Source organism: Emticicia sp. 17c (genome assembly GCF_037153985.1).
GTDB lineage: Bacteria > Bacteroidota > Bacteroidia > Cytophagales > Spirosomataceae > Emticicia.
Map to the genome: position 1 here is coordinate 1 of NZ_JBBAYI010000013.1, position 57,671 is coordinate 57,671.

Consider the following 57,671-nt stretch of genomic DNA (forward strand, 5'->3'; position numbering starts at 1 on the left):
GGATAAAAGAGGGGTTTACGCGGGGGTTTGGTGGGGGGCTAAGGCTAAATTGATAGGGGTTTTTCGGGGGGTCGAAGGGGGGTAAAATAGGGGTATCGCAACTAAAGAAAAAGGTACGTTTTGCCTGTAAGTATTGAAAGTTATCTTTCAATAATCCGCTTTGTTTGCAAGTATATCTTTCAATTTTTCAAGACAAAAAAGATATATATAAATAATGCCCTTAATTGTCTATAAATCAGGCAATTAAGGGCATTATTTCTTTTTAACGGTAATTAAATACTTATATTATCTTTCAATCTTTCAATGAGTATATATAATATATTGATAATAAGTATTTTAGCCATTGAAAGATGTATTGAAAGATACATTGAAAGTTGAAAGATATATTACTGGTATTGAAAGATAGAAAGATAAAATCGACAAACTTTATTTTGTATATTTTGCTAATACAGAATATTATATAAATAAAAGCCCGATAGTATATTATTACTACCGAGCTTTATTATTATTACAGAATATTATATTAGTGTATCTTATTGAAACCAAATATTATATTTTGGGGTTTCCCCTTTTTTCTTTAGTTGCGATTCCATTTTACCAACTTGCATCATAAGCCTTTTCATCAAGGAACAAACCCAACTTTCTTAAATAGATTTCTGTCGTTTCTAAAGACCTGTGTCTGTTCATCTTCTGAATAATTTTTATATCCAACCCTGACAGGTAAGCAAATATATTTCCCGTATGCTTCCACGAATATAAAACCGTCTTTTTCTCAACATATAAACCCAAATCCTTTAGAGCTTCCCTATGTTGATTAGTTGGAGTATTACCCCCTTGCATGGTCTTAGATGGTTTAAAACCTTGTCCAAATATATAGTAATCACTTGGATTTTCTAAAACCTTATTTTCAACAATGAGACTAAGAAGCGGTTTTATAATGGGAACAGTTTCAGACCTTTTATTCTTTGAAATATCGCTTTTAACTTTAATCGTCCGTGTCCTTAAGTCAACGTCTTTTACCTGTAAATGTAGTAATTCTTTAGGTCTAATAAAGGAATAGAATATAAATCGGGTAAACAAGTAAAGCGGCTTATTATTGGCAATTAGATAATCTTCAATTTTCTTTTTCTCATAATCCGAAAACGGGCAGTTCAATTCGCTATCATCAAACTTTATCTTATCATCACTTCCTAAAAATGGATTATATGCCATAAAGTTGTTTTCTATCAAATAACCACAAACCGACTTTAAAAAGCCCACAATGTTTTTCTTGTGCCTGTCAGATACCTTTAAAGACCTTATAAAGTCCTGTACAATACTGGTGGTAATATCTGTAAAATGAATTGATGTTTTAAGCAGAAACTTATCAAGATGCTTGCAAGCGGTGTAGTAGGTTTGTTTTGATTTTGTTCTGAGTACTTTTTCAACGACCAGCATTGTAAGTATATTTTCTGTGATTTCGAGAAAATTTGTAGGATTTATTTTTTTCTCTTTTTTGGGGGTAGAATGAAGGATGCCCTTTTTTAACTTTTTGTCAATTTCGTTGGATAAGTCTTTGGCTAACTGATAGCGATAATCAGCATTTGGGGGGTTAGTTGGTAGCCATATTCTTTTAATTTCTAACCGTTTTCTTGCTTGGTTATATATTCCGTAATCTATGTACCACCTCTTACTCACATCGCCCCTGCAATCATTAAGTTTGCAAAGTTTGACCTTCTTCAAATTAGTTGTATCAATTTCCCTTAAATGAACTGACGCAAGTACCTGATAATCAGATACTTGCGTCAGATTGTGGAGAAGATGGGACTCGAACCCACGACCTTTTGACTGCCAGTCAAACGCTCTAGCCAACTGAGCTACATCCCCATTTGTATGCTTAATTGTTGGTAGCGCAAATATGCACTTTTTCTGACAAAACTGCAAATTTTACCATCCCGGAATCATGAAATTTATTCCTGTTACACTTTTTTGTAATTTTCCGTTATAAATCGGGAACGCCAGATAAGGTTCCAATATCAGATACCCCAAGGCATTAATACGCAAACTAAAACCTGTACTCACAATAGGTTTCAGTTTTAGCCGCTGTTTTTCGCCATCGCTGAAAACATAATCGTATGCTTTGCCGGGTGCTTTTATGTCGTCCCAAGCCATACCCATATCGAAAAAGAAATTCAGGTCAGAAGGCACATACTGAAAATCAATCAATGCCAGTTTTTTAGGGCCAGTAAAAGGGAGTCTTATTTCAAAATTTGTTAAGCCCATTTGTGAGCCTTTCAGTTGCTCTTCGCTTAATGAAAGTATCGATGTCTGGTTGCCTAATGCCCTACCCCAGAAACCGTGCATATACCACGGATACCCCAAAAACATAGGGTAAAGTCTGTTATAGTCGTCAATATTCTTGGCATCTAGGCGGCCATAATAATAAAGCCGTGTTGCAACTGTAAATGGTTTCAGGTATTTATAACGTCTGTAATCGGCAGTTATAGCATTATGAGCTATATCGCCAAAATAACGCGAAAACTCAAAACGATACCGATACCCGTTTAAAGGTGCTGTGGTGCCAAAGGTCGTGTTGTCGCCAACGTAAGCAATATAGAGGCGTTGCAGATTAAAGGGTCTGTATCCTTGCTCTTTCAACTCTGCCTGCGGAATTCTCCTTGGGGTATCACTTCCTCGATAATAGCTACCAGACGAGCTATTCACCCCATAGTAGTCGCTGTATGTGCGGCCACTGTAACTATACCAGTTTGCGCTGCCTCCTATTTCCAGGCGTTTAGCAGTACTAAGCGGATAAAACGCAAATACGCCAACTTCATTAATAAAAAGTCGATAAAGATTATAACTCGACTGGATGAGTGAGTCAGAAGCGGGAATGCCCAATCCTGCTTTTGACTGAGGGTCTGTAATGTATTTATTGTTAAGCTGATAGTCAGAAAAACGATACGGAATGCGTGAAATGCTCGCCCCCCACTGCAATGGATTTTTCTGATTCAGGTAAGCAAACTGCCCTCCGAAGTCCTGAATTTCTCCATTGATCGACAAAATACCCGAAACCTGATTATTGTTGAGCATATCGCTGGCCAAACCTACCACCCCTCCGCCTAAGCCAGTTCCCCAACGGCTTGTGCCTACTCCTAAACCAGAGCTTCCCAGATAATCAATTTTAAATTTCGGATTATATTTTAATGTTTTTAGGCTAGTAGGTTTAATTCTGGCAAGTAGATTCTGCTTGTTGAGGTTATTCTGTACTATATTTCGTCCTTCTTTCCAATCGAATGGGGCAAGTGTGGCAGCTTTTTTATCAACTTTATTTTCTATGATATTACCTTCAAGTTCACCAGCCTTTACAGTATATAAATTATACTTGCCAGCCTGAAAATACGAATAAACCAGCTGCCCAGTTTTTGAAGCAATACTTACAGCCGGCGAGTACATGGTAATGCCACTTATACCTGTAAAATAATTGGTCAGTTTTTCAAGACTTGCATCTTCTAACGAGAAACGATACAGGTTCCTGAAACCGTCGGCGTCAGATAAGAAATAAACAAAATTACCTGCGGGGTCAACCAGAGGGTTCAGGTTATCGGCTTCCTGAAAGAAAGAAAAAGTTTCTACTTTCAGGCTTAGAGGGTCTAGTCTTGAAATAGAAAAATTTGCTTTTTCGAGCCGGGCATTTGTTGAGCCTCGGTCTGACACGAAGTAAATCCACCTCCCGTCGGGCGACCATGACGGCTGAATATCTGAGTTATCGTCGTTGGTAAGGTTTCTGACCGATTCTTCCTTTATATTAAAGGCATATAAATCGCTGATTCCATTCATTAAACCTGACACCACTATGGTGCTGCCATCAGGCGACCAAGTAGGGTTCGTAAACGAATCGACACCCTTTAGCTCAAACGTACGTTTATTTCCGGTAGCGACATCCACAACCGACAGCTTATTACGACCTTTACTCTGAATAACCAAAGCCAGATTCCGGCTATCGGGCGACCACGCTCCGGCTGTTTCAAGAAAACTATATGAATCAACATGTGAACCAAAAGAGGTGCTTTCAATCTTTCTGACTATTCGACCTGTACTGGTTTCAGCAATAAAAATATCTAGGGAAATAACATTTTTAGAAGAAATGTATGCCACATAATTACCATCAGGGCTAATAGTGGGCGAAACATTCATTTCACCAGCATTTTTTGCCGAAGCTATTTCTTTTCCGATAGGTGTAGTAACAGTCCCTTGCCTCAGCGGAGTATAGGTATCAATCATGGCTTTCTTCCATCTGCCCGAAAACCGCTCAATATCCATTTTCAGGTTTCTTTTAAAGGCGACTTCAACACCATACCTAGCTGTTTCCCGAAATAACGGCCGAATCATGTCATCGCCATAAGTAGCTGCTATATAAGCCCAGAAAGCCTGCCCCCATCTATACGGAAAATACTTATATTCTTTAGTTGCTAAGTCTTTTATTGTCGGAATATCATCACTCAACACAGCGTCGCGCATCCACATGGCAGTATGGGCATCTACCCTACCTAACGACATATATTCGGCTAGCCCTTCGACCATAAACAAGGGAAGATTCTGGATATTTCCTAAAGAAGTTGAATCGCCGGCGGTCATTAATTGATACTGAAAAGCGTGTACCAACTCATGCCCCAGTACGTGGTCGGTTTGCCTTTTTGAATACATCATAGGCATCACCACTCGGTTACGCAGCCCTTCGGTTACACCGCCTGTTCCTTCGCCTATTTGCCCACCAATAGCCGTTGTTTCCTGAAAATCGGGGTGGTTCTGGTAAATAATCAACGGATTTGGTTTAATAAAAGCCAGTTTGAAAACTTCCTGATGAATTTTATACCAATGTTCGCTATTAATAACAATGTCGTTAGGAATAGTGTTATCTTTAAAATAGTGATATAGTTCAAAATGTGGGCTTTGTAAAACTTTAAAACCAAAGGATTTATAACGAGGCTTGTTTTGTCCGAAATATTGTGATTGTGCAAATGCTAAATTACTGATTATCAACCCTATAATTAAGAACAAGTTTTTTCTCATACCTGCAATGGTGTATTGTTTTCTCTTTATAACGCAAATTAAGAGAAAATAGCTTAAAAACGGGCTTGAAAATTTATTTTACGAAGTCAGGGCGGCAAACTCTTGCGAATCGGGCTTTCCAATAGGCATTCATCATGTTGTCTTCACGAACCCCTTTGCTCGACGAAGCATGGATAAACAACACTTCATCTTCGCCTTTGACTTCTGTAACAATTCCGGCGTGATTAATGTTTTTTCCTGTGGTAACAAAAAAAACGAGGTCGCCTTTCTGAATATTTGGCATATCAATAGCCGGAAAGAACTCTGACTGTTGCCAAGATACCCGTGGCAACAAAATGCCTAATTCTTTAAAACTATTGCATAATAAACCAGAACAATCAATACCGTTTTCGTCATTGCCGCCGCTCAGATACGGCACCCCAGTATACGAACGCGCTATTTTAAGCAGGTTTTTAACATGAGTAGAAGCAACCGCTTCCGGTTTGGCTTTTGTGCGGGGGCTGGGTGCAGAAGCACGAGGAGAAACTGATGCGTTGCTTTTGGTTCTTAAAACCTCGCAAGACGAAACGCTCAATAAAGTAATTATTGAGCAAACGAAAATCAGGTTATTTCTTGAGTTAAGCACGTATGAAAGCATTTTTTAAAATTAACGAGAAAATTATGCCAAAATATTAGAAATCCAAACTTTTTATTTAATTTTTCCGTAACTATACATAAAGACAATAAGCTAATTATGAAAATGGAATCACGTATAAATCAGACTAAAAACTCAGGTTTTTTCAGAAACCTTAACCAATCAGTTGCCTTGTTTTTCTGTGTGGCTTTTCTGGCTGGTGTGTATCAGAGTTGCGCTCAGAATAGTAAAGCTAAAAAAGAAGCTACTCCTGATTGTAAAATTACTGTTATTAAGAAAACGGACGAAGAATGGAAGAAACAACTAAGTAGTATTGAGTTTGCTGTTGCCCGTAAAGCTGGTACAGAACGTGCTTTCTCAGGCGAATACTGGGATAACCACGAAAAAGGCATTTATAAATGTATCTGCTGCGATTTTGAACTCTTTACCTCCGATACCAAGTTTGAATCTGGTACAGGCTGGCCAAGTTTCTGGAAACCCATTAACGATTGTGCCGTTGAAAACAAAGTGGATGTAAGCCACGGCATGGTCAGAACCGAGGTGCTGTGTAATCGTTGCAAAGCGCATCTTGGGCACGTTTTTGAAGATGGCCCCAAACCCACTGGCTTACGTTATTGCATGAACTCGGTTTCGTTGAAGTTCGTAAAGAAGTAAACAGTTGGGCTAAAGATGCCTCATAAACCACAAATAAGAGGTGTTAATGTTTTACAAAAAATTTATGTAAAACATTAACACCTTGCTTTTTTTCCTTCTAAATTTGTATTAAAAACGGGGCAAATTTTGTTCAATAATTATTTATTGAAAGAAATAGAGAAATACATTTTTTTAACAGATATTGCTCTCTGTTTCAATGGCCTTGTCACGCAAATAAAGCTTTAGTTCATGCTTTCACATCTTCTGATTAAGAATTATGCCCTTATTGAGCAACTTGAACTTTCACCTGATGCTCATCTTAATATTGTTACAGGCGAAACAGGCGCAGGAAAATCTATAATGCTCGGAGCCATAGGTTTACTGCTCGGGAATCGTGCTGACACTAAAACATTATATAACGAAACCGAAAAGTGTATTATCGAAGGTAGTTTCGATATGGCTGGTTTTTATGTAAAAAATATATTTGAAGAAGAAGAACTCGACTTCGAAAACCCTTGTATTATCCGCCGTGAAATTGCCCCCAGCGGTAAATCGCGTGCTTTTATAAACGATACCCCCGTTACGCTCGAAACTCTTCGTAAAATTACGTCGCAGTTAATGGACATCCACTCTCAGCATGACTCAATTCAGCTTGGCTCAAACGAATATCAATTGAGAATTATTGATACGTACGCTCAATGCCACGATAAACTGGTTGAGTATCAGGATAAATACCGCACCTACAAAAAATTGCAGGATGCCTACGAGCAATTACAGACAGAGTCAGACCAGAACAAAAAAGAGTTTGATTATAACAGTTTTCAGCTTGACGAACTCGTAAAAGCTAAACTTGAAGCCAACGAACAGGAGTTACTCGAACAAGAATTAAACATCCTTGAACACGCCGAAGAAGTAAAACAACGCTTGAAAACATCGCTAGCCTACCTGAATGATACCGAACATTCGGTGGTATCGGTGTTACAAAGTACGGTTAGCTCGCTTAACCCCATAGCCGGATACTCGCCTGAATACCAACAGTTCAAAGACCGGATTCAGTCATGTTTGCTTGAATTAAAAGATGTAGCCCGTGATATAGAATCGGAGGAAGAAGGCATTGAACTTGACGGACAGCAGATTGAAAACATTCAGGGCCGCCTTAACCTGCTTTACAAACTTCAACAGAAGCATGCTGTAAAATCGAACGGAGAATTACTTGAAATACAGGCTATTCTGGAAGAGAAAGTAAGCAAGGTTCTTAACCTGAGTGAAAATCTTGCTGCCGCCAAAGAAAGGGTTGATAAAGCCTTTGAAGTAGCCATGAAAACTGCCGACGTGTTATCTAAAGCCCGCCAGAAAGTGTTTGCCGAAGTTGAAAGACGCGTAGTCGGATTGCTCTTTGAACTCGGAATGCCAAACGCCACGCTTAAAATACAACATGAAACAGGCAAGTTAGGCAATGACGGTATCGACCAGCTTAACTTTCTGTTTAGTGCCAATAAGGGTATTACGCCACGCCAGTTAAAAGATGTGGCTTCGGGTGGTGAGTTTTCGCGGTTAATGCTTGCCATTAAATATGTTTTAGGCGACAAACGCTCTTTACCTACCATTATCTTTGACGAAATTGACACAGGTATTTCGGGCGAGGTTGCCATAAAAGTGGGTAAAATGATGCGCGAAATGGCACAAAGCCTTCAGGTAATTGCTATTACTCACTTACACCAGATTGCTGGCCGCGGTACAAAACACTTCTATGTGTATAAAGATAATTCGGCTTCCAGAACGGTCAGCAGAATCAGAGAGTTAAGTATTGATGAGCGGATTATAGAAATAGCCAAGATGATTGGTGGTGAGAATCCGTCTGAAAGTGCTATTCATAGTGCTATCGAAATACTTGGCATTAGTGTCTGAAACTAAGTGGAATATTTAAAAACAGGGAACTTTCTGTCTAATTATTCATTTCATTATATACATAAACTATCATACCAATAACATCGAATGAAAACGCTACTTTATTCTTTACTAATTCTTGCAACAATGGCTTGCTCAAATAAAACTTCCGAAGAAGCAGCCCAACTTAAAACCGAGACATTCAAACTGCACGATGAAATTATGCCTGTAAGTATGGAATTAGAAGGGTTTCGGGAGAAAATAATAAAAAAATCTGAAACACTTGATTCAACCGCTAAACAGGGCGCACTGGCTATTTCAAAAGAACTGGATGAAACCTACAATGATATGGAAACATGGATGACGAAACTAGGCGATGTGATAGATATGAAAGATAGCGATGAAAAAATAAAAACTTTACAGGATTTAAAAACAGAAGGCAATAAAATTAAAGAAAAGACTCTGAACGCTAAGAAAAAGGCCGAAGACTTTTTAAAATAATTTACTCACATTTATTGGCACACCCTCTCTTATATCGGGAGGGCTTTTTACTATAATGAAATACTTCTTATTAATATTTATCGGGCTAAGTTTGTTTTTTAGTGCCTGCCAACCTAAAAAATTACCTATTCTTGGCGAAAAAGACTTCGTTAACGGCGATTCGGTTTATCATACTATACCTGATTTTAAGCTCATCGACCAAGACAGCAATGTAGTAACTAACCAGACCTACGCCAACAAAATTTATGTAGCTGATTTTTTCTTTACTACCTGCCCTACTATCTGCCCTATTATGAAAACACAGTTGCTTAGGGTGTATGACAAGTTTAAGGAAAACCCGCAGGTGGGTATCCTTTCTCATACCATCGACCCTCGCCACGACTCCGTAGCTGTGCTTAAGGCTTATGCCAAACGCTTGGGTGTAAGTGGCAACTTCTGGCATTTTGTAACCGGAGCAAGAAACGATATTTATGACCTCGGTCAAAAATCATATATGGTAACGGCTACCGAAGACCCTGCCTCTCCGGGGGGCATTATGCACAGTGGTGCGTTTATCCTGATTGACAAACAACGCAGGGTAAGAGGCACCTACGATGGCACAAAAGAAAAAGACGTTGACCGCCTGATGAGCGACATGGAGATTTTATTGAAAGAAGAATAAATTCGATGGCTATTTTGGGCTTTATCTCTTAAATAAATGAAATACCTGAAATATATATTTATTGTGGTTGTGTTGGGTTCTTGTCAGTCGCCGGAAAAGGTAAAACTGGAGCAATACTATATTGGTGGCAAAGAAGTTTATGATCAGAACTGTGCTAACTGCCACCAAAAGGATGGCAAAGGTTTACAGAACCTCTACCCGCCACTTGCCGGAAGCGATTACCTGCAAAATAAGACGCAGGTAATCAGAGCTATAAAATATGGGCTTTCGGGCGAATTGAAAGTAAACGGAAAAGTTTATAACCAGCCCATGCCTGCCAATAGCCAGTTACAGAACCTTGATATAGCCGAACTAGTAACTTATATGTATACCGAATGGCAAAACGAACAGAAAATTACTACGGTTGAGGAAGTAGCCAAAGCCTTGCAATAGACTAATTGCTGGTGGTGTCCACATCGGCTTCTCCGCCCGAGGCAGTAACCGAGTCAATGCCGAAAACACCTTTGGTTTTACGCATGGTGTAGTGTGTAAAATCCTGATCAGCTTCCATGCCTATGCCATGGATTTCATCGAATCGGGTCTTGATAATAAACGGAGAATCAGTATAAATCTTTTTCTGGCTTGTGTGCCAGTTCAGGAGGTCGGTTGATAAACTCTGCTGCTGCAAACGGTTAAAAAAGAAAACATTTCCCATTACCCTATATAGTCCTTCATTTTTAAAAAACCTGCCAGAATCACCTCTGAGCGAGGAGTATTCTACGCCATTCTTATCAAAAAAAGTTACATATACAGTTTTAGGGTAAACTTCATCTTCGTTCTGGAGTTTTATTTGCTGGGCGGTAGTTACCTTTACAGTAGTGCGCCCCGAGTCACTCATGGTAATGGAGAGATTATCTGTTACCATTAATGGGCCATTGTATTTTACAAATGGCTTGTCTTGCTTTTTTTCTTCACAAGAAAAAAGCCCATAGGCTATAATACCCAGCAACGGACAGAGAATTATAAAACGAATAAGAACGAAACTATGTTTCTTCATTCAAAAAACTAGTCAATTTTAGTTTTCAGGAACCAACGGGTATCAACGAGAGAGAAACCTAACGACATCTTGATGTAGTTTTCCTGTATAAGGCCATTACCTGTTACTCCTCTTTTACCTATCGACACAGCCCAGTCAATATAACTCAGGTTACGGTAGCCTAGCGGCGTTGATAAACCAAATGAGAAACTTCTGTCCATAACCTGTGTGCCGTTAACCAGATAGGGCGTTTTAACCTGTTGAAAACCTACGCGATAGAACACCTGATCGAAGTATTTGGTTGAACTAACTTTAGGCAAAAATTCAATTCCGGCTGAAATCTGTTCGCTGGCTGCCAGATTCACTTCTGCCTGATTAGTAAAGTTACGATACTGTTTCCAGTCTTGTTTGCTATATTCAAGTGCGAAAATCCATTTTAGCGGGCTTTCTATACTAATACCGAGGTTATATTTTGCCGGAAGCACAAAACCACCTGTCGAAATCCCTAGTGTATCAGGCTTTTTAAGTACCTGAGGGCCATTTTGCCCTTCAATTAAGGTTGTAAGGCTACGAAGACGGTTGCCGTTAAGTCTGCTTTGTAATTCGTAGGTACCTCCTAGGTTAACATACCATTTTTCTGATAGCTTTTGCTGATAGGTGAATCCACCTTTTGCGCCGAAACCATTGGCCGACATCCGGTCTGAATATTGCAGGTAATAATCTTCACCATCGTTCAGTAACAACCTTGAGGTAGTGTCACGTCTGATGCTTCCGAAATAATAATAGCCTTCTGCACCTACATAAAGCGATTTTCCGATTAAGTGACCTGTGCCGAGGTTTACTTTTGAAAAACCTCCTTGCCCTTTATAGATATATTGAACTGAATTAGATGTACCCTGAATTGGTGATACATACCTTGATTCGTACTCTACACTTGTTGAGGGCCTCATGCCTATTGTCATGGTCCATTTCTGCTTAATAGGAAATGCCATAGATACATAGCTGAGGTTTGTACCGAAGTCGGTTTGGCTATTAGTGCCATCTGATATTTTTCTGTATTGCCCACGAACGCCAGTACCAAAAGCCACAAAGCGGTTTTTTACGAGCATAGCCGGATTGAGCGAGTTGATATAAATACCATTTCCGAAGGTTAAGCCCGTACCACCCATTGCATCGCTGATGATTGACCCCGAAGGAGCTACATCGCCAATGCCTAAAGCCGAATAAGGCGAGTTACCCGTAAGGCGGGAGTCTTTCTGAGCGTAAGTATTTGTAATAACAAGCGTGCTAACAAGAAAACAATTAATTAGTAGTAGGTTTCTCAACATTGTATCTTAAAATTCGGTTTAGCCCTATCAGGACTAGATTTGGTATCAATTCAATTTGTATGTCATCAATTAATGTCTGGCTGGCCTCCTGAGTGGCAGCGGGCGCAAAGTTCGGCTTTTTTATTTGACTTTCAAAGAAAGAAGCATCTCCACCACACAAGATTACCTGACATTTGCCTAATTTTTTATAATTCTCTATCATTCCGTTTACTTCGGCACTGATTCCGTTCACAACGCCACTCTGTATACAGCTTTTGGTGCTCTTGCCAATCAGGGGCGGAATGCCCTCTGCTTCAACAAGGGGTAATCTTTTGGTAAACGTATGAAGTGCCTCGAATCGTATTCGCATACCCGGAGAAATTATGCCTCCGCTAAAAGTACCCTGCTGTGTATGGGTACTCACCGACACGTAATCATACTTGATAGCTGTGCCCATGTCGATAATGAGACAGTTAATGGCCGGATACAAAAAATTAGCTCCTACTGCGGCCGCCAGCCTGTCTGAACCTAATGTATGGGGTGTTTCATAATCTTTCTGAATTGGCAATGGTGTTTGGGAGCTTAAAATCAGCTTGTCGAACAAGGTATCCTGAAAGATAGTGTTTAATTCATCCTGATTTTTAGTTACCGACGAGATAATTACTTTTTTAACTTTTTTTAACGAAAGAAAATCATCAAGCTCGTCAAGAATCAGCCCCGATTTTACCTCTATCAGTTTGTTTGCTTCAAAAAGCCCGACCTTCGCAAAGGTATTGCCGATGTCTACCACTCCATACATACTTATTCTTGTGTTTTTTTAGCTGCTTCTTTCTTCGATTTTTTCCGAATTTTCTTAGGTCTTTTAATCATTTCAACCGGATACCCCAGTAAATCTCTAATGACTACTGACGCACAAACGCCTCCAAAGGCTGCAGGAAGGTACGAAATAGTACCATAGGCCGACCGCTTGAAGTTACTACCATCGGTCAGGATTAGCGAATCACGTCTGACCATCTCGGTCGAGAAAACCGCTTTAATACCTGAATAAACACCTAGTTTCTTGATTCGTTTTCGTATATACTGTGCAAAAAGGCACTCGTAGGTATCGTATAAATCGGCTACCCGAAGTTGCGTAGGGTCTATTTTGCCACCTGCCCCCATCGAGCTTACAATTCGTTGTTTTTGTTCATAAGCTGTTGATAATAAGGTAAGTTTCGGGGTAATACTATCGATACAGTCCATTACGTAGTCGAAACGGGTTTCCAGAATCTCGCGGCATTTGGCCGGAGTCAGAAACTCTTTTACTACATGTAACTTAAGTTCAGGATTGATAGCCAGTAGACGTTCGGCCATTATATCGGCCTTTGATTCGCCATGATTTGTAGCCAAAGCCGGCAACTGCCGATTCCGGTTGCTGGGGTCAACTACGTCTCCATCAACGATGGTCATTTCGCCAATACCCGACCGACAGATGAATTCGGCCGCAAATGAGCCTACTCCGCCAAGACCAACAACCAACACATGGGCATTCTGCAATTTTTCAATTCCTTCTTTTCCGACCAGTAATTCGGAACGCGACAACCAAGCAAGCATATTTTCTGAATGGTAGTATGATAAATAGGTTTGATAAAACCCCAAAGTTACACAGAAACGTAGCACTCTTGCAAGGGTAGTCGTAAAATCTCGTTCTGATTCCTCCTAGCACATTAACACTTTTTTCATATAGACTCATGAGAAAATAAAAAAAGAAAAAATTTTTCAAAATCTTTGTAACCTTTTATTCTTCTACAAGTAATCATATACAGAAACCTAAAAACGAAAAAGCTCTATATGACTGATGAGGCAGCTATGCAATATGTAGCCCTTGGCGACTTAGATAAGGCTGCGATTTTGTACGAACGCTACAAACGCCCACTTTATAATTTTTATCTGAGGTTTGGTCTGGAGCGAGATTCGAGTCAGGACTTGACGCAACAGGTTTTTTACAGGCTTATTCATTATCGGAACACTTTCAGGGAAGGATACGAGTTCAGAACCTGGATTTATAGAATAGCCCGTAATATTTATCACGATTTTCTAAAAGAACATTCGCACAATCATAAAGATTTACACGAAAACATAGAAGTAGCCGAAGAAGAAAATTATGACGACGAACAACATCTTTTAATTCAGAAAGCATTAGCAAAACTGGCTCCCGAGTATCAGGAAGTACTAAGAATGAGCCGCTACGATGAACTTAAATACGAAGAAATTGCCGATATACTCAATATTTCGGTTTCGTTAGTGAAAGTTCGGGTTCATCGAGGCTTGAAACAATTGAAAGAAGAATATTTAAAACTCAATTAATAAAAAAATACAGGAGGATTGAGGTTATGGAACAATTATTTGCCGATTATCTGGACAACACATTAAGCCCCAAACAGAAACAGGAACTTGAAACCCTGCTGACTAACGATGCAGCCCTCAAAAAAGAATTTGAAGAGCTTAAATCTTTTTACGAAGGCATACCCGCCGCCAAAGAACAGGAACCAAACGCAAATCTGGATTTAGGTTTTTATATGATGCTCGAAAAAGAAAAAGGAGCCGAGCAGAAAAGAAAAGAAAAACAACAGAAAGGAGCCTTACGAATCAGTTGGATTCATTCCCCTATTCTGAAATATGCCGCAGGCGTAGTACTACTACTAGGAATTTTCTGGGTAGGCAGAAACACCGCCGATAAAAATCTGGCAGACCTCGAAGACCTGACCCAGATTAAGCGGGATATGCAGCAAACCAAAGAGTTAGTGATGCTGTCGATGCTCAAAAGAGAGTCAGCTTCCGAACGAATCAAGGCAGTTAATTATAGCTATGATTTAAATAAACCAGACGAAGAAGTACTGAAAGCCCTCATTAAAACGCTTAACACCGACCCCAACATTAATGTAAGAACGGCAGCAGCAGAGGCGTTGTCACACTTTGGTGACGAAAAAATAGCGCGCGATGCTCTCATACAGACATTGCTTACACAACAGGAGCCAACTTTACAGATAACTGTAATAGATATTCTGGCGAATCTGGGCGAAAAACGAGCTGTAAAACCGATGCAAAAGTTACTGCAAAACACCGATACCGACGATTTCGTGAAACGTAAAGCGCAGGAAAGTGTCAGGATGTTAACCATGTAATCCTCATCGTTTCAAAACATTTTTCCACCAACTCGTCACAAATAGATTTTACCCTGAGTATGATTATAATAGTTTTGAAAAGAATACAAGCAAGCTAAGAGTTTTTGTAAAGACAGTAAATTTTTTTACGAGAATCTGCAACATCTGCTCCCTTGCACAAGACTCTTAATAAACTATTAACATTTTAAACAATAATTATGAAAAAGCTTTTATTACTAACATTGCTCCTCGGAGCAACAGGGTCTTTGTTTGCCCAAAAAATTAAAATTACAGGTTTTGTACTGGATTCAACTGTTAATAAGCCTGTCGAGTTCGCTACTGTATCACTCATAAAAGACAGTAAGCCTATTGAAGGAGCCACCGCCGACGAAAGAGGCAAGTTTACACTACTCAAAGCTACTCAGGGTACGTATGAAGTAAAAATAACCTTTATAGGGTTTAAAGATAAAGTCATTAGCAACATACAGGTACTTAACGAAGACCTCGACCTAGGTGTTATCAAACTTTCTCAGAACGTGCAGCAATTACAGGAAGTAACCGTTGTAGAACAAAAAGCATTGTTTGAAGAAAAGCCCGACAGGCTCGTCTACAATGCCGAGAAAGACATTACCATTAAAGGCGGAAACGCCGGAGATGTGTTGCGGAAGATTCCGTCCATAGCTGTTGACCTCGACGGAAACGTTGAACTACGCGGAAGCTCGAATATCAAGGTGTTAATTAATAACAAGCCCTCGAACCTTATGGCACGTAGCATAGCCGATGTTTTGAAACAGATTCCGGCTGATGACATCAAACAAATCGAGGTAATTACTTCACCTTCAGCCAAATATGATGCCGAAGGAACTGCCGGAATTATTAATATCATTACTAAAAAGAATAACCTTCAGGGTATAAACGGCAATGCCGATTTATCGTCAGGTCGATGGAACGACCGCCTGAATGGGTCTTTGAATTATCGCCAGAAATCAATTGGTCTTTCGGCCAGAGGAGGTTTTAACCGCTGGCGCAATCAGGGTGGTAACGAAACCAACCGCATTACTAACGTAGAAGGTATTTCGACCAGCCTGTTACAAACAACCGCCTTTAAAGGTAATGGCGAAAATGGTTATGGAACCATTACTGCCGACTGGGACATCGACTCTCTGAACCGCCTGAGTGCCAGCTTTAATTTGTATGATGGCAAAAACGGCATGAATTTCGATTATCTGAACGATTTCTCAACACAGGGTGTCACCAATCAGTATTTTACCCGAAACCTGTACCGGATTTATGATTGGGATGGTAACACACTTAACCTTGACTACACCAAGTCGTTCAGGAAGCCTAAAAGAGAACTAACTGTTATGACAATGTTCTCGAAAGAAGGCGAAGACAGTTTCTATAAACTCGACCAGTCGAACGAAAACAAAGTAGTAAACTATCGTGAGAAAAGCACAAATTACAGCGCAAACTATGAAGGAACCTTGCAAGTAGATTTCACTAATCCGCTCGATAGCGTAAGTACCATGGAAATAGGCGTAAAATCGATTTTCCGCAATGTAAAGAGCGACTATCAGGTATCAAACGCAATTGATGGCTCAAACGATTTTGTTGATGTACCCGCCCTTGCCAATGTGTTTGAATACGCCCAGCAAGTAGCCAGCACTTACCTCACATATTCGCGTACATCAAATAAAAAATGGGGTATCAACGCAGGTCTAAGATACGAGCATACCTTTATTCAGGCAGAATTTCTGGCAGGTACAGTTCCGTTCTCAAATAATTATGGTAACCTGATTCCGAACGTAAGTTTATCAAGAAACCTGCCTAAAAACCAGAAACTGAAATTAAGCTATACACAGCGTATTCAACGCCCGATGTTATGGTATCTGAATCCGTATGTAAATGCCAGCGAGCCGCTTATGACATATTCGGGTAACCCCTATCTGAAACCAGAGCTTACCCATAGCGCCGAAATCAATTATAGTGTGTATATCAAGGAGTCGTCAATTAATACTTCATTGTTTATGCGCCAGACCAATAATGCCATCGAGCGCATCAGAACTTTCGACTCAGAAGGTGTGGCCACGCTTACGTTCCAGAATATTTCTCAGAACATTTCTTATGGCCTCACTCTTAGCGGAAACACAAAAATCAAGAAGTTTACAAGCAACGGTGCCATTAATGTTTATTATAACGTACTGAATAGCCCGGCATTACAGGCAAAAAACGAAAACCTGATGTACCGCATCAATATTAATTCGAGTTATGATTTCGGTAAAGGATTTAAAGCGCAGTTCTTTGGTTTCTTTAACTCACCTAGAGTAATGTTACAAGGTAAAGTAAGTGGGTTTGCCTATTACAACATTGCTTTCCAGAAAGAAGTATTGAAGAAAAAAGCAACCATTGGCTTAGGTTTCGATAATTTCCTTGCTCCGTATTTTACACAAAGAATCGATTTTGCAGGTCCAACCTTTACGCAAACCGGAAAATCGAAATATTATAATCAGGGTTGGAGAGTGAGTTTCTCGTACCAGTTCGGAAAAATGAGCAGCCAACCACAACGTTCAAAGAAAAGCATCAGCAATGATGATAAAATGGGAGGTAGCGGAAATTAAGGCCACCATGCCCGAAAGATTTCCAGCAAAGACTTCATTTTCAACCAGATACACATAAACCAGTAAAACAAGTTCTAAAAAATAATATACATAAACCAATAAAATATCATGAAAAAAGTATTTGTTGTAATTCTAGCTTGCGTAGCTTATGCTAACAGCTTCGGGCAGACTAAACCTTATAAAGTTGCTTTCAGTGGACAAGGTAAAAAGGTACAAGTAGTTGTTCAGCAATCATCTGTTAATATACAGGGGGTTGATGGCAACGAAGTAAGTATCGAACAAACAGGCGAAAACCGCAAGGAACTGCCTAAAGAAGCCGACGGCCTACGCCTGATTACAGGTGGCGTGGTAGATAACACAGGTGTAGGAGCCAGTGCCGAAGTTGAAGGAAATACACTAAAAATTCTGATTCCTAAAAACCGTTACACAGGTATTCTGACTATCAAAGTACCTAAAAACCTCGACTTGAGTGTAATAGAAAGCCAAAACTGGAGCGAACAAAAGATTATTATCAGCGATATTGCCGGAGAAATAGAGCTAAGAACCAACAGTTCAAAAGCGTACCTGAACGATATTACAGGGCCTTTAGTAGCACACACAGGCTACGGAAAAATTTTCGTAACCTATTCAAAATTGGCTCAAAGCTCACCAAGCTCAATCAGCGCATCAGGTGCTATTGATGTGACCCTACCCGCCGATGCCAAAGCAAACCTTAAAATACGTAGTTATTACGGCGACTTATTCACCGACTGGGATATAGCCGCTACTAAAAAAGAATCAAAAACAGTTGCCTCCTCAGGTACAAAAACCATTAATGTACAAGCTGATGCAATCGTAGTAGATGGTAAAGTATTTAAAGAAGATTGCACCGACTGCGACGACAACAAAATTTATTCAAAAAAGGACCAAATAGCTTATGCCACCAGTACTAGCTCAAGCAAAACCGATTCGTTTGAAGGAACCATCAACGGCGGCGGCGTAGTAATTGACCTGAAATCGAGCAATGGCAACATTTACGTAAGAAAGAAAAAATAATTATAAGTATAAACTGAGGCCTCTCTCCTACCAGCGAGAGGCTTCGTTTTTGAAAAAGCTATTATTAACAGGTTATACCCTCGGGGCTTAGCCTTAGTTATAAACCATATTATGAAAAAACTATTTACTTTTCTTACCCTTTGCTTGGGGTGGCAGGTAGCTTTATGCCAGATGCGCTTTGCTACTCCACTTAAAAGTACTACCAAGCAGGCTATTGTTTTAATCGAACGCAATAACCTGAATATTCAGGGCTACGAAGGTACTGAAATCAGAATTGAAATTGATGAACCTATTACTACTCCCAAACAAGCCGATGGTTTAAAAAGAGTTGCTATTAAGGGTTTAGAAGATAATTCCAAGCTAGGGTTGAATGTCACACAGGACGATACCACGCTGGTTATTCGTGAAGTTTGTAACTGTTATAACGGCACTTACACACTTTATTTGCCCAACAAACTGAATCTGATGGTTTATGAGAATTTTCCACAGCACGGGCAACGGTGGTTAGTAAAAGATATGCTGGGTAATTTTGAAGCCAGTACCGAATTTGGCCATATTTCGATGTATAACCTCAACGGAAACATTAAGGCATACAGCCGTCATGGTGCTGTTAACGCTTACCTCAGCACAGCCAGAAACATTTATTTATCAAGCCTTTACGGAAAAGTTTGTCTGGAAATACCCGAGAGTATCAAGGCAGAGTTGAAAATCAGGAACTCTGAATGGAACGATGTATTTACCGATTTTCAGCTACCTATGTACGAAAACAATAAAAACGTACTAACGGCTTCGCTGAATGGCGGTGGCAGCAACACGATAGAACTCAGGTCAGACCACGGCAATATCTATCTGAGAAAGAAAAAATAACTCAATAAACCCTTACTATAAAATATTACTAAGGTTTATGAAACGTCTTTAATCATACAATTTAGTTTAGGGAGTATAATGGGCGGGGTTTCATCTTGCCCTTTATCTTTTTTCAGAGGTTTGTTTTAATAAGTTTGATAGAAATAGCTATCAGAATCATACCGAATACTTTTCGGAGAATATCGGCACCTGTTTGCCCTAGTTTTTTCTCAATCCAGACGGACGTGCGCAAGACCAGATACACCACCAGCAGGTTAAGAATAATACCCACCACTATATTTTCGACTTTATAGGCAGCTTTTAACGACAGAATGGTTGTCATGGTTCCGGCTCCGGCAATAATCGGGAACGCCAGCGGCACAATTGAAGTAGCCTTACTTGAAGTAGTTTCATGTTTGAAGATATTCCGGCCCAGAATCATCTCCATGCCTATCAGGAAGATAATCAAAGCCCCTGCCACAGCAAACGACTCTACATCAACCCCGAAAAGGTTTAAAATGCTGATACCCAAAAACAAGTATAGAATCATCAGTAAGCCAGCTACCAGTGTAGCCTGTTCGGCATGAATCCCCCCTGCTTTTTTTCTCAAATCGATAATAACCGGAATAGAGCCCAGTATATCAATAATTGAAAAAAGAATAATCGTTACCGATATAATCTCTTTGAAACTAAAGTTCATTGGCGTAGTAGTGTTTTTAGTTTTTCAAATTCCCAATCCTCAATAGCAGGGAAATTAGCAACTCTGAAAGTAGTTTCTTTCCAGTTTCCGTAACCATTTCCTAAAGTAATGCCAGCGTCTTTTGCCTTGAGTTTTATTTGCCTGATAGCATCGGCATCACCTTTTAAGGCAATAACGGTATCAGACCTCAAGGTTTTGTCCTGTATGAGCAATTTCCAGTTGGTTTGCTGCTCAATAAACTGGCAGAAATCGTTGTTCCTTGCTTTAAGTTTGTCAGCAATTTCTGTAATATTTCTGACTTGTTCCATAACTCTACCAAGCAGGTAAATGCCCAATACATTAGGCGTGTAGTGAGTCTGATATTTCTCGAAATTCTCGTGTACGAATAACAGGCTGTTATAGTGTTTATTCTCTCCTATAATTTTTGCTTGTGCTATGGCCTTTGGCGAACAAACCATTACACCAAGCCCAGCGGGCAAGCCCAGACACTTTTGTACTGATGCCAACCAGATGTCTCCTTTATGCCAGTCGAGTTCAATTCCGCCTATTGAAGAAGTCACATCCCAAGCAAGCAGGGCGTTGGTATTGGCAGCCAATAAGGCCGTTTCTACTTGTGTGGCGTTTGACGTTTCGTTTTGTGTAATACAGATAACGTCGGCATCGGCTTTGCTTTGCCAGACAGTCTGTAAAGGCTCATCTATGCCATAAACGTATTTTTGTGCTTTATCACCTATAAGTTTCTGTGTATATTCAAACCATTTCTGCCCAAAAGCACCATTATAATAATGTAGGCTTCCTGCATTTGTGAGCGATTGTGCTACAATTTCCCAGCATTCGGTAGCCGAAGAAGTAAAATATACATGATACTGCTGCGGAATATTAAGTTTTTGTTTGAATAAGGTTATGCAGTTCTGAAGCATATCCATGAATGCCTGACTTCGGTGGTTCTGGCTCAGGATTCCCTCATGCACGGCATCCTGAAGATAAGAGGCTATCTGCGGATAAATTTTTGATGGCCCTGGATAAAACGTTATCATGGGTGATTAAAATTAGGCTAGTACTAAAAGTTATTTTCTTCGCTATACAGCTTCATTCAGAAAATATCTTCTTAATTCTCTTTCCAGTTCAACAGCCGATACAATTTTAATGTTCCCGTCGATGGCCAAAGAAATTTTGCCATTTTCTTCTGAAATACATATTGCCACGGCATCGGTTGCTTCAGATATACCTAAAGCAGCTCTGTGTCGGAAACCATAATTAGAAGGTAGTTCGTCTCCGCTGGCAATAGGTAATATACAATGAGCCGCTTTAATGCGCCCCTTATTAACAATTACAGCCCCGTCGTTTAGCAAACTGTACTGGCTGAATATCGAAATTAATAGTTTTTTCGATAGAATAGCATCTACAATATCGCCCGATTCAGCAAACTTACTCAAATCATCATCTTTTTGCAGTACAATAATACCTCCTGTAAACTCGCTCGACATAGTTTTGGCCGCTTCGCTTACAATTTTTATAGGTCCCTGATTATCTTGCTCTGGCTGAGTACCCAATAGTTTACTAAAGAATTTATTATTTGCCAGTGAGGTAGATTTCCCCACCAACAATAAAAACCGCCTGATTTCCTGCTGGAACAACACAATAAGGGCAATAGCCCCTACTCCCATAAAATATTCCAGAATTTTGGTGAGCAGTTCAAGACCAATAGCTTTTACAATAAGATAAAACAGATAAATAAGCAAATACCCCATAAATACCCTACTGGCCACGCTTCCACGCACAAGTTTATATATGTAATATAACAGGAATGCTACTAATATAATATCTAATACATCTGTCCACTTAATTTCCAGAAAGCTAATCTGCATAATCAAAACTTTTAATGTAACATTTGCGAAAGTACAAAAAAAACCAAAAAGCCACACCGATTAGTGTGGCTTTTCATGATATTTTTCTGAAATTAATTTCGATTAACGAGGGCGTCCGCCACCACCGCCAGCAGGCGTTTGAGGCTGTGCCTGTGAACCACCTTCTGATTCGCCAGCTTTGGTGTCATCGTTGCTTACTTTTTTCTTGCTACGGAATAAACCACTATTTCCACCGTTAAAATCCATTTTTCCGAACATATAGTTAATCGAGAAGCGTACTGCTCTGTTATAAATATGACGTACTGAATTAGAAGTAAAGGTTGGGTCGCCAGACATACTTTTAATGGTCAATGACTTCGTAAACGGATTATCTAAGCCGAAATTAAAGCTACCTTTTTTGTTATTGAAGTCTTTCTTGATACCGATATTATAATATCGATAAGCACCCTGATAACCTTGTAACTGCACCTGACGGCTTCCGATAAACCCAAATGCCTGCGCTCCCCAGCCTTTGGTAAAGCTATAAGAAGCATTAAAATTAAAGTTTGAGTTCCAGCCTTTGTTCGAGATACCTTTAACAACTGTTTTGTAAGTATTGTCGGCTTGTAATTCAGGAATAACAATTGAACCATTAAGGAGGTTATTGGTAAAGTTTGCGCCACCACCCAGACGGAAGCTCTTAGTCGGCTGAATGTTCAGGAATAAACTTGCTCCATAGTAGTTCGTTTTACCAATATTCTCGAAGGTAGTAGTAACAACTCCTTTCTCGTCAACTGACCTTACCGAAGTAATATTGTTATCGGTGAAACGACGGAACACAGAAACATTAATTGAGTTAGCTTTAAAGAAAGTATTGTAGTTAAACTCAAAGTTATGGCTTAGCTCTGGTTTAAGTAATGGATTACCATACGATATATTCAGAGGGTCGGCGTAGTTAATAAACGGATTCAGGAAGTCGAGCGACGGGCGTTGAATACGTTGACCATAGCTGAATCTGACTTTGTGGTTTTTAGGAAAATCTTTTGAGAGCGTAAAAGTCGGAACCACGTTATCGTAAGGAGCAATGGCCGTTGGTTTGTCAGAATTCTGGAACTTGGCGTTAATTCTAGTGTTTTCGTAACGAACCCCCATTTTCAAACCCCATTTTTTAGGCAAAGCTAATGCTAAAGTAGCATAGGCAGCACCTACTTTCTGGTCATAGTTAAAATCGTTTGTACGAGAAGGCACAAGCACGTAGTCGGCCACCTGCCCGTCATACTGAAAGAAATCATACGCACTTGTTACATCGCGCAAAATATATTTTGCACCAATTTCAAATACATTCTTTTTGAAGGGATAAGTATAGTCGGCTTGGAAAGTAGTTTCAGTATTGGCTCCGTCGTTATTACTTTTGTTAAACGGATTAGCGTTCTGGTTGGTTGTAAAATCAGTATTACGAATATTTTTACCGTGTTGCACCAGAAACGTAAAATCATGCCCTTGCTCTTTGAATGTACGCGTATAGTTAAAGTCGAAGTCAAGGCTATTATTACGGCGAATCTGTTTTATATCACGTGTATATTGTTGCATAACAACCTGAGCAGCATCTTGCAAAAGCGAAGTTTGTGGCCCTACGGTATTAAAATTACCTACACCCAAACGCCCACTGAAGGTAAGCGAGTTTTTAGAGTTAATATCATAGTCGATACTTAACTGGGTATTTCCAAACAAACGTCTTACATTGTTGGCATCAGTCTGCGAAAGCGTAGTACTTATCCCTTTTACCGAGCTTTGTCGGGTAGTAGCGCCATCGCTAGGTGTATTATACGAGCCATTACCACCAAAGTTCAAGGCTGTTCCGATTTTCTTTTTACGGAGGTTAATATTACCAAAGGCATTAGCACCACGTGTACCAGCACCAGCATTTACAAAACCTGTTAAGCCTTGCAGGGTATTCTTTTTAGTAACGATGTTGATAATACCCGCGGTACCTTCGGCATCGTATTTAGCCGATGGCGAAGTAATTACCTCAACCGATTTAATCATATCAGCCGGAATCTGCTTTAAAGCATCGGCAATATTACTAGCCAGAATACTCGATGGCTTGTTGTTAATCAATACTTTGATGTTTCCACTACCTCGCATTTGCACGTTACCGTCCATGTCAACAGTAAGCATGGGTACTTTTCTTAATACATCTTCGGCTGTACCCCCACGGCTTGTAATATCTTTTTCGGCATTGTAAACCAAACGGTCAACTTTGTCTTCTACCAATGCCGCTTGAGCCGTAACTGTTACTTCGTTCAATACTTTGGTATCAGTAGCCATCATTAAATTGCCTAAATTCACCTCTGCTTTATTGCTGGCTATTTCAACTTTATTAAGAGTTGTATTTTTATAGCCGATAAACGAAGCCACCAGTTTATAAGTACCTTTGGCCAAGTTTTTCACGGTAAAAGCACCGTTCATATCGGTCATTGAGCCATCAACTACTTTATTGTTTTTGTCATAAACGGCAATAGAGGCAAATTCAACAGGCTTATTGGTGGTAGAGTCAATTAATTTACCTGTTATTTTGGCTGAGCCGCGTGGAATATCGTCTTGTGGGTTTTGTTGTTGTTGCTGTGAATTCATCCCCGGAAAACCTCCCCCAGAACGACCTCCTCCACCGAAACCCCCTCCCCCGGGAAACTGTGCAAAAGTAGTGGTCAGGAAACCCAGAGATAATAGGGCAAGTAAAATTTTTCTTTTCATTTTCGTAAATAATGTTAAAACTGTCTAGCGGTTGTAATAGCTAAAGTATCTTGATTTTGTACAAAATTACCACTCATATTTCCATTAAATACTAGTGAAAACATTAAAAGATTTATAAAATTTACAATCACCTTAAAATAATAGATGAAAAGATAAGATGAGTAGATGAGTGATAAATTCGGCTGAACCGACAGGCAGATAAAAAAAGTATCAGGAACTCACAATTTGTATTTTCTTCTGACCGGATTTATCAGAAATTTCTTATGTGTTGTAAAACTTTCGGGGTGCATTTGTGCAAACAAAGTTTTCCATTCTTCAAAGCGTGACGGCTCTGCTTTGGCAAATTTTTCTTGGTCTATTTTTTTGCTAATCAAATACTCCTCAAAAGTCATGGTTTCCTGTTTTTGTACAAATTTACAGACTAATTAATTGAATTGCTAATACTGCACAAATTGTTTCTGACAATTGTATGTAAAACGGTTTGTAAATTTAGTTTTCTCTTCTTTATATATACGTGAGCCTGACGTTTGATTTTATCAGGACTAACGGTGCTTATCTGATTTTTTTAAAGTATCCGAAACCCTAATTGCATTTAAACCGTAAATGACATAAATTGTCAGATAAATTACCTGTACACCTATGCAAATAATCAAGAAAAAACACCCGCTTGCTATCAGATGGTTTCATTGGGTTAACTTTCCGGTACTAGCTATTATGATATGGAGTGGTATGCTTATTTATTGGGCTAACGGGGTGTACAAAATTCAGTTAGGCGATATAGTTCTGGTTAAATTTTTTCCAAAAGGGTTTTACACCAGCCTTAAAATTCCTCAGCGCCTCGCCGAAGGCATGGCTATACATTTTGTATTCATGTGGTTATTTTTTCTGAATGGGCTTTTCTACGTATTATATACTTTTATTTCGGGCCAGTGGCGTTACCTCGTCCCTAACAAATATTCTTTTAAAGAAGCATGGCAGGTTTTACTGCACGACCTACACCTGAGCAAATATCACCCACCTGTGGGCAAATTTAATGGAGCGCAACAAATAGCCTATTCGGCCATTATTTTAATGGGTATAGGCTCATTGTTAACAGGGCTTGCCATTTATAAACCTGTGCAGTTTTTCTGGCTCACTTGGCTTTTAGGCGGCTATGCCTCTGCCCGTGCTATACATTTTATACTTACCATTGGCTATGTACTGTTTTTCTTGGTTCATATCATACAGATAATCAGGGCAGGATGGAACAATTTTCAGTCTATGATAACAGGTTTTGAGATACAACCCCTAGCACCCACCCCTGAAGAAGAACCAACACCTAATGAAGAAATACCCGTAAATTCATAAAAGTTTTACACAATGAAAAATGAGACAGAAGAGTGGTCCGACAAAAAAATTCGCAGAAGAACTTTTTTTTCTTTTGCAGGTTTTTTATTGGCAGGTGTCGGTGGTTGGTTTGGCTGGAAATGGTTTAAAAATTTACCCAGAACCAATAACAGACTACCCGACTTGACCCGTGACGTTTTGAGTGCAAATGAGAAAGTGAACGATGTTTTTTTCAGCCATAAAAATCTGGCAAAAACATACCCCAAAGACCGAGCCGCCCGAACTCCAAGAATCAATGGAAAAATAGGTTTAAAAGAAGCAATTAATACTGCAAATTGGCAGCTTGAAGTGGTGAATCCTGCCACGAATGAATCAACTTTTTTCCAGTTAGAGCAGATAAAAGCATTGCCCAAGCAAGAAATTATTTTTGACTTCAAGTGCATTGAAGGCTGGGACCAGATAGTGAATTATGGCGGCGTAAAACTTGCCGATTTTCTGCATCATTACCAACTTGGTAAAAAAACTGGCACACAAGAGTGGTATAAATATGTTGGTCTTGAAACACCCGACGGCCAGTATTATGTAGGACTAGACATCGAAAGTGCATTACACCCGCAAACCCTTCTTAGCTTTGAATTAAATAATGCGCCGCTTTCAAACCTGCACGGCGCACCACTACGCCTGATTATTCCGGTGAAATATGGCGTAAAAAACCTGAAACGTATCGGAAAAATGTTTTTTTCTGATACTCCGCCCAGAGATTTCTGGCATCAGCAAGGCTATGACTACGACGTGACCCTATAAAACTCTTGCTGCCTACTATACGGCTAAAGTTCAGCGTATCAATCAATGTTTCTTAGCCATCCGGTCAGGCTTCGGCGTTCGCGGTTGGCTGGTAATACCTCATGCTCTATTTTATCGCTCTCAAATACCACAAGCCGCCCACCCAATGGCAAAACTACTTCGTCTTTATCGGGCAAATACAACACCAGTTCGCCCCCGTTTTCGGGTTCCCATTGCTGATTAATATAACATATAAAGGAGAGTTTTCGCCCCGAATCGTTTCGGAATTTATCGAGATGCCGTTTATAGAAAGTACCTACGGGGTAAGAGGCATAATGAATTTCATAAGATCTTAACCCCAAAAAGCAGGTATAGTTTACGTATGACATAAATTCTTCAAGCCTGTTCAGAAACTCGGTTTCAATCGTATTAGCGTTGTTTCGTTCAAGCCACATAATTTCGTCTCCACGAATACTCTTGACAATATCCTGATTTTTACTGATACCCGCCTGTTTAAACTCTTGTGCCTGATAGTGGTCTGTCAGGCTTTTATTGAGTTGTGTAATTTCTTCTTCTGACAGAAAACCATCAATAATGCCATAGCCACGGTCGATTATTTGAGAAATTATTGATTCAAATGAAACTTGCCATGTTTCTTCCATATTTTATACGTAATTTTGCACCCGTTTTTATATCTGCCCAATAGATGTTGTGAAAACAACTTAACTCTGAGCGCAGGTATTGTTCACAAAATTAGATAAAAATGTCGTTTCTTCAAGAATTACACAAGCGTCGAACCTTTGCTATTATTGCTCACCCCGATGCCGGAAAAACCACTCTTACCGAGAAGTTGCTTCTCTTTGGAGGGGCTATTCAGACAGCAGGTGCAGTAAAATCGAATAAAATCAAGAAATCTACTACTTCCGATTTTATGGAAATCGAGAAGCAAAGGGGTATTTCGGTGGCAACCTCGGTAATGACCTTTGAATACAGAGACCTTAAAATTAATATTCTGGATACGCCAGGCCACAAAGATTTTGCCGAAGATACTTACCGCACACTTACGGCCGTTGATAGCGTTATTCTGGTAATTGACTGCGTAAAAGGCGTTGAGGAACAAACCGAAAGACTAATGGAAGTGTGCCGGATGCGTAACACGCCCGTTATTATTTTTGTTAATAAACTTGACCGTGAGGGGCAGAATCCGTTCGATTTGCTGGACGAACTCGAACAAAAGCTCAGCATTAAAGTTCGTCCGATTACTTGGCCTGTTAATGGTGGTTCAAACTTTAAAGGGGTTTATCATTTACTTGAAAAAAAGATGAACTACTTCGCCGTAAATAAAACAAGGCTGGAGGATGACATTGACGTTATTTCGCTCGAATCAGAAGTGTTGGATAAAAAGGTAGGGCAGAAAGATGCCGACCAGCTACGCGAAGATGTAGAACTGATTGAGGGCGTTTATAACGAGTTTAATCAGGAAGATTATCTGGCCGGAAACCTAGCTCCTGTTTTCTTTGGTAGTGCTGTCAGTAACTTTGGAGTAATGGAATTACTGAATACTTTCTGTGATATTTCGCCGCTTCCGGTTCACCGCATGACAGACAAACGCCTCGTTGAACCTGAAGAAAAGAAATTCAGTGGATTTGTATTTAAAATTCATGCTAATATTGACCCCCGCCACCGTGATAGAATTGCCTTTTTAAGAATATGCAGCGGTCAATTTGAGCGTGGTAAGTTTTACAAGCATGTGCGCCTTAGTAAAGATATGCGGTTCTCGAGCCCGTTTGCGTTTCTGGCCGACAGAAAAGACGTGGTAGAAGATGCGTATCCGGGAGATGTAATAGGCTTGTATGATACTGGTACTTTCAAAATTGGCGATACCCTAACCGAAGGAGAAGAATTACAGTTTACAGGTATACCGAGCTTTTCGCCTGAGATATTCAAAGAGGTTATTAATAATGACCCAATGAAATCGAAGCAGTTAGAAAAAGGAGTTCAGCAATTAACCGATGAAGGCGTAGCACAGTTATTTACTGTACAACCCGGTAACAGAAAAATTATTGGTACTGTTGGTGAGCTACAATTTGAGGTAATTCAGTACCGACTCTTAAACGAATATGGTGCCAGTTGCCGCTTTGAAGCCAGACCTTACTCAAAAGCCTGTTGGATTACCGCTACGGATAAAACCAAACTAGCCGAATTTATCAGGCTAAAAAGCAATTTTATTGCGTATGATAAAGATCAGAATCCTGTATTTCTGGCAGAAACAGACTGGATTTTACGTATGAATATCCAGAATAACCCAGATATTAAGTTTCATACTACTTCCGAGTTTAAAACAGCTATGGCATATTGAGAAAATCAATATGCCATTTTTTAATATTTCACTTTTATGCTATGGTAATTGGTTTGTTCCTGATAGTCGGTGCGTAGTGGGAAACTCTCCCAATCGGCTGGCAGCAAAATTCTTCTCAAATCAGGATGCCCCACAAACTCAATTCCTAGAAGGTCGAAAGCCTCTCTTTCGTGCCAATCGGCAGTTCTCCAGATTGGGGTTAAAGATGGCACCTTAGGCAATGAGCCATCTTCGGCAGTACGTGGTACTTCTACTTTCAAAACCAGATTATGCCCATACGGAATAGAAGTCAGGTGGTAAATTACCTCTATGGTTCCTACGGCTGGCCCATTGTCGATAGCTGTTATACAAGATAAAAAATCGAAATAAAGTTTGGGTTGTACATGCAAAAACTGGCATATCTCCAGTATTTTTTCGGCTGGTACGGTCATGCTTGGTTGTAATGAAGTTTTATCTTCTTTCAGAATTACACCCTCGCCAAACATGGTGATAATTAACAAACGGATTAAATCGTATTCCATCATTTAAAAACTCCTGATAATCTGTTCAAAATTCTATATGAGGTAAAGGTAATATATATTCGTGTATGTATGAAAAACAAATAAATTATTTCCAAAATTAAACCTTTTTCACCGTTTTTGCTCTAAGAATTGCAACGTTGTAAAAATCATAGTTATTCAAATTAATTTTTTAAACAATGAGAAAACTTATTTTAGTCGGCTCACTAATAGGCGGACTGGTTATGGGAGCTTATGCACAGGATGCAAAACAGACTCGTGGAGATTGGAAAGGCAAAACTCCAGAACAACGTGCCGAAATGAGAACCAAACACATGCAAGAATCACTTGCTTTAACCAACGAACAGTACCAGAAGATTTTAGCAATTAATCTGGAACAAGAGAAAAAAAGAGAACTGCAACATAAAGAAAATCAGGAGAAAATGGCAGCGGCGCGTCAGGAAATGAGGGCCAACCATGAAGCCTTGATAAAAAATTATGAAAATGTACTTACCCCCGAACAAATGACCAAGTTTAAAGACGAGTCAAAAAAAAGAAGGGCTGAGATGAGAGATAAAATGAAAGGCAGAAGGAGACGTTAATAATTGCTCTGGCCTAACAGTATAAAAGGCGTAGGGAATAAATAAAAACCCTACGCCTTTTATATTTATATTTAAGAGAAGAATTATATTTGTTGTGACAGAAGATACAGCACGGCCATTCTGACAGCTACACCGTTTTCGACTTGGTCAAGAATAATAGAATGATGTGAGTCTGCGGCATCGCTCGATAACTCAACCCCTCTGTTGATTGGCCCCGGGTGCATCAGCACAATTTCTTTGTCGAGTTCGTCTAGCATTTGTTTATTAATCCCGAAATAGAGTGAGTACTCTCTGAGCGAAGGAAAATATTTAATTTGCTGGCGTTCGAGCTGAATTCTCAATACATTGGCAACGTCGCACCATTGCAGGGTTTCTTTCACACTGTGAGAGATTCTGACACCAATTTCGCCTATATATTTTGGCAATAAAGTGTTAGGCCCACAAATAGTTATTTCAGCACCTAGTTTCTGTAAACAGAATATATTTGATAAAGCCACCCGCGAATGCAGGATGTCTCCGATAATGGCTATTTTCTTTCCTGCCAAGTCGCCTAATTTTTCTTGCATCGAAAAAGAATCCAGCAATGCCTGTGTTGGGTGCTCATGCGTACCGTCGCCGGCATTTACAATATTGGCTTTGATTCTTTTTGATAGATAATGCGGTGCTCCGGGGCTACTATGACGCATAACAATCATATCGACCTTCATGGCCAAAATGTTATTAACGGTATCGAGCAGGGTTTCGCCTTTTTTAACCGAACTACCTGAGGCTGAAAAATTAACGACATCGGCCGATAATCTTTTTTCAGCTAGTTCAAATGAAAGACGCGTACGGGTTGAGTTCTCAAAAAATACATTGGCAATCGTAACATCTCTTAACGAAGGAACTTTCTTGATAGGGCGGTTTATTACTTCTTTAAATTCCTTAGCTGTTTCTAAAATAAGTTGTATATCGTTGGCGGTGAGGTCTTTAATACCGAGTAGATGTTTTGTACTCAATGATTGCATCTGAATTGTAAGAGAATGTTTCACAAAATTAAAAAAAAAGCCCCAATACACAAAAGGGGCTTACAAAAATCATGATAACTCAGGGGCGGTTTGTTTTTCGAGTTGTATAACCTTACTTAAATCGTCCCAGAAACTTGGGTATGATTTTACAACCACGTGTGGCTCTTCAATGGTTACGTCTGTAAGCATAGCTAAAGGAGCAAAAGCCATAGCCATGCGGTGGTCGTCATAAGTAGCAATTGAAATATCTGCCGAGCCAAATTCAAAGCCTGACCCTGCCACCTTATAGGCTGTATTAGTTACTACCTCTGTTAAGGTACCACCAAACTTTTTAAGTTCGTTCTGTAAAGCCAGAATCCGGTCTGTTTCTTTAATTTTCAGGCTTTCAATTCCTGTAAAAGTAGCTTCAATACCTTTAGCCACACAAACCACAGCTACTGTTTGTGCAAGGTCAGGACAATTGGTAAAGTCCCAGTTGAGTGTTTGCTGTGCACGTATCTTGGTCAATAGTACACCGTTGGGTGTAAAAGTGCTTTTCACGCCTAACACCTCCATAATATTAACAATGGCACTATCGCCTTGCAATGAATTTTCTTTCAAGCCCAAAAGTTCTACTTGTGTATCTTCAAACGCCGACAATGCCACTACACTATACCAATAACTCGCACCCGACCAGTCAGACTCTATCTGATAACTCGTAGGCTCATAAACCTGTGGCAATACCTTTATTACTTTTTGTTCCCAGTTAGCCTCTGTTTCTACGCCAAAAGCCTGCATCTGGGCCAATGTCATTTTTATATAAGGAATAGAACCTAAATCGCCGGTCAGGTTAATCACCAATCCTTTAGGCAACGTTGGGGCTATCATCAGTAAAGCAGAAATATATTGGCTACTTACATCACCTCTGATAGTGATTTCGTTGGTTTGCTGATTAGCAAGCCCTTTGATGTGTAAGGGCGGGTACCCTTCTTTTTGCAAATAGTCAATCTCTGCGCCAACAGTGCGCAAAGCCTCTACTAAAATCCCGATAGGTCGTTCACACATACGTGGTGTTCCTGTCATTATTTTGTTCTGGTTGGTTGCCGTAAAATAAGCTGTCAGAAAACGCATGGTAGTTCCGGCATCAATTACATCGGCCACCTGTTCGTCCGACTTTAGCAAACGAATCATGGTTTGTGTATCACGTGCCGTAGAAAGGTTCTGTAAATCGCCTTTAAAACCTGATAAAGCGTTGATAATTAAAGCTCTGTTACTTTCCGATTTAGAAGAAGCCAGTTGAATTTTTACGTCAAAAACCTGCGTGTTTTTGTAGAGAAGTACTTTTTCCAAAATATAAGGGTGGTTTGTCGTCAAATCTTTTACGGCCACAAAATTACTGTTTTTATCGTTAAAATCAGCAATGTGTTTTTTTAAAATTATCTACTGTTTTTATCTGTTTATGGATTTCAGACTCTTTTGTTAGATATTTGTAGAATTTTTTCCACAATATATAAATAAAGACTACATTTTAAGTTATAAATTCTTTCAGGAATATTTTTTTTATTAAAACAGTAAACGTTCCACAATTAATAAAATATTACTAACATGAAAGCTATATATATGTTCTTGTTCTCACTTACTATTCTTTGTAGTTCGTGCGAGATAATAGACGACTTGAAGCCGTCTTCACAAAAACAAACGGGTAATGACACAGACACCACAGGAACCACAAATCCGAGTGGGAATAACCCTGACCCTGTTGCTGAAAAACCAGACTATGTTGAGTCTACGCCACAAGACTTAATGCACCAGTCCTACGGGCCTGATGACCTCCAAAAATATGACATCCATATTCCAGCCAAACGTTCTTATACCAAAACCAAAGTTGTGATTATTCTACACGGTGGGTCATGGAAAGAGCTTGATAAAGGCTTTATGAACAACTATGTAAGCCAGATAAAATCTAAAGGTGACAACTGGGTAATTGTAAACGCAAACTACCGTCTTACATTTCAGAATGGCATTAAATATGACCAACAATTACAGGATTTAGGAACACTTATTACCAAAATTCTATCATTAAGACAACAATATAATTTCTCAGACAAGATTTATTTCATTGGAGCAAGTGCGGGCGGACATCTGGCTTTGTCTTATGCCTTTACGGTTGACAAAGGGAAGTACGTAAAAGGGGTTTCGGTAATTGCTGCGCCTGTTGACCTTACCTCCGAAAAAATACGTGTAGGTGAGTTCGGGCAAGACATTGAAAACCTGATTGGTAAACCTTATAGCCAAGACCCCGAAGCCTACAAACGTGCAAGCCCACGTTTTCAGGTAACTCGTGTAGCTCCTCCGGTAATTATGTTCTATGGTGGCAAAGATGACTTTATCCCATCTGACCAGGGCGAAATGCTTTCACAACAACTACAAGCCAATAGTGTTATCCGTTCATATAATTTTTATCCCGAACAAGGTCATGAATGGATGCTTCTGAGCGAAACCATTGACAAAACGCTTGTTTTCTTCGGTGATGACAACACCAGAAAATAAGCTTTCCTGACGAAATCCACATAACTTATTAAACAAAACAGTGCGGAGTAGCCGATGTTGCGCTCCGTACTGTTTTAGTTATAAATCTATATTTGCTGTTTTGTTGTCTTCGTTCTAATTTCTGCCTGAAACAATGTATATCTTCAATACGAGGCATTTTTCTTCCCTTACAGCGTAAAAGTTGTATGCTTACTTTTGTAGATACCCAAACAAAAGTGACTTTTATTATTTTTACAGATTTTCCTGTGGTTTTTCTACACAATCACCCAATTTAGGGGATGTTTTTTTTAAATAATTAGTAGAAATTTGTGGTTTGGTCTCAATTACAAATTAATTCATCAACATTCTTACAAATATTGTATCGATTCGTTTACTTTTACGAAAAATTTTCATCAAACTATTAAATTTTAATTATGAAATTATTACGCCTGACACTTATTCCCTGTGTTCTTTTGGGAATGACCCTCACAGGGTACGCTCAAAAGAAAGACGACAAAAAACCTGAAGAACCTGTAAAAACTACTCCTCCTGCTGCCACTCCAAAACCTGCCGAAGCACCCAAAGCCGGACCAAAGCCTTACAAAGATGTAATTACCGACAAAGCAAAAACCAGTAAAGGACTTATTACTGTTCATAAAATTGACGACAAATATTTCTTTGAAATTGCTGACTCTTTAATTGGCCGTGACATCATGACCGTAACCCGTTACTCAAAAACGGCTGCTGGTGGTGGTATTTTTGGTGGAGAAGAAGTAAACCGTCAGATGGTACGATGGGAAAAAGGTCCTGAGAACAAACTTTTCTTACGTTCTATCTCTATCGTTATGACGAGTGCCGATAGCACCAAGCCTATTTTTCAGGCGGTAAGAAACTCAAGTGCCGACCCTATTATTGGTTCTTTTGACATCAAAGCCTTTAAAAAAGATACTTCAGCAGTAATTGAAGTAACAGATTTCTTTAAAGGTGATAATCAGGTATTTTCACTTGACCCTATCAACAAACAATTATTGAAAATTGCTGCCTTACAAGCTGACCGCTCGTATGTGCAACACATCCGTTCGTATCCAATCAATACTGAAATCCGTACGGTTAAAACTTTCAGTGTAATTCCGCCAACCATTTCGTTGTCGCCGATGCCGCAAATCGGGCAATATCTGCCTGCTTCGCGTGATGCGGGTGTAGTTACCATGGAGTTCAACACTTCTATGATTCTGTTACCAAAAGTACCAATGCGTAAACGTTATTTCGACCAACGCGTGGGTTATTTTGCTAACCAGTATTCGGTATTTGGTGAAGAATCTCAAAAATCAGACAACGATGTGTTTGCTGTAAGATGGAGACTTGAACCTAAAAGCAAAGAAGATGCTGAACGCCAGAAACGTGGCGAAGCTATTGAGCCTAAAAAGCCAATTATCTATTACATAGACCCTGCCACGCCTAAAAAATGGCAAAAATACCTGAAAGCTGGTATTGATGACTGGCAAATAGCTTTTGAAAAAGCAGGTTGGAAAAACGCTATCCGTGGCGAAATCCTGAGCGAAAAAGATAGCCTTAGCCTTGAAGATGCACGTTTCTCGGCCATTCGTTATTTCGCAGCCGATATTCAGAATGCTTACGGGCCAAACGTTCATGACCCACGTAGTGGCGAAATCCTTGAAAGCCACATTGGCTGGTACCACAACGTAATGCGTTTGCTACGTAACTGGTATCTGATTCAAACAGCTGCGGCTGACCCTCGTTCAAGAACTAAAAACTTTGACGATGCTCTTATGGGTGAACTGATTCGTTTCGTGTCATCACACGAAGTAGGTCATACTTTAGGTTTACGCCATAACATGGGTGCAAGCTCGGCTACTCCTGTTGAAAAACTTCGTGATAAAAACTGGGTAGCTCAAAACGGCCATACATCTTCTATCATGGACTACGCTCGTTTCAACTATGTAGCACAACCAGAAGACGGTATCACCGATTTCTTCCCTCGTATTGGTGACTACGATATCTGGGCTATTAAATGGGGTTATTCTTACTTTGCAGATGCTAAAGATGCCAAAGAAGAAAAGAAAATTCTTAATGAGCTAACCAAAGAAGCAACCAAAGACCCTCGTAAGAGATTTGGTACTGAAACCAGCCCTTATGACCCACGTTACCAAACCGAAGACCTTAGCGACAACGCAATGAAGGCTTCTGACTATGGTATCAAAAACTTGCAAAGAATTGTACCGAACCTAACTGCATGGAGCAAAGAAGATGGCGAATCGTACAAAGAACTAGCCGAACTTTATGCCAACGTAGTTGGTCAGTTCCGTCGTTATATTGGTCACGTAACCAAAAATGTAGGTGGTATCTATGATACTCCAAAAACCTACGATATGGACGGAAACGTGTTTGAAGTAGTGCCAAGAGCTACACAAAAAGATGCTGTTGCATTCCTGAACCGTCAGGTGTTTGCAACTCCAACGTGGTTACTTGACCAAAACATTCTGAATAAAATTAACATCGAAACTGGTGTTGAGGCTGTCAAATCAATTCAGGAAGCTACTTTAAATAACCTATTGGCAGGTGACCGTGCCGTTCGGTTAATGGAAACAGGTTCAACAAACCCTGCTAACTATAACCTTGACGAGCTAATGACAGATTTGCGTGCAGGTATCTGGGCTGAATTAAAAACCCACAAACCAATCGATATCTATCGTCGTAACCTGCAAAAAGTTTTTGTTGAGAAAGTAAATACTCTTTTAACGCCAACTACTGCAATGGTAATGTCGATTCCTCCGGGAGTAACCTACGGATACGATACGCGCGTAGTTGACCTTAAGAAAACCGATTTACCTTCAATTGCAAGAGCGCATCTGGAAGCATTGAAGTCAGAAATTAAAGCAGCATTGCCTTTAACTACCGACAAAATGAGCAAATACCATTTGCAGGATGTATTAAAACGCATTGAAAACGCTTTAGACCCTAAATAAGCTGGTTCAAAAGCCATACCAACAAAAAAGCGAAGAGATACCTCTTCGCTTTTTTGTTGGGCATCTGCCAAAAGCATTGAGGGGTTTCGGCATATTTTTCATATTTTTGAAAAAAATAAACATTCTATGTCTTTTTTCTCGAAGCCTTCATCTTATATTATTGTAATCGCACTTTTTGTCAGTTCGTGTTTATCAACCAATATCCCGACAGTCTCAACCAACTATATCAAGGGTTTTCCCGAGGGCTTTGAAGATATATCAAAAGGCAATTATTCAGAAGGCTATGTCGAACTAAGCGGTGGTAGCTGGTATTTTGAAGATGCGCTCATAGGTGGAACTGCCAACGATATAAAAAATGGCTCAAAAGCTATCCGAATCAGAGAAAAGGGTCTTGTAAGAATGAATTATGATGTTATCGGAGTAAAAGACATAAAAATCAGTTATGCTGCCTACGACGGCGACGGCGACAGCCAATGGGAAGTTCGTTACTCAAAAAATAGCGGCTCAAGCTGGACACGCCTCGGTCAGAGTGTCAAAACTAGCGGTAACAAGCTCGGAATCATTACTTTTTCTGTGAATGAAGCCGGACAAATCCGTTTTGAAATCAGGAAGATTTCAGGCGGAAGTAACCGACTAAACCTCGATGACATTACCCTTATTGGACTAGGCAAAGGTACCGTAAGCCCTAATACAACCACCGCCACCCGTGACGACAACATGGCACTTGGCAACCCAAGTAATGCCTCAACGCGCGAAGAAGCTAACTACCTGATGGTTAAACCACAGTATACCCTCTCTTATAACCGAACCCGAAGCACTGCTAACTGGGTAAGCTGGCACCTGAGTGCCGCTTGGAAAGGGCCTGTGCAACGGTCAGACAACTTCAGGCCCGACAACTCTCTGCCCAATAACTGGTATAAGGTACAAAGCAGCGACTACCTGAACTCTGGTTTCGACCGTGGGCATTTATGCCCTTCCGACGACCGCGATGCTAGCGTGGAAGATAACGAAGCTACTTTTCTTTTAACGAATATTGTTCCACAAGCCCCTAACAACAATAGAGGAGCATGGGCCGACCTCGAAGCCTATTGCCGCAAAATAGCCGAAGCTGGTAACGAACTCTACATTGTAGCGGGGGTTTACGGTAAAGCTGGTATTGGTTCAAATGGCGGCAAGAGTTTCACGCTCGACAACGGTAAGATTGTTGTACCGGAATCGCTCTGGAAAGTAATTGTTATTTTACCTGTTGGGGCTAATGATGTTAGCCGTGTTAACGAGCAAACACGTGTAATAGCCGTAAATATTCCGAACAAACAAACTATTCTTGACACAAAATGGGGCGAATACCGCTTGAGCGTATCAGACCTTGAAAAAATAACAGGCTATGACTTTCTTTCGAATGTACCAAGCACTATTCAGAAAACGTTAGAATCAAGAATGGATGATGGCCCTACGGTAAAAGTATCGGTTATCAGACAATAACAACTTTAACACCCATTTAACACCAACTAACTTAACTATGATGAAAAACTTCTACTTTACTGTGCTGTTTATGCTGACAGGCATGGCGGGTTTGGCTCAGGTTGTTGAGTCGTCGAACCTGCCACTAGTCTACATTAACACGGGCGAGGCCTTTATTCTGGATGACCACAAAATAAAAGCCGATATGAAAATTATCTATAACGGCCCGGGCAAACGTAACAAACCCTCCGACGCTCCGAATCATTATAATGGTTCTATTGGTATCGAAACCAGAGGGTCATCGTCACAGATGTTTCCTAAAAAAAGTTTTGGCATTGAACTCTGGGACGATAAAGGTAAATCAAAAGATGCCAGTATTTTTGGTATGCCCGAAGAATCGGACTGGATACTTTTTGCTTCTTATAACGAAAAAAGTCTTATGCACAACGTGCTAACCATGAAACTAGCCCGCGACATGGGCATTTATGCCAGCCGCACGCAGTATGTAGAGCTTTTTCTGAACGGGGCGTATCAGGGAGTATATGTTTTTATGGAAAAAGTGAAACGAGCCGAAGGACGTGTGAACATATCAAAACTGAAAGAAACAGACCTCAAAGGCGATGACCTGACAGGCGGTTATATATTCAAGGTAGATAAAACCACAGGTACAAATATAGGCGGGTGGTCGTCGCAATACACGAACAATGCACCAGCTACTAACAAAACATTTTACTTGTACGAAGCACCAAAGAGTATTACTCCCGAACAAAAAACTTATATAAGCAATTATGTTGGGCAAGCTGAGGCAAGCCTGAAAAGTAATAATTTTCAAGATAAAGACAATGGCTTTCGTAAGTATTTCGATACACAATCGTTTATTAAGTTATTCCTGACGAACGAGATTTCAAAAAATGTAGATGGCTACCGCATAAGTACTTTCTTCTACAAAGATAAAGACAGCAAAGGCGGTAAAATTAAGGCTGGCCCACCTTGGGACTACGACCTGTCTTATGGAAACGCGAACTATTGTGATGGAGACAGTTACAAAGGTTTTTCGTACAAATTCAATAATATTTGCCCAACCGATGGCTATCAGGTGCCTTTCTGGTGGGAACGTATGATGGAAGATACTGCCTTTGTACGCCAACTTGGCGAAGAGTACAGTTTCCAGCGCAAACAGGGGGCTTTTCAGCTTGACCGTATTAACAAACAGATTGATAGTCTTTACAAGGAATTGCAGGAAGCCGCACCACGTAATTTCCAGAAATGGCCTATACTGGGTATTTACGTGTGGCCGCAGCCCAACCCTATTTCACAGTCATGGGTAGGCGAAGTAGAAGAACTTAAACTATTTGTTGCCAACAGGCTTGCTTGGCTCGATGCTAACATTAAAACCCCAGCCGACCTGAAAATTACGGCAAACGAGCCTGAGGTGGCTAAAGTTTTATCAATGGAGGCCTTCCCAAATCCGTTTCTGGACCGAATACAGGTTAATATCTATGCCCCAAAAACCGAAAGGGCTACTTTATCGCTCTTTGATACGCAAGGCAGGCTACTCTGGCGAATGCAGGAAACCTTACAAACCGGCGAAAACACCGTTACAATTCAGGTTCCGGCAGAGCTTCACCTGAGCCATGTAAATCTGCTCAGGCTAGAGGCAAATGGCAGGCAGATTGTCAGAAAGATGCTGAAACAGTAGTTTATTCAGCCGGAAGAATCATATATGTATGTGGGATGCCATCCTCAATGTAATGATTGCCCGTAGGCTGAAAACCTAGCGACTGATAAAAATCTTCGAGGTATCGTTGCGCTCCAATTTTAATGGGTACACGGCCAAATAGCCTGTTTATTTCCTCAATCGATTTTTGCATCAGGATACGCCCTACACCTTTACCCCGAGCTTTAGGTGAACTAACCACCCGCCCGATAGAGGCGTATCCTTCATAATAAACTCCATACGCAAACAAGCGTGTATACGCCAGAAGATTATGAGCATCATCAAGCAACATAAAATGATAAGCCTGTTGGTCTTTACCGTCGGCATCCTGAAACGGACAGTTTTGCTCCACAATAAATACTTCTTGCCTTAGTGCCAGTATTTCATAAAGTTCGTTCAGGCTCAGGTCATTAAACGGAACGCACTTAACGGTGCTCAACAATTCAGGCATAAGTTTTTGAATTATTTTTTAAATTTTAGAAAAAAATGCTGCTCAATTTACATACACATCTCTTGAAAAAACAAGATGAAGAACAGATTATTTTCAATGAAATTATACCTGATACAGAAGAGGCTCTTGAAAATCTGGAACTAACACCCTCGCCACAATGGCTTTCGGTAGGCATACATCCGTGGTATATCAGCCCTACGCAAGCCAGCCTTCAACTAAAAAAGCTAGGCGAAGTGGTGCAAAATGAGCAAGTTAAACTTATTGGCGAATGTGGTCTCGACCGTATGAAAGGAGCAGCGATGCCCTTGCAGGAAGAAATATTTATCAAACAGATACGTCTGGCAGAAGACCTGCGCAAGCCATTGGTTATCCATTGTGTGCGGTGCTTTAACGAATTACTATCTATCAAGAAAATTGTTCGGCCAAAAGTTCCAATGGTAGTGCATGGCTTTAATAACAACATTATAATAGCCCGACAATTGCTCGAAAAAGGCTTTTATCTGTCTTTAGGAGCAGCTATCTTACGCACCGATTCCAATGCGTATAAGGTTTTACAGGAAATACCGCTGGAGCAACTTTTCTTTGAAACTGATGACTCCGACATACCGTTGATAAACATCTATGAACAAGCCTCGGCTACTAAAAACATCGCTATCGAAAAACTTGCTGAACAAATCCAACATAACTACCTCAATATGGTAGTATAGTGGCTAAGCCATTTGCAATATTACCTTCTGACAAGGTATGGTAATGCAATAAAAAAGCCTCCCGATTTGAGAGGCCTTCCATTCAAATATCAGACTAAATAACTACTGATACTCATAATATCGGCAAATACGCCCGAAGCTGTTACTTCTGCACCCGCACCCGGCCCTTTAATAACCAACGGATTATGTTTATATCGTTCGGTTGTGAAAGACACAATGTTCTCAGAACCCGACAGGTTAAAAAACGGATGTGTACGGTCGACAGTCTTTAGAGCTATTACTACTTTATCTTCATCTAGTGTAGCTATGTAACGTAATACTTCCCCTTTGGCTTCTGCTTCGGCCAGTAAAGTTTCAAAACGATGATTATCTTTTTCCAGTTCAACAAAAAACTCTTCAACCGTTTTGGCATTCAGGCAGGCATCATTCAGCAGATTAATAATTTTTACATCTTCAGGCTCCAATTTCAAACCACATTCTCGTGACAGAATCAATATCTTACGGGCTACATCTTGCCCGCTCAGGTCGTCACGTGGGTCTGGCTCGGTATAACCTTTGGCTTTTGCTTCGCGCACTACATCCACGAACTTCTCCCCTACTTTAAAATTATTAAAGATATACGCTAAGGTTCCTGACAGAACCGCTTCAATCTTATGAATTTTGTCTCCGCTAGTAATAAGCCCCTGTAAAGTATTAATAATAGGAAGCCCAGCCCCTACATTGGTTTCATACAGAAATTTGACCCCGTGTTTCTGTGCCGCTTTTTGCAGCATAAAATACTGCTCAAAACGACCCGAATTGGCCACTTTGTTTGGCGTAACAATAGATACACTGGCACTTAACAACGAGTAATAGTATTGCACAATATTTTTATCGGCTGTGCAATCAACAAATACGCTGTAAGGCATATTTAAATCCTGCACATCTGAAATAAAAGAGCCAATATTGGCAATTTCGCCTTTATCTGCCAAGTCTTCTTTCCAAGTATCAAGGCTAATACCTCCCTCCTCGATCAGCATTTTTCTGGTATTTGTTATACCTACCAAACGGATATTCAGGTTTTTACGCAATTTCAGGTAATCTTTTTGTTCACGAATCTGGCGTAAAAGTGTACGCCCGATTAAACCCGTGGCCCCTACCAGAAACAAATTGAGTGTGAGGCCATCGACCTGAAAAAAGGTTTCATGAATAGCGTTCAGGGCTTTACCTATATCCTTTTTATAAATTACCACCGAAATATTTAACTCTGACGACCCTTGCGCAGTAGCTACCACATTGATACCGTTCTTGCCAAGAACAGAAAACAACTTACCCGATATACCCGAACTTGCCTTCATGCCTTCGCCTACTACGGCAAGTACCGAAAGGTTTTGTTCTATGGTAATATTATCAAGCAAGCCTTGTGCTATTTCAGTTGCAAAGCCCTCTTCGAGTATTTCTTTTACGCCATAAGCCGATTTAGGGTCAACCGCAAAACAGATTGAGTGTTCAGAAGAAGCCTGCGAAATTAAAATAACACTGATTTTATTTTTGGCCAGAATAGAAAACAACTTGGCCGAAATACCGGCTACGCCTATCATACCGCCACCTTGTACGTTTACAAGAGCGATGTCGTCGATTGACGAAATACCTGTAATCGGGTATTCTTTGGTTTCGGTGGTTTTGCTTATGTAAGTTCCCGGATGCTTATGGTTAAAGGTATTCAGGACTTTGATGGGAATATTTTTGTAAAATGCCGGTGTTAAGCTCGGTGGATAAATAACTTTTGCTCCAAAGTGCGACAACTCCATAGCTTCGGCATAGGTAATAGTCGGAATCGTAAAAGCATTTTTTACTTTACGTGGGTCGGCGGTCATCATCCCGTTTACGTCTGTCCAGATTTCAATGACAGTAGCATTCAGGGCAGCTCCGAAAATAGAGCCTGAGTAGTCGGACCCACCACGACCTAAGGTAGTAGTAACCCCGTCGATAGTGGAGCCAATAAAACCCGTAATACATTGCAGCTTATTGGTTTGTGCAAAATGTTTACGAATCAGTTCATTGGTTAACTCAAAGTTAACATCGGCATGGCTAAACGAGTCGTTGGTTTTAATTACCTTTCTGGCATCCAGAAATTCAGCATCAATCCCTCTGTGTTTTAGGGTTTCTGTAATGATAGTTGTCGAAAGTCTTTCACCAAAACTTACAATGAGGTCGAGTGTTCTTAACGACAATTCTTTAATTAAAGATACGCCTCTTAACAAATCTTCCAGCTCATTAAACAGCCCTTTTACTTTGGCAATAGCACTGCTCTGATTTTTCACATCAATTAGCCCCCTTACAGCATTGAAATGGCGTTCTTCAACCGAACGTAATTGTTCGAGATATTCGAGGTCAGAGTGTGAGGCCATCTTCCCTATTTCAATCAGGCGGTTAGTTACACCACCCATAGCCGAATAAACTGCGGCTATTTTCAGCCCTTCGTCAAGATTCTCTTTGATAATCTGAATTACCTGATTAATACTTTCAACTGTGCCAACTGAGGTTCCCCCAAATTTTAAAACTTTCATTATGCTTTTTATCTAAGAATACTACAATTGAATAGCGGTTGCCTATTCTATATCAAACAAAACTTAAAAAAATACCCCTCTCTTGCTAAGAATGGGGCTAGGGTTGACGAAGTATTTGCAAATATAATCATTTATATACGCATTCAAGAAAATTCGCTATAAAATTGTGTTTTTCAAAGAATCTATCTTATATACTACTTTGCCATTTAGAAGCTTATCTAAATATTTAATAAAAATTTTTGATTATTCAAAATTTATACTGAAATTCGTAACCATAACAATTGTTCAAGAAACTTACTTACATTATCAGTTCAAAATGAATAGTTTATTTAAAGCGTTAAACGACTCTACTCGCCGGGAAATACTGGAAATGTTGAAAGATGGGGATATGACCGCAGGTGATATTGCTGACCGCTTCGACATGACCAAACCTAGTATTTCGCATCATCTGGACTTGCTCAGACAAGCCGACCTTGTGGCTTCTGTAAAAAAAGGGCAGTTTATTTATTACTCTCTTAACATGACTGTCATGGACGAAATTCTGGCGTGGTTTATTCAGTTTAAGCCTACTCCGGCCGAAAAACCAAGAATTCGTCTGCAAGTTAACCCGAAAACAATAACTGAGTAAAAGCAACTATTAACCAGTTGACTATCATGAAACGTAAAGTGTTATTCGAAATGCTCATTATCGGCATTGTATTAGCACCGTTTATCTATTTGCTTATCAGTTGGAATCCTGACGTGATAGCTGTGCAGAGCCGTAGTGTTTTATTATACGCAATATCAGCAGTATTTTTCTACTTTTTGCCTTTGGTCATGCAATACCTTGACAGCCAGAAACCTAATGCCGATTTTCTGATTCGTAGTGATAAACGTATTCGTATCATCTGGTCGTCCTACTTATCGGCTCTTGGTTTTATTTTATTTTACTATATTCTGCATTATTCTGAAGGTGAGAGTATTCCACCTCGCTACTTAGGTGTAGCTTTATCGTTATTTTTATTTGCGAGCGGCAATTTTCAGTCAAATCTGCATCCGTCAAGTGCTTTTGCTGGTAACAACTGGTTTTCAAAAGGCTTTCAGGAAAAAAGCTACCGACAGTTACAGCGTTTTAGCGCACGTTTGTTCTTCTGGGTAGGTATCGCTGGCACTATATTTTTTTTATGCTTCACCGAAAGCCGCCTTGTTTCATGGGGGTTGATATTTATTGGCGCGGTTATCTTCTATGGCATCATTATCCGGTTAATCCGCAATGTTGTAGCTAAATAAGCTAAGCTGGATAAACCTCCTGATAAAGTTTAATAGTTTCAACAGCTTCTTTTACATCGTGTACCCGCAAAATATTTGCTCCATTCATGAGGGCTACCATATTAAGTGCGGTTGTTCCGTTAAGGGCTTCGTCGGCAGTAATACCAAGAGTACGCCAAATCATTGATTTTCGAGAAATACCTACCAGAAGTGGCAGTTCAAGCACCTGAAAAGCACTCAGGTTACGCATCAGTTCAAAGCCCTGTTTCGGGTTTTTCGCAAACCCAAAACCCGGGTCAATGAGTATATCTTTCACACCTGCCTGTTGTAGTCTGAAAACCTTACTTTGTAATTCGCTGATAATATCTACCGGTAGGTTGTTATATTGGTTCAGAGAAGTCATGGTTTCGGGAGTTCCTCTGCTATGCATTAAAACATAAGGTACTTCTAAAGCTGCAACTACCTGAAACATATTTTGGTCCAGATTCCCTCCGGCTATATCATTTACAATACCTGCTCCTGCTTTAACTGCTGCTTGCGCTACTTCGCTCCGAAAAGTATCTATCGATATAATAGTTTCAGGAAAATGCTTTGTAATAGCTTCTATGACAGGTAATATGCGGTCGTTTTCTTCAGCAACACTGACCTGCGCGGCGTGAGGTCTGGTTGAATAACCTCCTACATCAATAAAAGTGGCTCCCTCGGTGAGCATCTTTCCTACGGTATCTGTTACTTGTGGGATGTTGCTCATGAAACGGCTTCCTTCAAAAAAAGAGTCAGGGGTGATGTTCAGAATCCCCATTACAGTAGGGTCTGACAAATCGACCAGTTTTCCGTTTCTGAGCTTGAGTTGGCAGTTTTTTTTTGTATGCTTTAAATTAGCTGGCATTTGCTTATGGTGTCGAAGTTTTATAGTTTTGCAATAATAGATGTTATTATTTACAATTCCTTAATTTTATCCCGTTCGGGAATGCGTGCATGAACCAAACCGAAATCGAATATCGACACATCATAAAAATTTGTCAAGACCTTTTTGAGAAAAAGAATAAAGACTATGGAACTTCGTGGAGAATCCTTCGGCTTCCTAGTATAACCGACCAGATTTTTATTAAGGCGCAACGCATCAGAACTATTCAGGAAAAAGGTTTCAGCAAGGTAGATGAAGGAGAAGTGCCCGAGTTTATTGGCATTATAAACTATTGTATAATGGCACTTATTCAGCAAAAACTTACTGATAGTACCAGCATTGAGATTCCTTTTAACGAACTTCATGAGTTATATAATCAGGAAATAGACGAAGTAATTGAGTTACTTTTTAATAAAAACCACGATTACGGCGAAGCATGGCGCGATATGCGTGTAAGCTCCATGACCGACATTATACTCATGAAGCTATTCAGAATTAAACAAATAGAAGACAATCAGGGCAAAACCATTGTTTCAGAAGGTATAAAATCGGGGTATCAGGATATTATTAATTATGCTGTTTTTTGTTTAATCAAACTCGGCCAAGCCCAGTCGCAACAATAAATTAACACTTAACAAGTGGTTAACATCTAATCTTTTGAGTTGAATATATATTTGTAGAGTTTTCGCTCAATCAAACATTACCTTATTCTTTTATGAAAATATTTGCACAAATTGCGCGCATCGTTGTAGGTGTTATATTTATTTTTTCCGGTTTTGTTAAAGTAGTTGACCCCGTTGGTACAGGTATCAAACTGGAAGAATATTTCGAGGTTTTCTCTCAGGATATTCCTGCCTTGCAAGGTTTCTTCATGTTTTTTGCGCATAATTCGCTTACTTTATCGCTTATCTTCTGTGCGTTAGAGGTTATTCTTGGAGTAGCCACGTTGCTTTCTTACCGCATGAAAATTACCTCATGGCTATTGTTAGGCATTATTGTATTTTTCACATTTCTGACTTTCTATTCGGCTTATTTTAATAAGGTAACTGATTGTGGCTGTTTTGGCGACTTCCTGAAACTAAAGCCGTGGACATCGTTCGAGAAAGATATTTTTCTGACGGTATTCATTCTGATAATTTTTGCTTATCGCCATAAATACAAAGATTCAAATCTCCATGCCGTAATGGCCCTCACTACATTGGTTTCTTTTGGCATTGGCATTTATGCTATTCGTTATTTGCCGCCTATCGATTTCTTACCTTATGCAGTGGGCAAAAGTATCCCTGACCAGATGAAACCTACTGGTATTAAGCCCATTCTGGAATATACTTTCCTGAATAAGAAAACAAAACAAGAGGTAATCTCAAACGAATTTCTGATGGATACTACCACCTATAAGTATGTATCGTCGGTTACGTTGAATGAAGATAAAATAAAACCAAAAATTACTGATTATTTTATTAACGACCCTCAGGGAAACATTTATACCGACTCGTCGTTTATTGGCAATAAATTATTGTTCATTTTTAAAGACATCAAAGATATTGATGCCGACCAATTGGCAGCCATTAAAACATTGGATAAAAGCATTGAAGGTACTAACATACAATCAATGGTACTGACTTCGGCTATTCAGACTGAATTTGAGAAGTTCCGTCAGGAAAATGGCCTTACTATTCCTTATTTTGCGGCTGATGCCACTGTATTAAAAACAATGGCTCGAACAAATCCATGTGTGATTTTGTTACAAAATGGTGTAGTAAAAGGTAAATGGGGGAATCATAGTATTCCTGATAAAGAAGAAATAACTAATCAATTAAAATAAAAATACGCTTATACTGACAGAATGACTACGAATATTTTTCTGGTTGGCATGCCCTCTTCTGGTAAAAGTACCCTTGGCAGGCAATTAGCCAAAAGTTTAGGATATGAATTTATAGACTTAGACGCTCGGATTGAAACTGCAGAAGGAAAAAAGATTTCAGAGATATTTGCCCTAAATGGTGAGGAGTATTTTCGGAAAATTGAAAACCAACAATTGAAAAAAATACAAAAGGATATGCGCCTTGTAGTGGCTACGGGTGGTGGTGTACCTTGCTTTCTGGATGGCTTAGAATACATCAAAGCCAATGGTATCAGTATTTTTCTGGATGTAAAGCCCGATAGACTTCTGGAAAGAATGCAGGTATCGAAGAAAAACGAACGCCCGCTTTATGACCTCGAAAATAAAGACTTGTTGAGTGTTCTGACTGAGAAGTATAACGAACGCCTGCCATTCTACACTCAAGCAGATATTACCATTGAAGGAGATACAGACCCTAATGCCATTTTATGGATAATTGAGGCCGAATTTGCGAAGAAAATTCATTAAAAAAGAAATGACAACTTCCAAAGAGTTGTCATTTCTGTATTTATCTGTATTTCATTAGTTATAATAAAACTCCTTATCAGAAGAATGTTCCGACCGATACCACAAAGTTTGTGGCTTTGCTGGTTAGGCTGGCAGAACCATAGTTCTGAGCATTACTTAATTGATAAGGCGTATAAGCACCTTTAAACTGGTTAAATACCCCTGCCAAATCGATAAAAAACTTACCTGAACGATACCCTAACCCACCCGTGAAAAGCATCTGTGAGCGATTGAGGTTATCAAGTTTTTGTTTGTATGGGTCAGGCATATATTTAGCACCTGCTCTGACACGGATATTCTGGATGCGGTATTCTGCCCCTACTTTTACATTTACTACATCATTATAGGCCGACTGAATACCTCTTTTCTGTGAATCACTCCATGCTTTATCCTGTGAGTCTTTTACACCCATTCCTCTGTATCCTATATATTCGGCATCGGCTGTAATAAAACCTGCTTTATTAGGGAAGAAAAACGTAGCTCCACCACTTGCTTTCAGGGGTGTAGCCAACGAGTAAGTGTAGCTATTCTCATCAGTAGAAACACTTGTTACAGCCGAAGACGGAATAACACCATTACCCGATTTAGGTGATATAGTTATATTGGAGTTATAGATTTCATTGACACTAATCCATGAAGGTGTTGTAACACTAGCACCCAAACTGACGTTTTCAGTAGCTTTGTAAATAGTACCTAACGAGAAGTTTACGCCTGTACCACGTACATAAAGGTTTTCTGAATAATCGAAACCATTAAAAATAACGCCGCTAGGGAATGTCTCGCTATGGGTAGTTACATTTTCATAATTTAACCGAACAAAACCAATACCTAAACCAATGTATGTTTTGTCGTCGAAATTAATACCATAACCCAAATTCCATTGGCTGGTTGAGCCTGTGTTGGAAATATCACCTGTTTGTTCTACCGGTAACGAAGGTTCCAGTTTGCGATATGGTGCGCCACTTCCCGAAACTGGGTCAATCAGATATGCCTGATAGTACATTGCCTCTGAGCTTGAAGCATACCCTGAATTCGGGTCATATTCGTTGTCGAGCGTACCAGAATCGGCTCCACGGCGTGTAGCTTTTTCGGCAAAATAATCCATCATCGAGCTACGTTGGTTTAAGCCTTTGTAGCGGAAGTCGGTCAGGAAGTTATTCTGTTTTGAATATGTAATAGCAAATGCCGAACGTTTTTTTCTTGTTCCTACACCCCCGTTACTGATAATCAGCCCCAACTGCCCAATGCTTGCATTAGAAGTATTTTTATTAAAGGCAGAACCCGCATAGACAGACCCTACATTAATTGAGTTGAATACAGGTGTAATGCTTAGCTCAGAACGATTATAAAAGCCTAGCCCAGCAGGGTTTGTGTAGTTATTAGTAGCATCAGCACCTAACGAAACGTAGCCTCCGCCTAACCCTTGCATACGGGCGGAGCCTGTAATTTTCGACTCTGAGAATTTGAAGGCATCTTCACCATAAAAGTGTCCGCCTAAACTCAACTGTGCTTTAGCTCCGATTCCTCCCATTAGCAGAGAAGTTGTAATCAGAATGCGTGAGATTTTCATTTTATTATAAAACTTTATGATTGAAGAATTGAAACCGGTTTAATATTCCGAGTAGTTGTTTAATCATTCTTCTATATTAAGGGTACAATTACCAAAGCGTTTCTTTTAATAGAAAACCTCGCCAAACAGTTATGATTCAGCGAGGTTTCTGAATATTTGCATTAATTATTATAACGTTTTAACGTTTACTCCTGAGAGCTTAACAAGCAAATAGCATTAATTGTTTAGTGGGGTCAGATATTATTATCTTGGACCACGGCTTCCGCCGCCACCTCCACCGCCTCCGCGTGAGCCACCACCAACGCTACCACCTGAGCTTGAGCTACGGCTACTGCTTCCGCTACTCCAGCTTGAGTTTGATGAAGAACCTCTTGACCAGCTATCTGAACTTCTTGAAGAGCTACCGCTTCCGTTTGACCATGTATTGCCCGAACGAGAAGAGTTTCCTGTTGAAGGACGGCTGTAATCATAAGTTCTTGTGCCACTGCTGCTACCACTACCGCTATCATAACCACCATTTCTGCGTGGGCGAGCATAGTAGGCATCGTTGCTTGAGCTAGAACGCGAGGTGTTGCGGCTGTCGCTGAACGATGAGTTGTCAGAACCATTTCTTCTTGGTGCAGCATAGTAGCCGTCATTACCTGAGTAAGATCTGCTACTTGCGCCTGTATAAGTTCTGGCGTTACCGTCAGCACGGCGGCCACCATCGTTAGTTCTGATAGCAGTGTTATTAAAGCGGTCGTTATAGAAAGCCGATCCTCTACCTCCATCACGTGGGCCATAAGTACGGTTTTTAGCAGCACCAGTTACGCCCGATGTTACGTTGTAGGCATAACCAGGGTATCCGTAGTAACCAGGGTAGTAGCCGCCATAATAAGCATCATAAGGGCTATACCATGAGTTATAGAATGAATATGGGCTATACCACGGGCTGTAAAAAGAACTGTAATAAGGGCTATAAAAACCATTACCCCAGAAAGGGTCATACAAACCACCATAACCAAAACGAGAGCCATAACCGAAACCAAGGCCAAGACCCATGCTAAAAGTTGAGTAACCACCCCAACTGCCAAATGAGTTATACCCAAACGGAGAGTAATAACCAAAACGGCTGAATGGGCTGGCCCAACCTACTGGCTGGCTCCAGGCGTAATCGTTCCAACCTGATTGATAGCCATCAGAGAACCCCGATGAATACCCTGGTTGTGATGAATAAGAACGTTGAACTTTACGTGAGTTCACATAGTTTTCATCGTAATACTCATCTGTACCTTGTGTTTGCACCGAAGAATCATCTCTCTGATAACGTAAGTTATCTTCATAATCAGGGTTCTGATAAATATTCGAAGATTGCGTAGATGTCTTGTAAGTTACCTGTGGAGCATCTTTTGAAGAGCCGTAAAGGTCATCGTAGTCTCCTTTCGTGGCAACTTGTTTCGGACTACAACCCCAAGTACCCAAAAGCACTGCAACCGACAGGTACCTGAAAGATTTGAAAGTAACCATTTTATCTTTGAATTAATTGTGAACTAAAAATAAACTTCTTCTATGTGAATGATGCAAGAGGGCTGAAAAAGGTTGTATGGCTTACGAAAAAAATTAACAAAATTTTTACAGGCACCTGTTTACATCTTATTTTTTGTTTGTTCTGACTTTCTGCTACCGAAAAGTAACGTAATTATCTGTGACAAACTTAATATAAAAACTTATCTTTGCAAGCCAATCTGGATGAAACTTTAATTAAAATTAGCCAAGATTGTGCTTTTCATAGATATTAACGAAAAATCTACTTATTAGATTCATTACAAGTTATAAAGTTTAATTTTTAACAATAATTATGAGTAAAGGTCTTCCAAAACGTAGCGAGAATTATTCGGAGTGGTACAACGAATTAGTTAAAAGAGCCGATCTGGCTGAAAATTCAGCGGTAAGAGGATGTATGGTTATTAAACCTTACGGGTTTTCAATCTGGGAAAAAATGCAACGTGCTTTAGACGATATGTTTAAAGAAACAGGGCATACAAACGCGTATTTCCCGCTTTTTGTACCCAAAAGCCTGTTTGAAGCGGAAGAGAAAAATGCCGAAGGATTTGCCAAAGAATGTGCCGTAGTAACACACTATCGCCTGAAAACTAATCCGGACAAACCCGGTTCGCTTATGGTTGACCCCGAAGCTAAACTGGAGGAAGAACTTGTGGTAAGACCAACCAGCGAAGCAATTATCTGGAACACCTATAAAAACTGGATACAATCTTACAGAGATTTACCTATTCTGATAAATCAATGGGCTAACGTGGTTCGTTGGGAGATGCGTACACGTATGTTTTTACGTACGGCCGAATTTCTATGGCAGGAAGGCCACACAGCACATGCCACCAGTGAGGAAGCAATGGCCGAAACCAAGCAAATGCTTGATGTATATGCCACTTTTGCAGAAGAGTTCATGGCTGTACCAGTTGTAAAAGGGTTTAAATCGGCTAACGAGCGTTTTGCCGGAGCCGAAGAAACTATGTGTATTGAAGCCATGATGCAAGATGGTAAAGCATTGCAGGCTGGTACTTCGCATTTTCTGGGACAAAACTTTGCCAAAGCATTTGATGTAAAATTTCAGTCGAAAGAAGGTAAACTCGAACACGTTTGGGGTACTTCATGGGGTGTAAGTACCCGTTTGATGGGGGCTTTAATTATGGCTCATTCGGACGACAACGGCCTTGTATTGCCACCTAAGCTAGCCCCTATTCATGTAGTAATTGTACCTATCCATAAAGGCGAAGAAGAGTTAGCTACTATCACTGAAACCATCAAGCCTATTATTAAAGAGCTAAAATCGTATGGTATCAGTGTAAAATTTGATGATAGTGATGCCAATCGCCCGGGCTGGAAATTTGCGGAATACGAATTGAAAGGTGTGCCAGTGCGTATGGCTATTGGAATGAGAGACCTGCAAAATGGTGTGATTGAAGTGGCCCGCCGAGATACCTTGAGTAAAGAAACCCGCCCACTCGAAGGCATTGCCCAATACGTAAAAGATTTACTCGAAGAAATCCAGACAAACATTTACCAGAAAGCACTGAATTTCAGAAAAGAAAACTCCATTGAGGTAAATACATGGGCTGAATTTGAAGAACAAATCGAGAAAGGTGGTTTCTTATACTGCCATTGGGATGGTACTTCTGAAACAGAAGAGAAAATAAAAGAATTAACGAAAGCAACTATCCGGTGTATCCCTCTGGATGCCAAGGAAGAAGAAGGCAAATGTATCCTGACAGGTAAGCCATCAACCAAACGAGTAGTTTTTGCGCGGGCCTATTAATACAGGGCTTTGTTGTTGCTTTAACAGCATTCATTTAATAACAATACCACAGAGAAACCTTCTGTGGTATTGTTATATATAATGTAGCCGGTTTTATTGGGCATTTCTTATTTCTGCCAACTTTTTATGAACCTCTTCGTGTTGTGTCAGCAATATGTCTATTTTACGATGCAGGCTTCTGATTTCTTCTTCGGCTTTCTGGTTAATTTTCAAATCTATTTTAGCCCTTTCTCTGTCTTTTTCTTCCTGTCTGTTCTGGCTCATCATAATTACAGGAGCTTGTAAGGCGGCTATACATGACAATATCAGATTTAACAAAATAAATGGATAAGGGTCAAATCCACGATTTCTTAACCAATAAATATTAAAAGAAATCCAGATACCTAAAAAACACATAAATGATAAGATAAAAGTCCAGCTTCCGCCAAAAGTAGCTATTCTATCGGCCATTCTGTCTCCAAAACTTAACGGTTTGTTATCATCTTCAATAAACAATTCTTTTTTCATAACAAAGTTTTAATTTTTGCTCTAAAGTAAAAAATATTTAAATAATAACAGAGAGCAAAGCTCTCTGTTATTACCAATTACCATGAAATTTTAAACTATGCGTATGTTAAACTTATTTTTATTCTTCAAGTGCCTCAACAAACTTGCTACGATAAAATACGTAGAATATCAGCGGGAACACAAACAGCGTTAATAACGTAGCCGTTATTAAGCCCCCTATTACCACAATAGCCAGTGGTTTTGAGGTTTCGGAGCCAATTCCTGTTGAAACAGCCGCCGGAATAAGCCCAATCATTGCCATTAGGGCGGTCATGATAACAGGTCTGATTCTTGAACGAACTCCTTCAAAAATAGCGTTATTCAAGGTCATTTTATCATGCAGGTTTTTCTTGAAGACCGAAATCAGAATTACACCATTCTGGATACAGATACCAAACAAAGCAATGAATCCGATACCAGCCGAAATACTAAAGTTTGTATGAGAAATAAGCAAAGAGGCAATTCCACCGATGATAGCAAAAGGTACATTGGTTAATACCAGCCCTGCATCTTTAATATTTCCGAACAGCACAAACAGAATCAGGAATATTAATAATAAACTGATTGGAACTACCTGTGCCAGACGAGCCGTTGCACGTTGCTGATTTTCAAAGTCACCAGCCCATTTCATTTTATAACCTTTATCAAGTTTCACAACGGCGTTTACTTTTTTCTGTGCTTCAGCAATGGCCGAGCCCATGTCTCTACCTCTGATTGAGAATTTTACACCAATAAATCTCTGGTTGGCTTCTCTGAAAATCAGTACAGGTCCTGTTTGAGAGTAAATACGTGCTACACTTCTCAAAGGAATCTGGCTTCCGACTGAGGTCGGAATCATGAGGTTTCCGATGGCATCTTCGTTGCTTCTAAATTGTGGGGCATAACGTATCCGCAAATCAAAGTGGCGTTCGTCTTCGTATATTTGTGTGGCTGCTTTTCCGCCTATGGCCATTTCAATAACTGCCTGTGCATCGGCCTTATTTACTCCATAAAGAGCCAGTTTTTGTTCGTCCAGTTCGACACGTAATTCGGGTTGGCCTATGTTTTTAATTACCCCCAAATCTTCAATCCCTTTTACAGTTCTAAGCTGTTCATAAACCTGATTAGCTTTTTTCTCGAGTGTTGGCAGGTCTTGCCCATATATTTTTACCGCAATGCTCCCTTTTACACCCGAAACTGCTTCTTCAACATTATCCATGATTGGCTGAGAGAAATTAAACAATACTCCGGGGAATATCTCAAGTTTTTTATTCATCTCATCAATCAGTTGTTCTTTCGAGATGTGTCTTTTCCAGTCTTCTTTCGGATATATATCTACCAGAAACTCTACATTATAGAAACCGGTCGGGTCTGTTCCGTCGTTCGGGCGGCCTGTTTGCGAAATCACTTGTTTCACCTCTGGGAATGTCTGGAAAATAGCACGCATTACCTGCGTTTGTTTTACTGATTCTTCCAGCGAAATATTCATTGGCATACTGGCCCGCACATAAATTGAGCCTTCATTTAATTCTGGCAAGAACTCTGTTCCAAGAAACCTGAAATTAAAGAACCCGATTACTACCAGAATCAAGGCTATTACCAAGCTTAGTTTTTTGTGCTTATAAGTGCTTGAAAATAATTTAAGCGATTGTTTTTCAAGGAACTCAACAAAAATATTATGTTTTTCACGAACATTTTTCTTCAAAAGCAGGCTTGCCATTACAGGCACAAGCGTAAGGGTAAATATTAAGGCCCCTAGTAAAGCAAAGCCTAAAGTCCATGCCAGCGGGCTAAACATTTTACCTTCAACTTTCTGGAAACTGAAAATGGGAATAAGACAGGTAATAATGATAGCTTTTGAAAAGAAAATAGCCTTACCTAGCTCTGCACCGGTTTTTTTGAGCAGCCCGAGTTTAGATAATTTATTGAATCGCTCCATTCCGACTTTATGGGCCAGATGGTCGAGTGTTACAAATATACCTTCTACCATTACTACTGCTCCATCCACAATGATACCAAAGTCAATAGCACCCATCGAAAGCAAGTTAGCCGACATGCCTTTTAAACGTAAGCAGATGAACGCAAATAAAAGAGCCAACGGAATAACAATTGATACAGTAACCGTTGTACGCCAGTCGGCCATGAAAAGAAACACAATACAGGTTACAAAAATGATACCTTCGAGCAAATTATGCGTAACGGTATGTGTAGCAAAATGAATAAGGTTTTCACGGTTATAGAAAGTATTTATCTGTGTATCTTTAGGCAGAATAGTGGTATTTATTTCTTCAATTTTTGCCTTAACTTTCTCGATTACCTGACTAGGGTTTTCGCCTTTCCGCATTACAATGATACACTCAAGCACATCGTTACGTTTGTCTCTACCAGCCTGCCCAAGTCTTGGCAAAGCCGATTCTGACACATTAGCTACATTTTTTACATAAATTGGCACCCCATTGGCATTTTTTATGACAATATTTTCGATGTCTTTAACCCCTTTCAACAACCCTATCCCTCTTACCACATAGGCCTCAGAGTTTTTCACGATTACATCTCCCCCAACATTGATGTTGGCATTTGAAACAGCCTGATATAACTGAATAGGTGTAATATCATAATCAAGTAAGCGACGGGGGTCTGCCGAAATTTCGTATGTTTTTACCTCACCACCAAAACTCACTACATCGGCTACACCGGGTACACTTTTAAGGTTACGTTCAACCACCCAATCCTGTAAGGTTTTTAATTCTCTTACGCTTCTGGTAGGGCTTTCAAGTGTATAGCGGAAAATCTCTCCGGTTGGGCCATAAGGGGGTTCCACTTCGGGGTTTGCACCCTCGGGCAAGTCTACCTCACGCAACAGGTTATTTACTTGCTGGCGGGCAAAGGCATCGTCTACGTCATCATCAAACATTACTTTTACTACCGACAAACCAAACACTGTGGTAGAACGAATGTCTGTTTTTTTCTGAACCGGATTTAAACCTATTTCCAAAGGAATAGTAACGAATTTTTCCACTTCTTCGGTACTTCTGCCGGGCCATTGGGTAATAATGGTAATCTGGGTATTGGTTACGTCAGGGAAAGCCTCAACAGGCGTATTCTGGTAACTGATAAAGCCCGCTACAACCGCAAGAAAGGTCATGAAAAATATAAAGTATTTATTTTTCAGCGAGAAGGCGATAATATTTTTAACGAATTTGTTCATGGTTCGAATGATTAAAAGAAATCTAATAGCACTTTCAGGCAAAAGTTTGGATATCTGTCTTCGAGAGCAAAGACCTCACTGGTTTTTACATAATACTGAAACGTGTACAAAATGAGTCTTTTATCAATTTGAAAGGGCCTGATAAATCAATAACTGGTTTTCTGTAACAACGCTTTCGTTGGGTTCCAGCCCACTATTCAGGTATGTTGTGCCTCCGGTAGTTTTATAAATATCAACCGGTTTCACTATCAGGTTCTTACCATCTTTCAGTACCACTACAAAATTCTGACTTTTATCAAACACAACAGCTTTTGACGGAATAGCTACCTTTTGGTCTGTTCCGGCGTATTCCAGATGTACATTGGCAAACATTTCTGGTTTGAGGAAGAAATTTTTATCGTTATTATTTAGTACTATACGCACCTGTTCGGTTTTGGAAGTAGGGTCTAGTACGTTAAATATTTTATCAATTTTACCTTGAAAAACTTTGTTAGGATAGGCCAGTGTCGAAATATCGGCCGAGTAACCCAGTTTTACATTGGCAAGGTCGGTTTCATAAACATTGGCTAGTATCCAGACTTGGTCAAGGTTACTGATAGTAAACAGGTTTTCGGGGTCGTCAGAACGTAACTCCATACCCGGAGCAGCTTTTTTCTCTACTACATACCCCCCTACCGGCGCTTTTACAACATATTCAGAGCCGTTTCCGCCAAGAATTTTCTGGCGTTCGCTTACGCGATTCAATTCGCCTTTAGCAGCTTGCAATTGTTCCTGAGCAGCCACAAGGTCTTTTTGTGATGCCAAGCCTGATTTCGCCATATCTTCGGCTACTTGGGCATTTTTTTGTGCTACCGACAATTGTGAACGAGCTGAAATAGATTGTTGTTGAAGGTCGGCCAAATC

The 57,671-nt window shown here is 40.0% G+C and carries 49 protein-coding genes and 1 tRNA gene (1 of these 50 running past the window's edge); 25 read left to right on the forward strand and 25 right to left on the reverse strand.

The annotated features are described in order from the left end of the window. Window positions 1-594: 594 nt before the first annotated feature. From WAA15_RS20760 to WAA15_RS20775, 4 genes are all read right to left on the reverse strand, one after another. Complete coding sequence (locus WAA15_RS20760; protein ID WP_337044760.1) at window positions 595-1,722, reverse strand: tyrosine-type recombinase/integrase; 1,128 nt, start codon at window positions 1,720-1,722, stop codon at window positions 595-597. Between the two features lie 70 nt (window positions 1,723-1,792). Then, window positions 1,793-1,866 (reverse strand) — tRNA-Ala (locus tag WAA15_RS20765). A 60-nt stretch (window positions 1,867-1,926) separates the two neighbouring features. Beyond that, window positions 1,927-5,052, reverse strand: coding sequence for a tolB protein precursor (locus WAA15_RS20770; protein WP_337044761.1), 3,126 nt, complete (start codon window positions 5,050-5,052; stop codon window positions 1,927-1,929). 73 nt (window positions 5,053-5,125) lie between these two features. Next, the gene (locus tag WAA15_RS20775) at window positions 5,126-5,689 is read right to left on the reverse strand and encodes a C40 family peptidase (protein WP_337044762.1); all 564 of its coding nucleotides are present in this window, start codon (window positions 5,687-5,689) and stop codon (window positions 5,126-5,128) included. A gap of 102 nt (window positions 5,690-5,791) precedes the next feature. Between WAA15_RS20775 and msrB the strand changes: the two genes are divergently transcribed. From msrB to WAA15_RS20800, 5 genes are all read left to right on the forward strand, one after another. Then, the gene (msrB, locus tag WAA15_RS20780; RefSeq protein WP_337044763.1) at window positions 5,792-6,340 is read left to right on the forward strand and encodes a peptide-methionine (R)-S-oxide reductase MsrB; all 549 of its coding nucleotides are present in this window, start codon (window positions 5,792-5,794) and stop codon (window positions 6,338-6,340) included. Between the two features lie 228 nt (window positions 6,341-6,568). Next, window positions 6,569-8,227: a DNA repair protein RecN gene (gene recN, locus WAA15_RS20785; protein ID WP_337044764.1), complete on the forward strand. Its 1,659-nt coding sequence runs from the start codon at window positions 6,569-6,571 to the stop codon at window positions 8,225-8,227. Window positions 8,228-8,314: 87 nt separating this feature from the next. Beyond that, window positions 8,315-8,707 (forward strand): hypothetical protein, encoded by a 393-nt coding sequence (locus WAA15_RS20790; protein WP_337044765.1) that lies wholly within the window; start codon window positions 8,315-8,317, stop codon window positions 8,705-8,707. 55 nt (window positions 8,708-8,762) lie between these two features. Next, window positions 8,763-9,368, forward strand: a complete 606-nt coding sequence (locus WAA15_RS20795; RefSeq protein ID WP_337044766.1) for an SCO family protein — start codon at window positions 8,763-8,765, stop codon at window positions 9,366-9,368. Window positions 9,369-9,404: 36 nt separating this feature from the next. Next, a complete protein-coding gene (locus WAA15_RS20800) occupies window positions 9,405-9,800 on the forward strand; it encodes a c-type cytochrome (protein WP_337044767.1) in 396 nt (131 codons plus the stop codon). Window position 9,801: 1 nt separating this feature from the next. Here the strand turns inward: WAA15_RS20800 and lptC are convergent, their stop codons facing one another. The 4 genes from lptC to WAA15_RS20820 are packed head-to-tail and all read right to left on the reverse strand — an operon-like array spanning window position 9,802 to window position 13,283. Beyond that, window positions 9,802-10,404, reverse strand: coding sequence for an LPS export ABC transporter periplasmic protein LptC (gene lptC, locus WAA15_RS20805; RefSeq protein ID WP_337044768.1), 603 nt, complete (start codon window positions 10,402-10,404; stop codon window positions 9,802-9,804). 8 nt (window positions 10,405-10,412) lie between these two features. Continuing rightward, window positions 10,413-11,711, reverse strand: a complete 1,299-nt coding sequence (locus WAA15_RS20810) for a hypothetical protein (protein ID WP_337044769.1) — start codon at window positions 11,709-11,711, stop codon at window positions 10,413-10,415. Then, window positions 11,686-12,489: a type III pantothenate kinase gene (locus WAA15_RS20815; protein WP_337044770.1), complete on the reverse strand. Its 804-nt coding sequence runs from the start codon at window positions 12,487-12,489 to the stop codon at window positions 11,686-11,688. The genes WAA15_RS20810 and WAA15_RS20815 overlap by 26 nt, the downstream gene beginning before the upstream one ends. 2 nt (window positions 12,490-12,491) lie before the next feature. Continuing rightward, entirely contained in the window at window positions 12,492-13,283 is a 792-nt protein-coding gene (locus WAA15_RS20820) for a tRNA threonylcarbamoyladenosine dehydratase (protein ID WP_337044771.1), read from the reverse strand. 237 nt (window positions 13,284-13,520) lie between these two features. Between WAA15_RS20820 and WAA15_RS20825 the strand changes: the two genes are divergently transcribed. The 5 genes from WAA15_RS20825 to WAA15_RS20845 all read left to right on the forward strand — a co-directional run bounded on the left by WAA15_RS20825 (window position 13,521) and on the right by WAA15_RS20845 (window position 19,353). Beyond that, window positions 13,521-14,036: an RNA polymerase sigma factor gene (locus WAA15_RS20825; protein WP_337044772.1), complete on the forward strand. Its 516-nt coding sequence runs from the start codon at window positions 13,521-13,523 to the stop codon at window positions 14,034-14,036. Between the two features lie 26 nt (window positions 14,037-14,062). After that, a complete protein-coding gene (locus WAA15_RS20830; protein WP_337044773.1) occupies window positions 14,063-14,854 on the forward strand; it encodes a HEAT repeat domain-containing protein in 792 nt (263 codons plus the stop codon). Window positions 14,855-15,051: 197 nt separating this feature from the next. After that, window positions 15,052-17,451 carry a TonB-dependent receptor domain-containing protein gene (locus WAA15_RS20835; protein ID WP_337044774.1) on the forward strand — a complete coding sequence of 800 codons (2,400 nt, stop codon included), beginning with the start codon at window positions 15,052-15,054 and terminating at the stop codon, window positions 17,449-17,451. A 108-nt stretch (window positions 17,452-17,559) separates the two neighbouring features. Further along, entirely contained in the window at window positions 17,560-18,486 is a 927-nt protein-coding gene (locus WAA15_RS20840; RefSeq protein WP_337044775.1) for a DUF4097 family beta strand repeat-containing protein, read from the forward strand. Window positions 18,487-18,597: 111 nt separating this feature from the next. Continuing rightward, window positions 18,598-19,353, forward strand: a complete 756-nt coding sequence (locus tag WAA15_RS20845) for a hypothetical protein (RefSeq protein ID WP_337044776.1) — start codon at window positions 18,598-18,600, stop codon at window positions 19,351-19,353. A 112-nt stretch (window positions 19,354-19,465) separates the two neighbouring features. Here the strand turns inward: WAA15_RS20845 and WAA15_RS20850 are convergent, their stop codons facing one another. The 5 genes from WAA15_RS20850 to WAA15_RS20870 form a co-directional block, all read right to left on the reverse strand. Beyond that, window positions 19,466-20,032: a MarC family protein gene (locus WAA15_RS20850; RefSeq protein ID WP_337044777.1), complete on the reverse strand. Its 567-nt coding sequence runs from the start codon at window positions 20,030-20,032 to the stop codon at window positions 19,466-19,468. Then, window positions 20,029-21,069, reverse strand: coding sequence for an aminotransferase class V-fold PLP-dependent enzyme (locus WAA15_RS20855; protein WP_337044778.1), 1,041 nt, complete (start codon window positions 21,067-21,069; stop codon window positions 20,029-20,031). The genes WAA15_RS20850 and WAA15_RS20855 overlap by 4 nt, the downstream gene beginning before the upstream one ends. A 42-nt stretch (window positions 21,070-21,111) precedes the next feature. Further along, window positions 21,112-21,900: a diadenylate cyclase CdaA gene (gene cdaA / locus WAA15_RS20860; RefSeq protein WP_337044779.1), complete on the reverse strand. Its 789-nt coding sequence runs from the start codon at window positions 21,898-21,900 to the stop codon at window positions 21,112-21,114. A 102-nt stretch (window positions 21,901-22,002) separates the two neighbouring features. After that, on the reverse strand, window positions 22,003-24,633 hold the full coding sequence (locus tag WAA15_RS20865) for a TonB-dependent receptor domain-containing protein (protein ID WP_337044780.1): 2,631 nt from the start codon (window positions 24,631-24,633) through the stop codon (window positions 22,003-22,005). Between the two features lie 218 nt (window positions 24,634-24,851). Further along, entirely contained in the window at window positions 24,852-25,025 is a 174-nt protein-coding gene (locus WAA15_RS20870; protein ID WP_337044781.1) for a hypothetical protein, read from the reverse strand. 247 nt (window positions 25,026-25,272) lie between these two features. Between WAA15_RS20870 and WAA15_RS20875 the strand changes: the two genes are divergently transcribed. Both WAA15_RS20875 and WAA15_RS20880 read left to right on the forward strand, forming a co-directional pair. Continuing rightward, window positions 25,273-25,980: a cytochrome b/b6 domain-containing protein gene (locus WAA15_RS20875; RefSeq protein WP_337044782.1), complete on the forward strand. Its 708-nt coding sequence runs from the start codon at window positions 25,273-25,275 to the stop codon at window positions 25,978-25,980. A 12-nt stretch (window positions 25,981-25,992) separates the two neighbouring features. Beyond that, entirely contained in the window at window positions 25,993-26,763 is a 771-nt protein-coding gene (locus tag WAA15_RS20880) for a molybdopterin-dependent oxidoreductase (RefSeq protein WP_337044783.1), read from the forward strand. A gap of 38 nt (window positions 26,764-26,801) precedes the next feature. On the opposite strand, the gene WAA15_RS20885 is transcribed toward WAA15_RS20880, so the two are convergent. Next, complete coding sequence (locus WAA15_RS20885) at window positions 26,802-27,404, reverse strand: 2OG-Fe(II) oxygenase (protein ID WP_337044784.1); 603 nt, start codon at window positions 27,402-27,404, stop codon at window positions 26,802-26,804. Between the two features lie 101 nt (window positions 27,405-27,505). Between WAA15_RS20885 and WAA15_RS20890 the strand changes: the two genes are divergently transcribed. Continuing rightward, window positions 27,506-29,101 (forward strand): peptide chain release factor 3, encoded by a 1,596-nt coding sequence (locus WAA15_RS20890; RefSeq protein ID WP_337044785.1) that lies wholly within the window; start codon window positions 27,506-27,508, stop codon window positions 29,099-29,101. A 20-nt stretch (window positions 29,102-29,121) separates the two neighbouring features. Here the strand turns inward: WAA15_RS20890 and WAA15_RS20895 are convergent, their stop codons facing one another. Beyond that, complete coding sequence (locus WAA15_RS20895) at window positions 29,122-29,622, reverse strand: NADH-quinone oxidoreductase subunit C (RefSeq protein WP_337044786.1); 501 nt, start codon at window positions 29,620-29,622, stop codon at window positions 29,122-29,124. 176 nt (window positions 29,623-29,798) lie between these two features. Between WAA15_RS20895 and WAA15_RS20900 the strand changes: the two genes are divergently transcribed. Next, complete coding sequence (locus WAA15_RS20900; RefSeq protein WP_337044787.1) at window positions 29,799-30,200, forward strand: hypothetical protein; 402 nt, start codon at window positions 29,799-29,801, stop codon at window positions 30,198-30,200. 83 nt (window positions 30,201-30,283) lie between these two features. On the opposite strand, the gene WAA15_RS20905 is transcribed toward WAA15_RS20900, so the two are convergent. Both WAA15_RS20905 and WAA15_RS20910 read right to left on the reverse strand, forming a co-directional pair. Further along, window positions 30,284-31,207 carry an aspartate carbamoyltransferase catalytic subunit gene (locus WAA15_RS20905; protein ID WP_337044859.1) on the reverse strand — a complete coding sequence of 308 codons (924 nt, stop codon included), beginning with the start codon at window positions 31,205-31,207 and terminating at the stop codon, window positions 30,284-30,286. 69 nt (window positions 31,208-31,276) lie between these two features. Then, on the reverse strand, window positions 31,277-32,536 hold the full coding sequence (locus tag WAA15_RS20910) for a 3-phosphoshikimate 1-carboxyvinyltransferase (RefSeq protein WP_337044788.1): 1,260 nt from the start codon (window positions 32,534-32,536) through the stop codon (window positions 31,277-31,279). Between the two features lie 255 nt (window positions 32,537-32,791). Between WAA15_RS20910 and WAA15_RS20915 the strand changes: the two genes are divergently transcribed. The 4 genes from WAA15_RS20915 to WAA15_RS20930 all read left to right on the forward strand — a co-directional run bounded on the left by WAA15_RS20915 (window position 32,792) and on the right by WAA15_RS20930 (window position 39,862). Continuing rightward, window positions 32,792-33,736 carry an alpha/beta hydrolase gene (locus tag WAA15_RS20915; protein WP_337044789.1) on the forward strand — a complete coding sequence of 315 codons (945 nt, stop codon included), beginning with the start codon at window positions 32,792-32,794 and terminating at the stop codon, window positions 33,734-33,736. 413 nt (window positions 33,737-34,149) lie between these two features. Beyond that, entirely contained in the window at window positions 34,150-36,702 is a 2,553-nt protein-coding gene (locus WAA15_RS20920; RefSeq protein WP_337044790.1) for a zinc-dependent metalloprotease, read from the forward strand. 126 nt (window positions 36,703-36,828) lie between these two features. Further along, window positions 36,829-38,184, forward strand: a complete 1,356-nt coding sequence (locus WAA15_RS20925) for a DNA/RNA non-specific endonuclease (protein ID WP_337044791.1) — start codon at window positions 36,829-36,831, stop codon at window positions 38,182-38,184. A gap of 37 nt (window positions 38,185-38,221) precedes the next feature. Next, window positions 38,222-39,862, forward strand: coding sequence for a CotH kinase family protein (locus tag WAA15_RS20930; RefSeq protein WP_337044792.1), 1,641 nt, complete (start codon window positions 38,222-38,224; stop codon window positions 39,860-39,862). 1 nt (window position 39,863) lies between these two features. Here WAA15_RS20930 and WAA15_RS20935 read toward each other — a convergent pair whose 3' ends face one another. Beyond that, window positions 39,864-40,331 carry a GNAT family N-acetyltransferase gene (locus WAA15_RS20935; RefSeq protein ID WP_337044793.1) on the reverse strand — a complete coding sequence of 156 codons (468 nt, stop codon included), beginning with the start codon at window positions 40,329-40,331 and terminating at the stop codon, window positions 39,864-39,866. Window positions 40,332-40,393: 62 nt separating this feature from the next. Here WAA15_RS20935 and WAA15_RS20940 point away from each other — a divergent pair, with 62 nt between their 5' ends. Continuing rightward, complete coding sequence (locus WAA15_RS20940; RefSeq protein WP_337044794.1) at window positions 40,394-41,038, forward strand: TatD family hydrolase; 645 nt, start codon at window positions 40,394-40,396, stop codon at window positions 41,036-41,038. An 89-nt stretch (window positions 41,039-41,127) separates the two neighbouring features. On the opposite strand, the gene thrA is transcribed toward WAA15_RS20940, so the two are convergent. After that, window positions 41,128-43,587 carry a bifunctional aspartate kinase/homoserine dehydrogenase I gene (gene thrA, locus WAA15_RS20945; RefSeq protein WP_337044795.1) on the reverse strand — a complete coding sequence of 820 codons (2,460 nt, stop codon included), beginning with the start codon at window positions 43,585-43,587 and terminating at the stop codon, window positions 41,128-41,130. A 316-nt stretch (window positions 43,588-43,903) separates the two neighbouring features. Between thrA and WAA15_RS20950 the strand changes: the two genes are divergently transcribed. Together WAA15_RS20950 and WAA15_RS20955 are read left to right on the forward strand one after the other, a co-directional pair. Beyond that, entirely contained in the window at window positions 43,904-44,215 is a 312-nt protein-coding gene (locus WAA15_RS20950; protein WP_337044796.1) for an autorepressor SdpR family transcription factor, read from the forward strand. A 26-nt stretch (window positions 44,216-44,241) separates the two neighbouring features. Further along, on the forward strand, window positions 44,242-44,856 hold the full coding sequence (locus WAA15_RS20955) for a hypothetical protein (protein WP_337044797.1): 615 nt from the start codon (window positions 44,242-44,244) through the stop codon (window positions 44,854-44,856). A 1-nt stretch (window position 44,857) separates the two neighbouring features. Here WAA15_RS20955 and folP read toward each other — a convergent pair whose 3' ends face one another. Next, window positions 44,858-45,724 carry a dihydropteroate synthase gene (gene folP / locus WAA15_RS20960; protein ID WP_337044798.1) on the reverse strand — a complete coding sequence of 289 codons (867 nt, stop codon included), beginning with the start codon at window positions 45,722-45,724 and terminating at the stop codon, window positions 44,858-44,860. A gap of 89 nt (window positions 45,725-45,813) precedes the next feature. On the opposite strand from folP, the gene WAA15_RS20965 reads away from it, so the two are divergent. The 3 genes from WAA15_RS20965 (at window position 45,814) to WAA15_RS20975 (ending at window position 48,113) form a co-directional block, all read left to right on the forward strand. Continuing rightward, complete coding sequence (locus tag WAA15_RS20965) at window positions 45,814-46,365, forward strand: DUF1599 domain-containing protein (RefSeq protein WP_337044799.1); 552 nt, start codon at window positions 45,814-45,816, stop codon at window positions 46,363-46,365. Between the two features lie 92 nt (window positions 46,366-46,457). Beyond that, window positions 46,458-47,567 carry a BT_3928 family protein gene (locus WAA15_RS20970; RefSeq protein WP_337044800.1) on the forward strand — a complete coding sequence of 370 codons (1,110 nt, stop codon included), beginning with the start codon at window positions 46,458-46,460 and terminating at the stop codon, window positions 47,565-47,567. A 21-nt stretch (window positions 47,568-47,588) separates the two neighbouring features. Then, entirely contained in the window at window positions 47,589-48,113 is a 525-nt protein-coding gene (locus WAA15_RS20975; RefSeq protein ID WP_337044801.1) for a shikimate kinase, read from the forward strand. A gap of 76 nt (window positions 48,114-48,189) precedes the next feature. Here WAA15_RS20975 and WAA15_RS20980 read toward each other — a convergent pair whose 3' ends face one another. Both WAA15_RS20980 and WAA15_RS20985 read right to left on the reverse strand, forming a co-directional pair. Beyond that, window positions 48,190-49,722, reverse strand: coding sequence for an OmpP1/FadL family transporter (locus WAA15_RS20980; protein WP_337044802.1), 1,533 nt, complete (start codon window positions 49,720-49,722; stop codon window positions 48,190-48,192). Between the two features lie 243 nt (window positions 49,723-49,965). After that, a complete protein-coding gene (locus WAA15_RS20985; RefSeq protein WP_337044804.1) occupies window positions 49,966-51,228 on the reverse strand; it encodes a hypothetical protein in 1,263 nt (420 codons plus the stop codon). A 331-nt stretch (window positions 51,229-51,559) separates the two neighbouring features. Here WAA15_RS20985 and proS point away from each other — a divergent pair, with 331 nt between their 5' ends. Continuing rightward, window positions 51,560-53,035: a proline--tRNA ligase gene (gene proS / locus WAA15_RS20990; RefSeq protein WP_337044805.1), complete on the forward strand. Its 1,476-nt coding sequence runs from the start codon at window positions 51,560-51,562 to the stop codon at window positions 53,033-53,035. A 93-nt stretch (window positions 53,036-53,128) separates the two neighbouring features. Here proS and WAA15_RS20995 read toward each other — a convergent pair whose 3' ends face one another. The 3 genes from WAA15_RS20995 to WAA15_RS21005 form a co-directional block, all read right to left on the reverse strand. Then, window positions 53,129-53,542: a DUF1003 domain-containing protein gene (locus WAA15_RS20995; RefSeq protein ID WP_337044806.1), complete on the reverse strand. Its 414-nt coding sequence runs from the start codon at window positions 53,540-53,542 to the stop codon at window positions 53,129-53,131. A gap of 118 nt (window positions 53,543-53,660) precedes the next feature. Next, the gene (locus tag WAA15_RS21000; protein WP_337044807.1) at window positions 53,661-56,768 is read right to left on the reverse strand and encodes an efflux RND transporter permease subunit; all 3,108 of its coding nucleotides are present in this window, start codon (window positions 56,766-56,768) and stop codon (window positions 53,661-53,663) included. Window positions 56,769-56,891: 123 nt separating this feature from the next. Continuing rightward, window positions 56,892-57,671, reverse strand: partial view of an efflux RND transporter periplasmic adaptor subunit gene (locus tag WAA15_RS21005; protein WP_337044808.1) — the 3' portion only. It continues 342 nt past the right edge of the window; only the last 780 of its 1,122 coding nucleotides appear in the window; its start codon lies off the right edge, out of view; it ends in the stop codon at window positions 56,892-56,894.

Coding starts and splice junctions, on each gene's coding strand:
- WAA15_RS20770 (WP_337044761.1), bottom strand. CDS start 5,052: ATGAGAAAAAACTTGTTCTTAATTATAGGGTTGATAATCAGTAATTTA.
- WAA15_RS20775 (WP_337044762.1), bottom strand. CDS start 5,689: ATGCTTTCATACGTGCTTAACTCAAGAAATAACCTGATTTTCGTTTGC.
- msrB (WP_337044763.1), top strand. CDS start 5,792: ATGGAATCACGTATAAATCAGACTAAAAACTCAGGTTTTTTCAGAAAC.
- recN (WP_337044764.1), top strand. CDS start 6,569: ATGCTTTCACATCTTCTGATTAAGAATTATGCCCTTATTGAGCAACTT.
- WAA15_RS20790 (WP_337044765.1), top strand. CDS start 8,315: ATGAAAACGCTACTTTATTCTTTACTAATTCTTGCAACAATGGCTTGC.
- WAA15_RS20795 (WP_337044766.1), top strand. CDS start 8,763: ATGAAATACTTCTTATTAATATTTATCGGGCTAAGTTTGTTTTTTAGT.
- WAA15_RS20800 (WP_337044767.1), top strand. CDS start 9,405: ATGAAATACCTGAAATATATATTTATTGTGGTTGTGTTGGGTTCTTGT.
- lptC (WP_337044768.1), bottom strand. CDS start 10,404: ATGAAGAAACATAGTTTCGTTCTTATTCGTTTTATAATTCTCTGTCCG.
- WAA15_RS20810 (WP_337044769.1), bottom strand. CDS start 11,711: ATGTTGAGAAACCTACTACTAATTAATTGTTTTCTTGTTAGCACGCTT.
- WAA15_RS20815 (WP_337044770.1), bottom strand. CDS start 12,489: ATGTATGGAGTGGTAGACATCGGCAATACCTTTGCGAAGGTCGGGCTT.
- WAA15_RS20820 (WP_337044771.1), bottom strand. CDS start 13,283: ATGCTTGCTTGGTTGTCGCGTTCCGAATTACTGGTCGGAAAAGAAGGA.
- WAA15_RS20825 (WP_337044772.1), top strand. CDS start 13,521: ATGACTGATGAGGCAGCTATGCAATATGTAGCCCTTGGCGACTTAGAT.
- WAA15_RS20830 (WP_337044773.1), top strand. CDS start 14,063: ATGGAACAATTATTTGCCGATTATCTGGACAACACATTAAGCCCCAAA.
- WAA15_RS20835 (WP_337044774.1), top strand. CDS start 15,052: ATGAAAAAGCTTTTATTACTAACATTGCTCCTCGGAGCAACAGGGTCT.
- WAA15_RS20840 (WP_337044775.1), top strand. CDS start 17,560: ATGAAAAAAGTATTTGTTGTAATTCTAGCTTGCGTAGCTTATGCTAAC.
- WAA15_RS20845 (WP_337044776.1), top strand. CDS start 18,598: ATGAAAAAACTATTTACTTTTCTTACCCTTTGCTTGGGGTGGCAGGTA.
- WAA15_RS20850 (WP_337044777.1), bottom strand. CDS start 20,032: ATGAACTTTAGTTTCAAAGAGATTATATCGGTAACGATTATTCTTTTT.
- WAA15_RS20855 (WP_337044778.1), bottom strand. CDS start 21,069: ATGATAACGTTTTATCCAGGGCCATCAAAAATTTATCCGCAGATAGCC.
- cdaA (WP_337044779.1), bottom strand. CDS start 21,900: ATGCAGATTAGCTTTCTGGAAATTAAGTGGACAGATGTATTAGATATT.
- WAA15_RS20865 (WP_337044780.1), bottom strand. CDS start 24,633: ATGAAAAGAAAAATTTTACTTGCCCTATTATCTCTGGGTTTCCTGACC.
- WAA15_RS20870 (WP_337044781.1), bottom strand. CDS start 25,025: ATGACTTTTGAGGAGTATTTGATTAGCAAAAAAATAGACCAAGAAAAA.
- WAA15_RS20875 (WP_337044782.1), top strand. CDS start 25,273: ATGCAAATAATCAAGAAAAAACACCCGCTTGCTATCAGATGGTTTCAT.
- WAA15_RS20880 (WP_337044783.1), top strand. CDS start 25,993: ATGAAAAATGAGACAGAAGAGTGGTCCGACAAAAAAATTCGCAGAAGA.
- WAA15_RS20885 (WP_337044784.1), bottom strand. CDS start 27,404: ATGGAAGAAACATGGCAAGTTTCATTTGAATCAATAATTTCTCAAATA.
- WAA15_RS20890 (WP_337044785.1), top strand. CDS start 27,506: ATGTCGTTTCTTCAAGAATTACACAAGCGTCGAACCTTTGCTATTATT.
- WAA15_RS20895 (WP_337044786.1), bottom strand. CDS start 29,622: ATGGAATACGATTTAATCCGTTTGTTAATTATCACCATGTTTGGCGAG.
- WAA15_RS20900 (WP_337044787.1), top strand. CDS start 29,799: ATGAGAAAACTTATTTTAGTCGGCTCACTAATAGGCGGACTGGTTATG.
- WAA15_RS20905 (WP_337044859.1), bottom strand. CDS start 31,207: ATGCAATCATTGAGTACAAAACATCTACTCGGTATTAAAGACCTCACC.
- WAA15_RS20915 (WP_337044789.1), top strand. CDS start 32,792: ATGAAAGCTATATATATGTTCTTGTTCTCACTTACTATTCTTTGTAGT.
- WAA15_RS20920 (WP_337044790.1), top strand. CDS start 34,150: ATGAAATTATTACGCCTGACACTTATTCCCTGTGTTCTTTTGGGAATG.
- WAA15_RS20925 (WP_337044791.1), top strand. CDS start 36,829: ATGTCTTTTTTCTCGAAGCCTTCATCTTATATTATTGTAATCGCACTT.
- WAA15_RS20930 (WP_337044792.1), top strand. CDS start 38,222: ATGATGAAAAACTTCTACTTTACTGTGCTGTTTATGCTGACAGGCATG.
- WAA15_RS20935 (WP_337044793.1), bottom strand. CDS start 40,331: ATGCCTGAATTGTTGAGCACCGTTAAGTGCGTTCCGTTTAATGACCTG.
- thrA (WP_337044795.1), bottom strand. CDS start 43,587: ATGAAAGTTTTAAAATTTGGGGGAACCTCAGTTGGCACAGTTGAAAGT.
- WAA15_RS20950 (WP_337044796.1), top strand. CDS start 43,904: ATGAATAGTTTATTTAAAGCGTTAAACGACTCTACTCGCCGGGAAATA.
- WAA15_RS20955 (WP_337044797.1), top strand. CDS start 44,242: ATGAAACGTAAAGTGTTATTCGAAATGCTCATTATCGGCATTGTATTA.
- folP (WP_337044798.1), bottom strand. CDS start 45,724: ATGCCAGCTAATTTAAAGCATACAAAAAAAAACTGCCAACTCAAGCTC.
- WAA15_RS20965 (WP_337044799.1), top strand. CDS start 45,814: ATGAACCAAACCGAAATCGAATATCGACACATCATAAAAATTTGTCAA.
- WAA15_RS20970 (WP_337044800.1), top strand. CDS start 46,458: ATGAAAATATTTGCACAAATTGCGCGCATCGTTGTAGGTGTTATATTT.
- WAA15_RS20975 (WP_337044801.1), top strand. CDS start 47,589: ATGACTACGAATATTTTTCTGGTTGGCATGCCCTCTTCTGGTAAAAGT.
- WAA15_RS20980 (WP_337044802.1), bottom strand. CDS start 49,722: ATGAAAATCTCACGCATTCTGATTACAACTTCTCTGCTAATGGGAGGA.
- WAA15_RS20985 (WP_337044804.1), bottom strand. CDS start 51,228: ATGGTTACTTTCAAATCTTTCAGGTACCTGTCGGTTGCAGTGCTTTTG.
- proS (WP_337044805.1), top strand. CDS start 51,560: ATGAGTAAAGGTCTTCCAAAACGTAGCGAGAATTATTCGGAGTGGTAC.
- WAA15_RS20995 (WP_337044806.1), bottom strand. CDS start 53,542: ATGAAAAAAGAATTGTTTATTGAAGATGATAACAAACCGTTAAGTTTT.
- WAA15_RS21000 (WP_337044807.1), bottom strand. CDS start 56,768: ATGAACAAATTCGTTAAAAATATTATCGCCTTCTCGCTGAAAAATAAA.